The organism is Gardnerella sp. c10Ua_31 (genome assembly GCF_055700915.1).
Genome location: NZ_JANUYG010000003.1, coordinates 1 through 57,671, shown reverse-complemented (window position 1 = coordinate 57,671; position 57,671 = coordinate 1). Strand labels below are relative to the sequence as shown.

The window sequence follows — 57,671 nt, the reverse complement described above, 5'->3', positions numbered from 1 at the left end:
AGTAGCAATACCCATCATAGCGCTAGTCAAAATTATATTAGTTCTCTTACTCATTTTTTCCTCTTGCAAAACCAACTCTTCTAAAATTATTAGCGATTAAAACAAATATAATACATAGCTTAACAGTATTAGTTTGAATCTTCACATATTCTACAACTTATACTTTCAATAGCAATCAAATGTAACCAAACTCACAATAATCTTAATAAATCTTAAACCAAAACCAGCAAACAATCACACAAAAATATTTTCATACTAAACTTTTGCAAGTCCGAATCAATTTCATATGCATAAACGCCATTGCAGATAGCAAAATAATCAAATATGCTGGCAGCAAAGACATAGACACGTTTTGACCAATAAACCCAAAGATTGCAGGCATTAGCATTGATCCAATATATGCGCTAGCCATTTGCACGCCAACAATCGCTTGCGATTTATCAGCTCTAAAATAATGCGGTGTGGAATGAATAATGCATGGATAAATAGGCGCACAACCTAAACCAATAATCACAAATCCTGCAACCAATGCTATATGATTTGGCAATGGCAATAACAATACAATAACGCCTAAAATCATCACTAGTTGCCCAAGACGAATCATGGTTTCATCATTAAAACGCATTGTCAAAAATCCGCTTATAAATCGTCCTGCTGTAATACCAACATAAAATAAACTTGCCCAACCCGCTGCAACAACGCGGCTAACTCCCCCGTGCAAAACCATGTAACTACTAGCCCATAATCCTGCAGTTTGTTCAATAGCGCAGTAGCAGAAAAACATTATAAAAATATTTTTAGCTCCAGGAATGCGCAAAACTTCTGAAAAAGATAGCGTTTTAGAATATTCTTTAGATATCTGAATAGGTTTTAGTAATTTATGCGATTTACGATTATTCCACAATGGCAAACTTGCAAACAATATTACAGTTAATATAACTTGAACAATAGCAATATATTGATACCCTGCAGACCATCCAAATCCGCAAGAAAGCGCAAAACCCATAACGTAAGGCCCAGCTGAAGCTCCAATACCCCACATGCAGTGAAGCCAGCTCATATGACGGCTTTCGTAGTGCAAAGCAACATAGTTGTTAAGAGCAGCGTCTACTCCTCCAGCACCAAGTCCGTACGGAATTGCCAGAAAAATAAGCACAAGGTAATTCGGCGCAAAAGAAAAACCCAACAATGCCAATGCAGTTAGAGCAACAGACACAAACGTAACTTTGCCTGCACCAAAACGCTTAGTTATTCTGTCACTCAATAGAGCAGACACAATAGTTCCTGCAAAAATAACCATTGATATTCCGCCAGCCCAAGAAATTTGCGCGCCAATATCGTGGCTCATAGTCGGCCAAGCAGATCCTAAAATAGCATCTGGCAAACCCAAGCTAATAAATGCTAAATAGATAATTGCAAGAAGAAGGTTAATCATATTCACATATCAATTCATCAAACGAGTTATAAGTTTTTGCATTAGAATTTAGGTAGGATTAAAAAACGCCAGCACTATAACATTTACAAATTGTTTTTCTCACTAGATTCGTGCATCTCATCAAGCAAATCTTGAACCAAATATCCGTCGCTCATACAATGCATATCCGAAATACCATTACGCATCAAATCGTAAGTAACAGAATGGTAAAACACGTCAAGCGCCTGCTCATAACTCAACCCAGCACGCTCAGCCAGAAGACTTACAACCCTAGCATACTTCTTTTGCAACAAAATAGGATTCGCCATCAAAATCCATCACTCCCCTAAAAACTTACTATTTACACACTCGCTTTTTATGTATGTAAGACACAAATCAATAGCTTTCTGACTTCTAAAACATATTTGATTATTAGGCTTTTCATATTTTAGTCTGCCTAAAGCTTCAGACTTAGTAATTAAATCATCAAAAAACAATTCAAGTGTGTTATAAACCTTATCGTTTGCCACACCGCCAATTACCACTTCAAAACTACTTGTATCATTTCCAGTACGAGCACTAAGTATGAAATTAAGCCATTCTTCAGAATATGAATCAAACTTAAGAACAGATAATTCACTAAGCACATCATCGTCAAAATTATAAGAAGAAACAAACGCATCATTGCCTTTGCGAATAAATTTCTTCGCCCAATTATCAGCCTGGCTACGTATTGATGTAACGTAGAATCCTGCGCCAAAATCAACATCTTTACGCGAATGCAATACATCTGGAAATTCAACAGGCATAAAAGAACCGTGATAAACAATCATACTTTTACACCTTTTTCGCGCATGAAGGAAATAATATCGTTTGTAATATACTCTTTGCCTTGAGTGTGCAAAACGTCATAAGATGGAATAATATAAGACATAAGAATATTACTCTTCTTAGTCAAAGCATCATACGTATCGCGAGGGTTTTGATTAAGCTTCTTAGCAACATTTTCAATACAAAATATTGCAAAATCAAGCTTATCCTTGTCAAAGACTTCCTGCTTATTACCAACCATAAAACCCTCCTTTTTAAGATAAAGTACAATAGAACACTGACTACAAAGTAATAATTCTTAAAACAAGCTTTTAATACAGTTTACATCAAAAATTACACATGCAATAAGGCTTCTAACTTGATGCTATAAAACATTAATCAGAAGCCTTATTCCAATATTCTTAATTCTTATACGCGATTATATTCGAGTTTCGCATTTAATGCTTGCGGCGAGACTTGAACATAGACAAACCAAAACCAGCAAACAAAGACTCAAACAAAGACTCAAACAATGGTGCAACACCAACACCAGTATCAGGCAAATGCTTGGCAGCATGCTTAGCTTCAGGCTGCTTTTGCTGTTCCGACTGCTCAGGCTGATCAGGAGCTGGCGCTGGCTCAAGTTCCTGCTCAGGCTCAGGAACAGGAACCGGTGTTGGCTCTGGCTCTGGTGGTGTCGGTGGCGTTGGCTTCTTAGTAACAGTTACTGTGGCAGATGCTGTTGCAGTAGCGCCACCATTATCTGTTACACTAAACGTAATCTTATAGGAGCCAACTTTAGTATTATCAAAACCACCGTTATCGGTTAGCTTTACATTACTGGTTATATCACCATCTTCCGGATCTTTAGCAGACACTATAAGACTATTCAAATCAATCGAATCGCCTTCAGTAATCGTTTTATCTTGCAAAGTAAGCGTTGGAGCAACATTCATAACAGTCGCATTCAAATCATAAATAGCATAAACTGTCATATCGCCTGTTACTGGTGTGGCAGCACTAAATTCCTTGGTTTTATCTTTACCAGTTTCGTCCGTGCTCCAACCTCTAAATGTATAACCCGTTTTAGAAGGATCAGCAGGCATAGACTGATCAGTCCACTCATCGCTATTAATAGATTTACCTTCTTGCACTTTTACTTTCGCATACTCACTGCCCTCATTCATAAAAGTAACTGTATGATCAGCTTCTTTTATCCACTTTGGGAACACAACGAATGTGTGGTTTGTAGTGCAATATTGTGTACCTAGTTTACTTCCAAACGTATTTACACCCTTGCTATCTCTAATCACAGCAAATAAATATGGGTAGGTAGTAGTTTGTTCGTTAAATGGTACATAGTCAACAGTTGTGTTATCTATTATCTTTTTATCGTCATCAAACATACGGTCATACGACGTATACGGTTTGCCGTTTTTCTTTTTAGCAACATAGAACTGCCAACCAACAAACTTGTAACCTGCTTTTGTAGGATTAGTTGTCGGGAACTGAATAACATTATCTTTTACACGAAGACGTTCAAATATATTGTCCGTGGTGTAAGTAAACTTCCAGTTACCATCAGATCGATAGTTTCCGTCATCCTTTTTTGGCTGCTCATACGAGAAACACTTATCTGCTACCGACTCATCCTTAGCATACACAATTTCCAAGGCATTTAGACGGAAATATTTATTGTGGGATTGCTTATCCTTTGCTTTGGATGGTTCCCACGTAAAATACGATACATCATCTTCAAATACAGCGGACTCATTAGCCTCAACGTTATTGTACGTAACGTAATACGGGCTTGGAATTGTGCTATTTACCACTGACACCTCGTAAGTATGGCTTGAATCATAGCTACCCAAACTTTTCGTTGCACTAGTAGCAGTATCAGGATCATAGGTGCCAGCAGTCGTCACTACCGCCTTACTGGTATCAGTTAAATCTTTTATTTGAAACTGAATATTAGCAAACGCCTTCTTTACATCTTGTCTACTTGAGCCTAGCGTAGAACCAAAATCCCAACTCTCAAAATTCAGTTGACCAAAATCGCTATTACCATTAATCAATGCATTGTTATTATCTTTGTTCATGGTTTCCCAGCAAAGACTTACTCTAAGCTCGGTTGTTTGTGTTTGAGGTTTAGGAGTTTGATTAGGACCTGGCTTACCACTAGCAAAAAGCGCTTGATTAAAAATTGTTGGTGAAATTTGAGCTTCCTCACCTTTAGACTTTGAATCAATGTTTGATTCAGTCTCTGTATCAGTATTTGCAACAGAATCTGCATTAGTATTTGCAGAAAGCTTGATACTAGACTTTACATTACTCTTGATCTCAAGCTTGGATTCAGTCTTTATATCAGACTTCGTATCAATATTTGTACCAGACTTTGGTTTCACATTCTCTTCAGATTTTGCATTACCTTTTTCAGAAGAATCAGAAGACTTTATAACACTCTTATCAAAAGTATCAGTTTTTTGAGAAGAGCTATTTTCAATTGGGGGGGGGGTAGTAACTTTTGCAGTGGAAGTGCCAGAATCCACGTAAGTATCAGCAGCATTCGCAGTTTGAGCCATGCAAAAAGCGCAAGCAGCGGTAGCAATACTCATCATCGTAGTCGATAATAAAATCACAGTTTTCTTGTTCATTTTTCCCTCTTATAAAACAAATTCTAAGAAAATCAATAAATGCAAAATCCCAGACTCACTTCCACTATTGAAGCAAACCTGCATTTGCAATTATATCATAAAATCATTATAACTTAACTAAATGTCATAATGTAATTACAATTCAAAATTTGTCATACACATCATGCAATGCGAAGAAAATTACAAATATTAAGTAACTTAACGCGCAAGTAAAACAAAATCAGGTATCGATTTTGGAGCGATCAAAGTCGTCTGCGTTATCAACAATAAACTGCTTGCGTGGAGGAACGTCATCGCCCATTAGCAAATCGAATACTTCGCTTGCTTGTTGAGCATCTTCCATACGAATCCTTCTTAACATGCGAGTTCTAGGGTCCATAGTTGTGTCTGCAAGCTGATCTGCATCCATCTCACCCAAGCCCTTGTAGCGCTGAATATCGCTGTTAAAATCAATGCCCTTAGCTTGCAAGTCATCAAGCTTTCCAGCCAATTCGTCGTCGGAATACGTGTAAATATACTCGCCTTTGTGCTTTCCAGCGAGAGCAATTCTGTGAAGCGGCGGCACTGCAGCATAAACATGACCGTTCTCAATAAGCGGACGCATATAGCGATAAAACAGCGTAAGAAGCAAAATACGAATGTGCGCGCCATCAACATCAGCATCGGTCATCATAACAATCTTGTTATAACGCGCTTGCGAAATATCAAAACTTGCGCCCGATCCTGCTCCAACAACTTGAATGATTGCAGCGCACTCTTTGTTAGAGAGCATTTGAGCAAGACTTGCTTTTTGAACGTTCAAAATCTTACCGCGTATTGGCAAAAGCGCTTGGAAAGCGGAATTTCGAGCAGCTTTTGCAGTACCAAGTGCAGAATCGCCCTCTACGATGAAAAGTTCTGCAACATCGTCGTTTCCAGGCTGACAATCAGAAAGTTTTGGCGGCATAGAAGCAGACTCAAGCGCATTCTTTCTGCGAGTAACTTCCTTAGTTTTACGCGCTTGAATACGCGCATGCATCTCGGAAACGATTTTCTCTAAAACTCTAGCAGACTGCTCTTTAAATCCTCGCTTGGATCCGCTAATCATTTCCCCAAATTGAGCATCCGTCATTTTTGTAACGATTGGCTTAACTTGAGCAGTCCCAAGAACATCTTTAGTTTGACCCTGGAATTGAGGCTCTGCTATACGAACCGTTACAACAGCAACCATTCCAGCCAGAATATCGTCTCGCTCAATCTTAGTGTTTGAATCTTTAAGATTGACTTTAAGTTTTCTAGCATTGTCTTCAACAGCCTTGCGAATTTGCTTAGTCAATCCTTGCAAGAATCCGTCTACGTGCATGCCTCCGCCAGGAGTTTCAACAACGTTCACAAAGCTAATAATCGTTGAATCGTAGCCATTCACCCATCGCATTGCAATGTCAACACCGCATTTACGTGTTACTTGTTGAGCATGTAAATCCCCTGCAGAATCAACAGCTTGCGTTTCTTCTACATACGTATCTTCGCCAGAAATACGCCAAATATCGGAGATTGCTTGACCTTTTGAAAGAAAGTCAACAAAATCTTTTACTCCGCCATTATGCAAAAATTCAACAACTCTAGGATGATGATTATTTTGCAATTCTCTAGCAGACTCACTATTTGCAACAGATTGTTCGGTGGATTCTTCTGATTCTTCGGATTCTTCGGATTCGCTATCAATTTCGCCATCGGATTCAACTTCCGATTCGCCATCAGATTCAGATTCTTCTGATTCATATTCAGATTGATTTAGCTCATTAGATTCATTATCTACGGTTGCTTGCGATTCATCCTTAAAAGCCAAATCATCTGTTAAATCACTAGTATTAGCATTCGCATCATCACTAGCGCTAACATCAATCTCTTGAATATCGCTAAATTCGCCTTCTGGAACATGCTCATCAATAACAGTAATGCGCAATCCTGGAACCAAAAAACTGGTTTGACGAACTCTGTCAATCAACTGTTCGTAACTAAAGCGAGCTGTTGAATTAAAAATCTCAGGATCCGCCCAATAACGAACTCGAGTACCAGTAGTTTTTGGCGAAACCGTACCAATAATCTCAAGCTCAGTAGGCTTGTTCTTGCGCGTGCGCTTAAAAGGAGAAGCAGGAGACGGATTTGCTGGATCTGCATCGCTATAAACACCAGGATGCCCCTGATGGAAAGCCATATGATGCGTTTTTCCGTCTCTATCTACTTCTACGTCTAATCGCAAGCTCAACGCATTTACAACAGAAGAGCCAACACCATGCAATCCGCCTGCAGCGTTGTACGAAGCGTTACCAAACTTAGCTCCAGCGTGAAGCTTAGTTAAAACAACTTCAACGCCTGTAAGCTTTGTTTTTGGCTCCACGTCTACTGGAATACCGCGACCGTTATCCGCAACTTCAATAGAACCATCGTTGTGAAGAGTAACAATAATATGATTGCAAGCACCAGCTAAAGCCTCGTCAACCGCATTATCAATAATCTCCCAAAGGCAATGCATTAATCCTTGGCTGTCGGTAGTGCCAATATACATGCCTGGGCGCTTGCGAACAGCGTCCAAGCCTTCTAGCACGGTCAAACTATCGGCATCATATTGCTCTTGCTCTTTAAGAGAAGCCACTTTTACCCCTTATACAACAACAATTAAAGCTACTAGAGCGTATCTAATAGCAAATCACTGATCTAAGAAGTCACGCAAGGTTTGCGACCTAGAAGGATGACGCAACTTAGACATTGTTTTAGACTCGATTTGACGAATGCGTTCGCGAGTAACGCCATACACGCGACCAATATCGTCTAGAGTCTTAGGCTGGCCATCTTCCAAGCCGTAGCGCATTTTAATAACACCAGCTTCTCTAGGAGCCAGAGTTTCCAAAACTTGCCTAAACTGCTCTTGAAGAAGCGAGAATGCTACTGCATCCGAAGGTGCGATTGCATCGGTATCTTCAATCAAATCACCAAACTCGGAATCGCCATCTTCGCCCAAAGGAGTGTGCAAAGAAATAGGCTCACGACCATATTTTTGCACTTCTTGCACCTTTTCTACAGGCATATCAAGCTCGCGCGCAAGCTCATCTGGCGTAGGCTCGCGACCCAAGTCTTGAAGCATTTGGCGCTGAACTCTAGAAAGCTTATTAATAACTTCCACCATATGTACTGGAACTCGAATTGTACGAGCCTGATCTGCCATAGCACGCGTAATAGCCTGGCGAATCCACCAAGTTGCATATGTTGAGAACTTAAAGCCCTTCTTCCAATCAAACTTTTCTACTGCACGAATTAAACCAAGGTTACCTTCCTGAATTAAATCAAGGAAAAGCATGCCCCTGCCTGTATACCTTTTGGCAAGAGAAACAACAAGTCGCAAGTTTGCTTCTAGAAGATGATCTTTAGCTTTCTTACCGTCTGCTGCAGCCCACTTAAGCTCGCGCTTACGCTTAAACTCCATTTGATCGATTTGCGTATCGAGCAAATGCTGAGCATATAAGCCAGCTTCGATTCGCTCCGACAAATCAACTTCCTGCTCAGCATTAAGCAAGCTAACGCGACCAATCTGCTTTAAGTAGTCTTTAACAGGATCTGCCGTAGCGCCAGTAGCAATTACGCGACGCTTTGGGTTTCCAGAAGGCGTAAGATTATCGTCGTCATCGTCATCGCGAACAATAAAAGCGCCTTTTGCTTGAGGAACTTGCGGAGCTTCTGGCTTGTTTTCTTCGCTGTCTTCGCCGTCTTCGTCTTCAGAGATATCGTCTAGATTATTAATGTCGTCAACATCATCCAAGTCGTCTACGTCGTCTACATCAAGATCATCGTGAATTTCATCAAAATCTTCTAAATCCATGTGATCTTCGTCTGGATCCATTGGCGCATCAACATTAGCATCAACGTCTTGAGTGTCAACGTCTTCATCAATCTTAAAGTCTTGTTGTTCTTCTTTGCTCGTCTTGGAATCGACACTTGCTTTATTTTCGCTCGCCAAACTTTTCCTCCTGTAGATTCCCCGCTAACACAAAGTAATCAGCCAAAATAGGGTATTTAATTTTGCTATACCCTAAAGGCACTCTACTATACCATAAAGGCATAGTTATGGCAAGGGCAACTTTTCATTAAGAAGTTAATCATCTTCTAAGGACGATTCATTATTACTTTCTTCTTGCGGCGTGGCGAATTTTCTACACCACGCTGGCTCTACATGATTCCTATATGCGTTATCTACTATTCTAACCATTGAGCAATCAGGATCTATATCTAACGCCATTTCAACATATTTTTCAACATCACCCAGCCTAAACCACCAACTTATATAGCACATTAAAGCGTAAACTTGCACTTTTAACTCTGGGATTCCATCTACAACACAAGCCATAGCTTTTAGTAGATTTACAACGTCTAGCACTTTGCAAATATCTGGAAGCTCGTGCTCTTCGTTAAATTTTTCTTCTAGAAAACATCTTAAATCCTTAGAGATTTCTTTTGTTCTAGGCTCTAAAGCTAGAGTAAGCAACGAATCAATATTGTAGTACTCCCCTTTAGAATCCAATAAATCTACAAGCAAAGTGTCTCGAACGTTAATATTGTCAAACATTGCAATCGGCAGCATTATAAGGTCGTAGCCTACAATGTTTCCTTCTTTTTTGAAAATCATATTATGCCAGTTGCGTATTGATTGATTTACAAAAATATCAAAAGCCGAGAATACTTCTTGCTTACAGTTAACATCTAAATCTCTGTTTATGTAATCAATATACTTTTCAAAAAATTCTGGAGCTAAAGATCTAAGATTTTCAATCCAATTATCATTGTAATCATGATGATTGTTAACATAATCTTTAGGAATATCTAAAACTGCTATACACTCTTTTGGAAGATGATTAAGATCCACTTTTTCTATTGTTTTTCCAGAAGAATAGCTCACAGCAAAATAGTCTTCGGATTTGTTACAAATCATACTTGCAGCATAAATATTCGTCATCTCTTTAAAAGTTGAATATTCATGATCTTTGTCTTCAAAAAATTGCGTTTCGTTGATTTCGCAGCCTTTAGACTCGTTTTTTATTGTTTTCATAATTCCTCCCCTGTTTGTTTGTTATTTGATATTCGTTACTAATTACTTGTTACTTGTTATTCGTTATTTGCTATTTGCAGTATTGATTTCGCTGTTTCTTTTAACTTTGTAAATAAGAGTTTTGCATTGCAAAAGCGATAGCGCAATAAAAACTAAGCAATGTGGTTAAAGGCTATAAATCCTAGAAAATACTGGAAAAGTCATATATAAATCCTAGAAAATACTCACTTTTATAATGTCTAAGCCATGTGAATAACTCGTAGATATGAGTTTAGATTCGCAAAAGTCATGCATCGATACGCGTATAGGCGAATTAATTTATAGTCAATTTGATTCTTTAGCTTGCAAAAATCTTATTTCTAATTGCAATAAAACACTTAAAAACGTTGTGTCTCAAGCAATTTTGTCTAGCGAAGGCGGAAAACGACTTAGAGCTTTATTAGCACTGTATGCTTTTGACGCATCAAAAGAGAGCAACTCAGCTACACAAAGTGACGATTCTTACAAAAACTCAAAAAACGCAATGCTAGACATTGCTTGCGCTCTAGAAGTATTTCAAACAGCAGCACTTGTTCACGACGATATAATCGACGAATCCGCTTTAAGACGAGGAAAACCAAGCGCATATTGCGCTCTATCTAAAGCCACAAACAGCAATCATATTGGAACTGGGCTTGGATTAATGCTCGGAGATATTCTAGCGTCTCAAAGCTTCGATATAGCTAGAAAAGCGTGCGAAAATTTGCAAAATCCTAATGAGGTTTTATGCGAGTTTGCAAATATGCAAAAAAACGTTGGAATTGGCCAAATTCTAGACCTTTCAATCGAAATGATGAGCTTAGATGATCCACAAAAACTTGCCGAATCTTCTATAAACGTTTTTAGGTGGAAAACTGCAAGCTACACAACTATTGCACCTCTTGCTCTAGGATTTTTGGCTGCTGGAATGCAAAAAGACTACGCAATCAACTTAGCAAATCAAATTGGAGATCCTTTAGGAATCGCATTCCAACTTGCAGACGATCTTTTAGATATTGTTTCGGATTCTGCTCACACAGGTAAGCCAATCGGAGGAGATATTCGAGAAGGAAAACGCGCTGTTCTTCTAGCAGATGCTTTAGAACTTTGCACTCCCGAAGATAAGCTCTTCCTTATAGACGCATACACTTCTAAAAGTCGAAGCGAATACGACGTTAAAAAAATCATTGATATTTACAATAAAAGTGGCGCTATAAGTAAGTCTAAAAAGCGCATTCACAATCTTTGGGTTGAATCGCAAGAAAAAATAGACATTAGTTCACTAAGCAATCATAGTAAAGTCATTTTGCACAATATTTCTAGCATGTTTATTCCTAAAGAATGGCAATAAGCGCAAATTGCGACTATTCTTTACTGTATTACCTGTACACTTTTAAATAGTGTGTTTTAGTACGCGTATAAGGGATTTACTACATGAGTGAAGTTCAAGCGCAACTGGGAATGTGTATTGAAAATCGCTATCGCATAGTTAAAAAGATAGCGGAAGGTGGCATGGCTACTGTTTATCAAGCGCAAGATGAGCGTCTTAATCGCCCTGTTGCGCTTAAAATCATGCATACTCAGCTTGCTCAAGGTCTTCACCGAGAACAATTTATTGCAAGGTTCCGCAGAGAAGCAACTTCTGCAGCGTCAATCGCAAATCCGCATATTGTTCAAGTTTACGATACTGGCGAATTTGAAGGACTTGACTACTTAGTTATGGAATATGTTCATGGAGTAAATCTTAGATACGAAATGAACGAATACGGTACTTTTAGCGTAAAAGATACTTTGCGCGTGTTAGCTCAAACCTTAGATGGTCTTGCATCCGCACACCTTGCTGGCGTTGTACACCGAGATATTAAGCCAGAAAATATTTTGATTAACGACCGCGGAAACGTGCAAATCACCGACTTTGGACTTGCGCGTGCAATTTCTCAAGCGACTCTTTCTTCTACGGGTCTTCTTCTTGGAACTGCCGCATACCTTGCTCCAGAAATGATTGAGAAGAATCTTGCAACTCCTCAAGGAGATTTATATTCCGCAGGAATGATGGCTTGGGAGATGCTAGCTGGCAGAGTTCCTTTTAACGCGGATAATCCAGTAACGCTTGTTTTTAAGCATGTTCACGAAGACACTCCTTCTATAAAAACTGTTTGCAAAGATATAAATTCTTCTGTTGCTGATTTTCTTAGCTCGATTACTGCTCGAGAAATGGAAAAAAGACCAAGTGACGCTTCTAAAGCGCTTAATATTTTAAGAAGCGTGTGCGCTGGATTAAGCGAGCAAGAGTGGCAATATAAGTTTGAAGTAGATTTAGACGCAGAAAATCAATCTTTTGAAGGCTCGATAATAGCAAACAAACTTGAAGATAAAAACTCTAATCTAAAATCCCAAATACCGCTTCCGCCTAGCATTAATAGCAATACTTTTAATAGCAATACTTTGGGTAATTCTGATTCGTCGAATAGCACATTAGCAAATAACGCATTAGCGAGTGATGCTATATCTAACACAAAAAAGCTAAATAAGACTGTAGATATAGATAAAACTACAGACATAGATAAAACAGCTGATATTGACGCAACTCAAGCATTATCTACAAAAAACTCCGCTTTTAATGAGGATTCTTCAAACTATTCGTCTTCAACGAATAGCAATCCTCTTGAAGACTTTAACGATAATAATATGCTCACTGTTACAATGCGCGCACCGCAATTTATTAGTGAACGATTAAAAGCTAAAAGAGATAAGTCTAATAACGCAAACGACAATGGCAAAAAAACGCGCAAAAACATTATTATTATATCTGCAAGTTGCGCAGCAATCGCAGCAGCCGCAGTAGCATTTGGCGCGTACTGGTACTATTTAGGCCCTGGAAGCTATTGGTCTTTACCAAAACCAAACACGCAAAAATGCGCATCACAAAGTGCATGCAAGATAACAAACGTTCCTTGGGCAGATTACGAGCGTACTCTTAAAATATCTAATATTCCTTATTCGGTTTCTAAAGACTTTAGCGACAACATACCCGAAGGAAACATTATTTTCACTAATCCAGATTTTAGTGGCAGCAAAATCTCTAAGCGAAATAATGGCCGCGTTAAAATTGTTGTTTCAAAAGGCGTACGCAAGTCAACTATTCCAGAAGACATTATAGATCCAACTTCCAATGCTGGAAAAGATCCTATAAAAGCATTAAAAAAGGCAGGATTTACTTCTATTACGCATAAACCAAGCGAAGACATTTATTCTTTGGAAATTCCTAAAGGATGCGTTGTTGAGATTTCGCCAACTCCTGGAATGCAAATGAATCACAATAAAAATATTACTGTGATTCTTTCTAAGGGACCAATGCCTGTTTCTATGCCAGACATTGTTAATCTTACAAAAGAAGAAGCAGATAAGGCATTTAACGAAGCAAAATTAGTTCCAAACTACAGCGAAGAGTTTAATGACAAAATCGAAAAAGGCAAGATTATTAGCGCGTCTGTACAAAAGGGAACGCAAATGCATTGGGGAGATAAACTCGATGTTGTTGTTTCTAAGGGACCGAAGACTATAACAATGCCAGATGTGCGCAATAAGAACGCTAATGATGCTAGAAGAATACTTGAATCGCTTGGACTAAAAGTGAATATTTCTGCGCCTTTGGGCGATCTTATGCACACTGTTAGATTCCAATCCGCGGCTCCTGGGTCTCAAGTTAGAGTTCTAGACGAAAGCGGAAATCCGACAACAGTAACGTTAACGATTATTTAACTATTTAACTTAACGATTATCTGTTTTTGCTTGCGACTCTTCTCGCATGCGCTTTTTAACAGTTTGCGCATATTCGTCAACGTACTCTTGACCGCTCATTTGTTGGATTGCTTTTGTTACTTTATTAGTAAGATCTCGAAGAATATCGTGCGTAATTTCTTCTGGACTCATCTTGCTAACTTCGATTGGCTTTCCGTAAATCGCCTTAGTATTGCCCTTCGCAGGCATAATCTGACCATGTCTTTGAAGTTCACGCGTGCCAATAATCGCAACTGGAACAATCGGGCATCCTGTTTCTAGAGCTAATCTTGCAGCGCCTGAATGACCCTTATATAGCTTTCCATCTGGGCTTCTTGTTCCTTCAATGTGAATTCCAAAAAGCTGACCTTTTTCTAGGATTTCTTTAGCGTGATTCAACGCTCCAAGCGATTTTGATCCGCCAGAACGATCCACTGGAAACACGCCAACAGACGTAAACCACCACTTTTTGAATCGCCCCTTTAATCCTTTGCCTTCAAAATACTCAGCTTTTCCCATAAAATGAATCATGCGAGGGCATGTAAGAGGCAAAAGCGCGTCGTCAATAACAGCAAGATGATTTGCTGCAATAATCGCTCCGCCTGTTTTAGGAATATTGTTGACTCCTTGAGCAGTAGGATGAATCCTTAAGCGTGCAATGAATCCAAACCCCTTTACAAAGAACCAATACAACATGCTAATCCCCATTCTAGCAAGATTCACAAAATAGCATTCAAACTATCAAGCAGACTTGCTACAGTATAATTCATGACTTCTTCTAAGAATACCAACTCCCATAACCGTTTGTATAATAACGAAAACAGCAATGGTGACGATTCGTTTAGTCAAAACTTTAACGACGACTGGTCTCAATTCGTTAGCGAGCACAAAAAAGATTTTAATGATTTAGAAAAGTCCAAAAGCGCAAAAATCTTTAGAAAACGCATTAATCAAGCTGCAGAACCATTAAGAAACATAGCATTTAGCACTAAACCGGGTCCAAGAGATAACACAACATCAAGCTGGCTCGATGTTGATAAAACAATGGACGAATACGGAGACGACTTTGTTGCTCCAAACCCCCATTTTAAGAACGTTTCCATTACCCTTGTAGTTTTATGGAGCGTGTTTGTTTTGGGTGTTCTAGGCATGATTTTGAGCGTTCTAGTGCCATATTTTGCGATTTACACTGGCTCTGTTAGCGCTTTCCTATTTTTGATTGGCGGAGCAGGTCTACTTATGAGCAGAAAAAAGGACAATACTTCTAGCGAAGACTATAGCGAGTTTGGAAAAGGCGCGCGAGTTTAGAGCTACGACTAAGAATTTAGACTCTATATAGCAATTGATGAATATGCGAACCTTGTAGTGCGTTTGTATCAAAAAACACGGAAATTCAGTACAATCGCACTACATATTTGTATTTATGTGTAGTGCGTTTGTATCAAAAAACACCAAAATCAAATACAATCGCACTACAATATCAGTGAATTAAAGTGCATTCGCGCAAAAGAATGAGGCTGATGCACTAACACCAGCCTCATTCTTTATAAAACGTTACTTTATAAGACTTTGACTTTAATCCTCATTTTGACCGTGGCAAAGCTTGTACTTTCTGCCAGATCCGCATGGGCATTCGTCGTTCTTATTTGTTCCTGGGAACGTACGACCATCGGCCCAAGGAGTCTTCCACTCCTCCGCCTTTGGACGCTTGCTTAATGGAACTTCGCCTTCTGCATGGCTCATAGGAGCAGGACCGACGATTCCAGAATGCTCGTCTTCTTCTTGCTCTTCTTGCTCAATGCTTTCGTCAATATAAGAATCATCTTGATTTTCTGTTTCTGCAACAATCTGCTCAAGATTCATGCGGAACAGAAGCTGAATAGACTCTTCCTTAATTGCTTCAATCATTGAGTTGTACATTTGGAAGCCTTCGCGTTGGTACTCAACCAAAGGATCTCTCTGACCCATACCGCGCAAGCCAATGCCATCCTTTAAGTAGTCCATCTCGTAAAGATGTTCACGCCACTTTCTATCAAGAACAGCCAAAACAACTCTGCGCTCAAACTGACGCAAACTATCGGAGCCCATTCGCTCTTCAAACACTGCATAAATAGTTGTTACACTATCTACAATCGTGTCTCTTAAAGTATCAACAGCTTTTTGACCCTTAAGAGGCTCAATTTGCAAGCGAAGCTGATCCCAATCAACAATAATTGGCATAACTGCGTTCACAGCATCTTTAAGGCCTTCCCAATCCCAATCCTTAGGCTTGTCGGAACCGTTCATTGCTCCGCGAACGTAGCTATCTGCAGTATCTTTAATAAACTTTAAGATATCTTCGTGAATATCTTCGCCCTTAAGAACAGCTTGACGTTCCGAATAGATAACCGTACGCTGCTTGTTCATAACGTCGTCATACTTCAAAACATTCTTACGCATTTCAAAGTTACGAGCTTCAACAGTCTTTTGAGCCGTGCGCACGCCATTAGAAACATACTTAGATTCGATTGGTTCGCCTTCTGGCAAGCCCTTAGCCATAACGCGAGCAACAAGCTGAGTGTTGAACAAACGCATTAAGTCGTCTTCCAAGCTTAAGTAGAATCGCGATTCGCCAGGATCACCCTGACGGCCAGAACGGCCTCTAAGCTGATTATCAATACGACGAGATTCGTGGCGCTCAGTGCCTAGAACATACAAGCCACCAAGCTTCTTAACTTCTTCGTGCTCGTCTTTAACTTGTTCTTTGACTTCTGCCAAAACGCCTGGCCAACGCTTCTCATACTCTTCTGGAGTATCGTCTGGAGAATAGCCTTCTGCTTTAAGCTTTGCATCTGCTAAGAACTCAACGTTTCCGCCAAGCATAATATCTGTACCACGACCTGCCATGTTTGTAGCAACAGTCACAGCACCCTTACGACCTGCAACAGCAACAACAGCTGCTTCCTTAGCGTTTTGCTTAGCATTCAACACTTGATGAGGAATACGAGCAACATCCAAAAGCGAAGAAACGATTTCGGAAGATTCAACCGATGCAGTACCAAGCAAAACAGGCTGACCCTTTGCATGACGCTGAGCTACATCTCGAACAATCGCAGCAAGCTTTTCCTTCTTAGTGCGGAAAATCAAATCGTCCTTATCCATACGAATAACTGGACGGTTAGAAGGAATTGGAAGAACGCCAAGCTTGTATGTTCCCATAAACTCGGCAGCTTCCGTTTCTGCTGTACCAGTCATGCCAGCAAGCTTGTCGTACATGCGGAAGTAGTTTTGCAAAGTAATAGTTGCAAAAGTCTGATTTTCTGCTTTTACTTCCACATTTTCTTTAGCTTCAATCGCTTGATGCAATCCTTCGCTATAACGACGACCTGGAAGAACACGGCCAGTGTGCTCGTCAACAATCAAAACTTCGCCATTAGTAACAACGTAATCGCGATCAAGAAGGAACAATTCCTTAGCTTTCAAAGCATTGTTCAAGTAGCCAATCAAAGCAGTGTTGCTTGGCTCGTAAAGATTATCAATACCTAAATAATCTTCAATCTTTGCAATGCCTGGATCCAAAATACCAGCAGTCTTGCGCTTTTCGTCAATTTTGTAATCAACATCGCGATCAAGCTTTAGAACAAGCTTTGCAAACTCGCGATACCAACGCGTAACATCGCCTTCGGCAGGACCCGAGATAATAAGTGGAGTACGAGCCTCATCAATAAGAATGGAATCAACCTCATCGACGATTGCATAGTGATGACCACGCTGAACAAGATCGCCCTTTTCCCAAGCCATGTTGTCTCGCAAATAGTCAAAGCCAAACTCGTTGTTTGTGCCGTAAGTAATATCTGCGTTATATTGCTTCCTGCGCTCTGGTGGCTGCTGGTCTGTAATAATGCATCCAACACTCATGCCAAGGAACCTGTAAATACGACCCATAAGCTCACTCTGGTAGCTAGCAAGATAGTCGTTAACTGTAACAACATGAACGCCTTTGCCTTCCAAAGCGTTTAAATAGCTAGGCAATGTTGCAACAAGTGTTTTACCTTCGCCAGTCTTCATTTCTGCAATATTGCCCCAATGCAATGCTGCACCGCCCATAAGCTGAACGTCAAAGTGACGCTGACCAAGAGTACGCTTTGAAACTTCTCGCACTGTAGCAAAGGCTTCTGGCATTAAGTCATCAAGCTTCGCACCATTGTCTAACTTTTGCTTGAATTTTGCCGTTTGTCCTTTAAGTTCCTCGTCCGAAAGCGCAGAAATCTGATCTTCAAGCGCATTCACAGCCTTCGCAACGTTCTCAAGGCGCTTCAATTGACGGCCTTCACCCATGCGCAAGGCTTTATCAACGATATCTACCACGTTTAGCTCCCTTAGGTCGTGTCTATTATTCGGCTAGCCAATATAGACGTAAACTGTGCCTATATTACGCGACGGCTACGATTTTTGCAGCTCGCGAGTCCAAAACAACGCATAAAATGCCCGCCTAGCTTATTACTAGACGGGCATTGCACTCATATGAGTTATTTTATTTACTTTATTTACCCTTATTTTTCTATTGTTTCTTTACTGTTTTGTTACTTCTTTTTAGCAACATTTTCTGGAGTATCAATCTCAAACACACCATAACTCCATCCATGCCTACGGTATACAACCGATGGACGCATGGTTTCTTTATTTACAAACAGGAAGAAATCGTGACCAATAAGTTCCATCTCGTACAATGCTTCATCAATGCTCATTGGCTCGGCAATGTGGAGCTTACGACGAATCACAATAGGAGTATCTCCAACACTCACTTCCACTGATTCGCCAGGACCCAAGTCGGAAGCAACCGCAGCATCTGCACTATTTGTTCCATCAACTTGAACAACTTCTTCAACAGTTGTTTCAACTTCTGGCTCTACAACACCCAAGTCAACTGGAACCATTTGCTCGTAGCCACGACGATGATCCTTGCGGCGATCTCTAGTTCTACGCAAGCGAAGCGTCAACTTATCTAACGCCATATCTAATGCACTGTATTGATCTGTGCTAGACGCTTCTGCGCGAATAACCGTACTTCCTGCAACTACAGTAATTTCAACTCTTTTTGCAGTATCTGCCTGCCTTGGATTGCCCTCAGTGTTAAGCACAATCTGAATGCGCTGCGCATCTGGAGCAATGGCGGTCACACGATTCATCTTGCTTTCTACAACGTCACGGAATCTTTGCTTAATTTGCGTATGACGTCCAGTGATGACGATCTCCATGCGAACCTCCTTAAGTAATCCGATACAAAATCGGTTTGTGTACACGTCAACGGCACCAGCGCCGCTGATATATCCATTATATCCGCTAAAAGCCGCCATTTTCTAGCGAGTCGCAAAATATGCGCAAAATTAAGACGTCTGCTATAATTGGGAAGGTTGAGGTTTCACGATGACCGCGGCTGCAATGTTCATTCGGAGTAGCTGAGGAACTTCCGGGCTCCGTAGAGCACAATGGCGGATAACGTCCGCCCAGGGCAACCTGAGAGATAGCGCAACAGAGAATAGACCGCCTAAACTTTTGTTTAGGTAAGGGTGAAACGGCGGTGTAAGAGACCACCGGGCTTCTGGTAACAGTTAGCCGCATGGCAAGCCTCATTGGGAGCAAGGTCAAGCAGAAGGTGTTTAAGGGCTGCTCGCCTAAGTCTTCGGGTAGACTGCTAGAGTTTGGCGGTAACGTCAAATCGAGATGGATGGTCATCCGTGTGCATTTTGCACGCGACAAAACCCGGGGTATGTGAAACCTCACCTCAACTTTTGGATTTTATTTTTGGCTTTTATTTAAGACTCTTATTTAAGACTCTTTGGCGCAAAGTCAAAGTCACCATTTATTAAATCCACTACCCCACAAGTTTTCATTCCAGCTAAACGAGCTGATTTTAGTGCTGCATCAGAATCCTCAAAAACAGTGCAATCGCTTGGTTTTACGCCAATTCGCTTTGCTAAGTCAACATAAGTTTTATAGCTATTTTTTGCATTACTTTCTAAATCTTCTCCAAAAATCATCAAATCAAAGTAATCATACAAATCCGTACGCTTTAACGCAGCAACGCATAAAGACTTAGAAAGAGTAGTTATAAGAACAGTTTTCGCACCCGTTTTACGCAAATAATCAACGTAATTTTTAGCGCCTTTTCTAAGTGGCAAATGCTTTGCGTATGCGTCAAAAGCCATGTCTTGCCACTCTTTCATTAAATCTTCGGGAGAATCCGTAAAACCAAAGCGCTCAATAACGTAATCCGCAACTTGGCGAGGTGTCATTGTTGCCGTGGAATCAGCAAAATCGGCAGGCACTTTAATACCGCGCTTAGCAAAACTCTCTTCGTCTATCTTGTCCCAAACGTTCAAAGAATCAAGCAAAGTTCCGTCAAAATCAAAAATCGCAGCACAATTTGAATTATCAACTAATGCATTTTCGCTCATATTATTAATCCCGATTATCTTTGATATTAACCCTATTATTCTGTTTTAGAAAAATCTGTCTTAGAAAAATTACTTTGAATTAGCTTAAGATTTTTCATTAGACTTTACTATTTTCAAGCAATTCTTTTGCATGATCCAAAGATGCTTGCGATTGGCTTCCCGAAAGCATTCTTGCGATTTCGCTTTGGCGGCTAATCTCATCTAATTTGGTAACAGTTGTATCTGCAAAACTAGAATTCTCGCCAGAATCAGCTCCAGAATTCGCTCCAGAATCCGCCGCGCTTTCAATCTTTTTTCTAACAACAAATTGAACGTTTGCAAAAGCTGCTACTTGAGCTAAATGAGTTACAACAATCACTTGCGCACTTTTAGCAAGCAAAGCCAGGCGCTTGCCTAACTCTACTGCTGCAACACCTCCAACGCCTGCATCAACTTCGTCGAAAATAAACGTCATTGATTGATTATTACTGCGATTTTGTTTTGCGCTAACAAGCTCCATCGCAAGCATAAGCCTACTGAGTTCGCCGCCAGAAGCACTACTGCCCATTGGCAAATAGTTAGACGCAGGGAAAGGCTTAAAAAGAAACTCAACACTATCTAAGCCGTGCACGTTCAAATCAAATTTTCCGTCCTTGTTTTTAGCGCGCTTAGAAACATTAATCAAAAGTTGCGCATCTGGCATAGATAAGGATTCAAGCTCTTTGCTAACTTCGTCGCTAAACTTTTTTGCAACAACTTTGCGCGTGTTATAAAGAGCTTCGGCAAGTTTTTCAGCGTCTTTATAAGTCTTCTCGCACAAATCTTTAGCGCGCGCAACAGCTTCTGGCGAATCATCCAAATCTTCAAGCTCAAATTGCGCTTTTTTAGCCCACTCTAAAACATCGTCAATTTGCGGACCCCACCTGCGTGTTAAATCGCTTAAATCGTGAATACGATTGTTAATAGCGTCTAAATCTTCCTGACTCTCATCAACATCTAATTGTTGAGCAAGTTGCATAACAATATCGGAAATCTGGGAAGAAATATCGTCAAGTTGATTTGCAATCGCGCTATAATCTCCGTCAACTCGAATTGAGCGAATCGCCTTAGACGCATTGTCAACCAAATGTAATGCGTCAACTGAATCTATTGCGCCATAATCAATTTGACTTGCGTCTAACGAAGAAACTGCTTCGCTAATAGCTCCAACGATTTGAGCAGCGTTTTCTATGCGATCTCTTTTAGCTTTAAGATTTTCATCCTCATTTGGTTTTGGATCAATTTGTTGAATTTTTTCTAACGATTCGCGCAAATAGTCTGCGCGCTGCCTAGAAGACGATTGCTGATTTATAAGGCGATTATATGCTTCAACGGCACTTTGCCACTTATTAAACGCTGATTCATAGTCTTGTAGTTCTTTAGAATTACAAGAGATTGAATCCAAGAATTCGCGCTGTTTTGAGGCTGTTGCTATGCGAAGCTGATCGCTTTGACCATGAATTGTTATTGTGTGCGAGCAAACGCTTTCTAGCAAGGATTTTGGAACAGAATAACCAGAGATTACAGCTCTTGATCTACCAGTTTTTGGAACAGATCTAGATACGTAAACTTCTTCTTTAGAATCGTCATCTTCACATTCTTCGGCATTAATCCCCGATTCTTGCAATATTTGCGCAACATCGCTAGATTTTGGCACAGAAAACACTCCTTGAGCCCACGACTCATTTGCAAAAGATGATACTTTTGCAGAATCTGCTTTTCCTCCAGATATAAGCTTTATAGCGCTTAAAAGCATGGACTTTCCAGCACCAGTTTCGCCAGTTATTGCAGTCATTCCTTTAGAAGGCGTAATAACAGCGTTAGAAATTGGGCCTAAATTACGAATCTCAAGTTCTTCAAGCACAAATACCCCCTATAGGTTTAGATTATTAGGGACGATTGAATATTCAGCGCTACCATCAGTATTACGATCAGTGCCATCTACACATGCGCTATCTTCATAGTTTCTATCGGTTTCATTATGAAGATTTGCTTCATAAATCTTAGGCTTAGCGGCCACTTTTCGGCGATTTTCACGCCATCCAACAACTGGCAAATCAAACTTAGTAACTAATCTTTGCGTAAATGGAACGCCAGAAAGTCGCGCCAAAAGCAACTCATCTTTAGATTGCCTAATTTGAATCCTAGAACCTTGCGGCAAAGCTCTTTGACGCCTTCCATCACAACAAATCCACCCACCAGAAGCTGATTCTTGCAAAATATCAATCGTAAAAGTAGAACCTGCTCCAATTATTAACGGCCTAGCAAACAGCGCATGCGCAGCTAAAGGAACCAGTTGCAAAGCCTCAACATTTGGCCACATAATCGGCCCACCTGCAGAAAACGCGTACGCAGTAGAACCAGTAGGCGTAGAAACAATCACGCCGTCACACCCAAAAGACGACATTTCAACATTATCAACGCGAATCGAAAGCTCCACCATTCGCCCACGATCTGCCCTATCTAAAGTAATATCGTTAAGCGCCCAATCACTTAAAGGCTCGCTCGCTCCAGGGAGCCAAACATCTACATGCGCTTCCATTCTATGCTCTAAAAAGTAGTCTTTTTGCGCAATTCTTCGCACAGCTTCATCTATCTGGAAGCTCTCAAATTCCGCCAAAAAACCAACATGCCCAAGGTTTATTCCAATAATTGGAACAGGAGTGCAATGCACTAATTCTGCAGCTTGAAGCATTGTGCCATCCCCACCTAGCACAACAACAATTTCCGTATTTTTATCTACTCCTTGAGCGATTTTTTGCGCAAAATCCGAAACTGCAGCACTATGAAACACACTAACATTAAAACCAGCATTTTTAAGCTGAGTAGTAACTTGATTTACAACAGCACTGTTGCCATCAAGACGCGCATGCGTAACCACAAGAGCATTGCGAGAAGCAGAATTACCTTCTAAACGTTCTTGCATAGCACCCCCTTTGTAGCTATTTGTAGATTAATCGTAGCTTATTTACAGATTAATCGTAGTCTAATCGCAGCTTTACAAACATTAATAGTTATTGTAATTGTTGCACTACATATTGCGCATTAATCTACATATTGCAATATTGCACATTAATCTTATGCAAATATTTATCGAACAATCTCTTGACTATTAAATTTGACTATTAAATCGCGCATAAAGAAGATATTCAACGTTCCCGTGAGTTCCCTCTATAGGTGATTCGCGAGTTGCAATAACGCTTAAACAATTGTTTTTAGCGCATTCTTTAACATTTTCTAAGGCTTTAAGTCTTAAGTGTTTATCTGTTACAATTCCGCGCTTGCCAAGATTTCCCTTACCAACTTCAAATTGTGGCTTTACAAGAAGAACAATATTAGCGTTATTTTGCGCAATACGTGCAATTACTGGAATCACAAAGCTAAGAGATATAAAAGAGACATCGGAGACTATAAGATTCGGCTTGTAGGGCAGATCTTCCGCGTAAACATTTCTAATATTTACGCCACTCATTTCAATAACGCGCGGATTGCTTGCGATTTTTGTGTGCAATTGACCGTGTCCAACATCTAAAGCTATAACGCAATTGGCGCCATTTTGCAACAAATAATCGCAAAAACCGCCAGTGGAAGCGCCAATATCTAATGCTTTAGTATTTGAATCAACTTTTAATCCTAAATTCTCAAATAAGCGAAATGCGCCTTCGAGTTTTAGCGCTCCTCTAGAAACGTATTTAACGCAAGAATTTTCTTCTTTTGATTCGTCAAGGCTTATTTTTTGCGATTTTTTCACTAAAAATGACGATTTTTTAACAATGTGATTATCTACTTTCACTACTCCAGACTTGATTAAGCGTTGAGATGTAGTTCTACTCTTCACTAAACTGCGATTTACAAGCGCGCAGTCTAAGCGCTGAGCTAAATCATCTTCGTCTAGCATAAAAACCTCGCTTAAAGTTTCAAATCGCAAATCGTATGCCACAAGTCGTAAGTCGTAAGTCACAAAGCCACAAGTCACAAAGCCACAAATCACAAAGAAAACTCTGGAAGAATGTAATCTTCAAGCGATTTTCCACTGTCTATTAAGCTCCAAGCGAGCGCACAAGCAGCTCGCAAAGCGTTGCAATCATTAGGATTGTTTACTTCAATAGAGTTACTAACGATTTGCGCTCTAGAATCGCCGCACGTAAACGTAGAATCGTCAACGCGTTTTGGAGCAACATGCACCTCGTTTAGTCCTCTTAAATCTTTAGAAACAAAGCTTGGTCGCAAGTGTTTTGGAGCTTCAAGCAGCATGCGCGGATTGGTAACGCCCGTAAGAACAAGAAGCGACTTATACCCTCCTATGGTACCTGCTTCAATGTCTGTGTCTAATCTGTCTCCTACAGCTAGCGAGCGCTCAATACTTATTACAGGATTTCCAAATTCGTCTTTTTGCGCATATTCTTTAATATCTTCATCATTGTGATTTGCGTTTGCAGCAACCAACAATCGCGCTTCGTCGTACATTGCGCACTCGGGCTTTCCAGCAGACGCAATAGGCTCTACTCCAGTGGCATTTACTACAGCTTGAATCATAGAACCGCATCCAGGAGCTATACCGAATTCACGTGGAATTGTTAAATCGCGATTAGTAACAAAATACTTAGCTCCGCGCTCTACAGCAAAAGCAACTTGTGCCATTTCTTGCCAAGTCATTTGCGGATACCAGCCTTGAATTACAGCCTGCGGATTGTCTTTACAAGACTTTACAGGATTAAGACCAGCGCTACGAACCTCTTGTACAAGATGATCTGCGCCTAGAACTAAAACGTTTGAACCGCTTGGAACATATCGAGCAACCATTCGAGCAGCTACAAGTGACGACGTTATTATTTGCCACGGCTCTACTTTTAATCCAAAACTTTCTAGCTGACTTGCTACAACTTCTTGAAAACGAGAAGAATTATTAGTTGTGTATTCAATAAACATGCCATTTTTTTGAGCATTTTCAATTGATTCGGCTGCGTATTCAACGGATTTTCCGCCTCTATACACTACTCCGTCTAAGTCAAGCAAAGCTAAGCGAAAATCCTTGCTTAATGCAGATTTGCTATTTGAAAAATTCGCTCGTTCATCAAGTTGCATAAAATATCCTCACGATTTAAGAATACCAAAGTAGAAAATGCCCGGCTTACTATACTCTAATAATACAGAAGCCGGGCTTAGAAAATATTATTTATACTATTCCTCTTTAGGCTTAACTGCACTCATCTCTACAGTTTCAGTATTATCTGCGATTTGTGAATCTTCCGAATCTTCGTCTGAATCTTCGGATGAATCATCATCAAAATCATCATCAAAATCATCTTCCGAATCATCATCCGAATCATCATCTGGAGCAAATTGCGCATCATCTTCACTAATGCCAACTTCGTCCATAATCGCATCATTAAGATGTTCCAAATCGTAGTCAATCACAACATCTTCTGGATTTTCTTCGTCTTCAATATCTGCAAATTGCTCTTCTAAGCGGTCAAGCAAAGCGTCAAGCTCAATCGCCTCATCGCTTCGCCCAGCCTCTTCAAGGAAGTACTGCTCCGCTTGAACAGCGCGCATTCTATACTCGCCAGGCAAGCCCTTAGACCTGCCCATTGCGTGAACAAGCTCAATCGCCTTATCTGCATGGTTTGTATCTGCCAAAACGCCTGCATACACAAGGAACATTTCTGCTTTAACTTCGCCGCTAACGCTTTTAGCTTCATCCGACATGCAAATTTCCAGCGCTTTATCGAGGTTACCCATACCGCGCTCGCAATCGGCAATAAATGGAAGATAATCCGTGTATCCATTCATTCGCATAGCTGTTCTAAACTCGCGCGCAGCAAGCTTGTAATCGCCCTGACGGTATGCAATAAATCCTAGTGTTTCGCGCGAAAAATCAATGCGAGACGCCTGCTTTGCAGCCCACTTTGCGTGTTCTAAAGCAAGCTCTGGGTCTTCATCTTGCAAAGCGTATGCAGCAAGAATATGCAAGCCAATGTTTTCGGAATGCTCCTTAGAAAGACCGCGCAAACGCTCGCGAGATTCCTTAGAAAGCATGGAATACTCTAGGCCCTTAGGCATTTTTGGCTCGCCCGGACGCCTATCTGTATACGGGTTTTGAGATGGGTAAGAAACAGTTCCATCCGAGTTTCTACGAGGTCCATTTTCAAAGCGGAAAGATGACTTTGAATCGCGCTTTCTAGAATCGTTCTTCTTAAATCCACCCTTGTGGAATCCATCCTTGTGGAATCCGCCGCGATTGTCTTCAAAGCGGCGATCATTGCGCTCGCCACGATTATCGCGATCAAACTTCTTGTATCTTGGATTGCCCGATTCCTTTGAATCAGATTCAAAACCACGATTTGTGCGCTTATTGTAATCGCTATGATTGTATCGATTATCGCGATTGCGCTTATCTTCGCGATTATATCTATCTTCGCGATTATCTTTTCTGTCAAATCTGCGATTATCGCGATCAAACCTGCGATCACCATCGCCATCAAACTTGCGATCCGAGTTCTTCTTAAAACCGTTCTTCTTGAATCCATCTTTATGGAAACCGTCTTTGTGGAAACCGCCGCGATGCTCACCATCTTTATGGAATCCATCTTTATGAGCACCGTCTTTGTGGAAACCACTCTTGTGGAATCCTCCGCGACGCTCACCATTTCCACCATTTTTACCGCCATTTTGACGGCTAAAATGGCCACGATTACCAAACGACTTACCACTACGCGATCCGCGTTCTTCGCCCATTATTGGCATACCTTTCAAAGTCTAAAAATATAAAATTATACTAAAATCTAATGCTAAAAACAAATCAAGCGCGCTTAAAAACTACGCACGCTCAACAGCACCAATAGCCTTCTTGCCTCTACGAATCAAAGCAAAACGACCGTGCAAGAATGAGCTATCGCTCAAAACGTCATCAACGCTTTCTACGCGATTATTGTTAACGTACAATCCTCCAGCTTCAATAGCTCTACGAGCCTCGGAAATAGTACGGAACAATCCTGCAGCAACAGCGGCCTCAACAACGCGATTTTCAACATGCGCTTTAGCAAATTCCAAAGTGCCATCTTGTGCTTTAACTTTAACGCCATCTAAAGCAGCTTCAAGAGTTTGCTCGTCAATTCCAGCTAAATCACCCTTGCCAAAAAGCGCTCCAGAAGCAGCAATCGCCTGATTTGTAACATCTTCGCCATGCACAAAACTTGTAACTTCCCAAGCGAGCACACGCTGAGCTTCACGACTTCCTGGGTCTTCTTGAATTTGCTTTTCCAAACGCTCAATCTCGCTCTTAGGCAAGAACGTAAAAGCCTTAAGAAGCTTAACAACTTCATCATCTGGCTGATTAAACCAGAATTGATAGAAGCGATAAGGGCTAAGCATTGTAGGATCAAGCCACATTGCGTTACCCTCAGATTTTCCAAACTTACGACCTTGATTATCCGTAATAATTGGGCTTGTAAACACGTTTACAGAAGCTCCGCGAACCTTACGAATCAAATCCATGCCAGAAGTCAAATTACCCCACTGATCAGATCCACCAAGTTGCAAAGTAACGTTGTAATTATCAAACAAGTACAAAAAGTCGTTTCCTTGCAAAACTTGGTAGCTAAACTCAGCGAAAGAAATGCCTTCGTCGGAGTTTAAGCGTCGAGCAACAATATCTTTAGAAAGCATTGTGCCGACTCTAAAGTTCTTGCCAACATCGCGCAAAAAGTCGATGGCAGACATTTTAGAAACCCAGTCGTAGTTGCTTACAAAACGAACAGGATTTTCTCCATCAAGAGGCAAAATACGGCCGATTTGCTTGCGCAAACGCTCCGCCCATCCAGCAACAATATCTTTAGAATTAAGCGTGCGCTCTCCGCTTTGGCGAGGGTCTCCAATCAAGCCCGTAGCACCGCCAACCAAAGCAATAGGATGATGGCCTGCAGCTTGCAAATGACGCATGTTAATAAGCTGAACAAGATTGCCAATATGAAGCGATGCAGCAGTAGGATCGTAGCCGCAATAATAAGTTAATGGTTCTCCGTCAAGTGCTTGAGCAAGTTGATTTTCGTCAGTAGATTGAGAAATCAATCCACGCCACTTTAGCTCTTCAAACAAAGAAGCAAATCCAGCTTCTTTGTAATTCCTCACCTGAGCCATTTATATCTCCTTATTATTGCAAAAATTACCGAAAATATCGGGCGCATTTGCGCGCTACAAGCCTTTCAATTTTGGCAGCACATGGAGACACTCTTATAAGCTGTTCCGTCGCTTACAGATTCAGCGAATTTCTTGTACTCGCTAATCGCAAGCTGAGCTTGATTAATTTGCTCTTTTACGCGCACAAAAGCTGTTCCGCCTTTGCCGCATCTAGAAGAAACAGAGCCATAACTAGAAAGAACAAGTCTAAGATCTGGTATTTTATTTGCATCAATAATGCCGTCTAAAATCGTTGCATAATCGTCGTTACTCAAATCGCTTAAATCGCATTTAAGACTTTCAGCGCGCTTTACACATAGTCCCGATAACGTATGCGCATTGCGGAAAGGAACGCCTTGTTTTACAAGCCATTCTGCAATGTCGGTAGCAAGAGCGAAACCAGTTGCAGACTGCTCAAGCAAGCGAGGCATGTTAAATCGCATTGTTCTAACCATTCCTGCAAATGCTGGAAGCAAAACTTCTAGAGTGTCGATTTGGTCAAAAACCGCTTCTTTATCTTCTTGCAAATCGCGCGCATAAGCGGTTGGAAGACCTTTAAGAGTGGCCATTAATCCAGTTAAATCTCCGATTAATCGCCCAGCTTTACCTCTAGCAAGCTCCGCAATATCTGGATTCTTCTTTTGAGGCATAATCGAAGAGCCAGTAGAATAAGCATCGTCTAAAGTTACGAACGCAAATTCTTGAGTATTCCATATAATAATCTCTTCGCTTAAGCGAGAAATATCAACGCCAATCATAGATGCAATAAACGCAAACTCCGCAACAACATCTCGGCTTGCTGTAGCATCAATCGAGTTTGCACAAACAGCAGAAAAACCAAGCTCTTTAGCAACTTCTTCGGGGTCTAAGCCAAGAGTGTTGCCAGCCAATGCCCCTGCTCCGTATGTACTTTCGTTTGCGCGCAAATCCCAGTCCGCAAGGCGATTTACGTCTCGCAAAAGCGGCCAAACATGAGCCATTAGCTGGTGTGCAAGCAAAATTGGTTGAGCGTGTTGCATATGAGTGCGGCCAGGCATTACAGCGTCTTTTGCTTCTAAAGATTGAGCGACTAAAGCATTGCAAACATCTAGCACGAGTTCCGCTAATGCGCGTGCGTGTCTGCGCAAAAACATGCGTATTAAAGCTGCGATTTGGTCGTTTCTAGAGCGTCCAGCTCTAAGTTTTCCACCAAGTTCGCTTCCTGCAATCTCAAGCAAGCCGCGCTCTAATGCTGTTGCTTCGTCCTCGTCTTCTTCAATTGGAGCAAAAATGCCATTATCTACGCGGTTTTGCAACTCGTCTAGCGCTTTGCAAAGATCTGCGTATTCTTGATTTGTTAATAAACCTGCACGATGCAAAGCGTGTGCGTGCGCGCGAGAGCCTGCAATATCGTCATCCGCTAACCGCCAATCAAATTGCGTTGACTTGCTAAGCTTTGCGAGTTCCGCGGAAGGCCCCGAGCTAAAACGGCCGCCCCACAAGGCTATTGGATGATTAGTATTGGCATTTGCGCTGGCAGTGGCGCTGTCATTTGCGCTGTCATTGGCATTTGCATCGTGCATAGTTATTCTTTCGTCTTTTTAGTCGTTCTTAGTTGTTCTCAGTCGTTCTCAGTCGTTCTTAGCAACGCGCATATCTCGAGCTGCAGCAACTTTACTAGACAATCCGTAGATTTCAATAAATCCGTTGGAAGCGCACTGGTCGAAGGTATCGGAAGAATCGTAAGTAGCTAAGTTAAAGTCATACAAAGACTCATCCGACTTTCTGCCTGTTACAACAGCCTTTCCTGCGTACAAAGTCATGCGAATATCTCCAGAAACATGCTCCTGCGTCTCGTTTATAAACGCATTCAAAGAACGCACAACTGGCGAGAACCACTGGCCGTCGTACACAAATTCTGCCCACTTTTTGTCTAGAGCACGCTTAAGCCTGTGCTGCTCGCGCTCCAAGCAGCAATTTTCAAGCTCTTGATGCGCTGTAATCAAAGCTTGCGCGCCTGGAACTTCGTACAATTCGCGAGACTTAATGCCAACTAAACGATCTTCAATAATATCGATTCTGCCGATTCCTTGAGCGCCTGCCCTCTTGTTCATCTCTTCGATTGCTTGAAGCGCGGTTACGCTGTGGCCGTCAATCGCAACTGGAACGCCTTTTTCAAACGTGATTGTAACTTCGTCTGGAGTTTTAGCTTCCAAAGGATTCTTTGTGTAAGAGTAGCATTCTTCGGTTGGAGCGTTCCACGGATCTTCCAAAAAGCCTGTTTCAATTGCCCTTCCCCAAACGTTTTGGTCTATGGAATACGGGCTTTTCTTGCTTTGAGTAATCGGAAGATTATGGTCGTTTGCAAAAGCGATTTCCACATCTCTAGTAAGCGACAAATCACGAATTGGGCTAATTGCCTTTAAATCTGGGTCCAAAGACTGAATCGCAACTTCAAAGCGAACTTGATCGTTTCCTTTACCCGTGCAACCGTGTGCGATTGTGTCAGCGTCAAATTCGTGCGCTGCGTGAACCAAGTGACGAGTAATAAGTGGCCTAGAAAGCGCGGAAACTAAAGGATACACGTCTTCGTACATTGCGTTTGCTTTTAACGCAAGCATGCAATAGTTATCCGCAAATTCTTCGCGAGCATCAACTACATACGACTCAACAGCTCCGCAAGCTAAAGCGCGGTTTTTTATGACTTCAAGCGCTTCTCCGCCTTGACCAACATTTAATGACACGGCTACAACGTCTTGGCCTGTTTGCTCTTTAAGGTACGGAATTGCTACAGATGTATCGAGGCCACCCGAATACGCCAATACAATACGCTTCTTATTAGTCATAGCAACCTCCCACGGTCATATATTGAATAAATAATATTGAATAAATAAACAATACATAGCATATTATACAACTATATATACAATCTCAACACGCGCAGAAATACACCATTTTGGCGATTCGCGCTTAGAAGTATTTAATCAAAAACCAAAACAAAGATAATACTTATACAGTTAACAGATATGCTTAGTAGGCACAATTTTAAGGCATAATTTTATAAGCATAACTTATAAGCATAATTTATAAACATAATCGCAAATGCGTTATAAATATTTTTTATTCGGAACTGTTAACTCAACCTTAAACCCACCGTATTTGCTTCTGCTTATATCAACCGTTCCATTATGAGCGCCAATAATCTGCTGAACAATCAGCAGACCCAAACCATGACGCTGTTCTGCAGTACTTGTATCGCAAATCATATAGTGCGGTGCATGATTAAGCTTGTCGATTTTTTCATCTGAAGCACCTATACCGTTATCTTCAACACAAATAATACAATTATTATTATTTTCAGCAACGGATACATAAATCGTACACCCATTTTCATTGTGAGATATGCTGTTCTGAATAAGATTAGATATTGCTCGTTTTAATAAATCTTTGTCTACGCTAATATTGCAAACAGTCAATTTAGCATCTGTTTCCCACTTAATCGAAAACTCATCTTGCATACCCATATTCATAAAGTCCACAACAACTTGCCTAACAACAGCAACAACATTTTCTTCTTTTTTCATAATTGGTTGCATATTATATTCAAGTTTTGAAGCCAAATTAAGGTCATTAATCAAATTCTTCATTCTTGCACTTTGCTTAATAATCATCGTCGCTTTTTTACGATCTTCTTGCGAAATATGGAGAGAATTTTCTAACTGTCCTGCATACCCCATAACCATAGATAACGGCGTACGAATATCATGTGAAACTCCAGCTATCCAATTCGCTCTTGCAGTCTCCTTTTTTCTCAATTGTTCTTTTTGTATTTGCAAAATATCGGAAGCAGAATTTATGTTAGATGAAATTTCTGAAAGCGCTCCTGTTTCTGGAATATGCACGCTTTCTCCACTAGATAAACGTTGTATCCCTTTTGTAATCGGATTAATTGATTTTAGTAGTTTTATATTAGCTATTAAATAAATTCCAAGAATAAGCAAAATGTTGATGAAGAATACGCTTAAAAGAATCTGCGGAAAATTTGAGATTAAACTGTATTTCCAACTTGGTCGTGTATGTTTCCAAAAGCTTTTATGCGGAAATCCGACTACGACAACTCCATTCTTATTATCACCCGTGTAAGTTGGATAACCATCAATATAACCAACGCTCAAATTAGCTACATCAGACAAAGTATAATCGTTTGGAATAGTTGCAGGAACGTCTTTTGTTTTCCATACGACTTTCAATGTATTATTATCAATCAAAATTGCCCATGCGCCAGAATTTGTCAATTTGGAAGACATATTTTTTGATAATACATAATCCCCACTTGCGGATAATTGTAATGCTTCTCCCGTCTCTTTGGCTATGCTATAAGGAGACATCTCTTTATCGGGAGCGTAATTTCCTATAAGTACAATAAACGCAATAATATTCATTAATACTATAAGCACAGAGCTTAGTAGAAAAATACTTATAAAGCGTTGTATTAGTTTTGGTATGCTTTTCATTCTGCTTTACTCCACAATCAGCTTATACCCTAAGCCTTTAACTGTTATTAAAGAAACAGGCTGCGATGGATTGAGTTCTATTTTTTCTCTGATACGACGTATATGTGCCATTAAAGAATTTTCATATCCAAAAGGATTATCACCCCATGCAGCTTCACATAACGCGTCAATTGTTACAATGCATCCAGCATTTCTATAAAGTGCAGAAAGTAAATCATATTCTTTGGCTGTGAGTGGAATATGTTCGTTATTTTTTATTACTTGGGCAGAAGAAAAATCAATCTGACTATTTTTCAGTTTAACAATGGGATTTTCGCTCTTGTAGCTTCGTCTTAAAATTGCCATAATGCGAAACGTTAGCTCTTTTGGAAGAAACGGCTTTACAATATAATCGTCTGCTCCTAAGTCAAATCCCTTAAACTTATCTTCATCTTCACCGCAAGCAGTAAGGAATAAGATAGGACAATCACTATATTGTTTTATCTGCTTCATTAACTCAAACCCATTACCGTCGGGGAGCATAACATCAAGGATTGCTAATTCTGGACGTAATTTTTGTGTTGCCTCTACTGCATCTTTTATACTTTTTGCAGTCGTTATATTATAAAAACCGTATTCGTTTAATATGGATACAACCATATCTAGAAGTTCCTGCTCATCATCAACAAGTAGCAGATGCTTGTTCAATAAATAATCATTCCGATTCATGGAGAACCCCCTAACATATATTATGCCATGTGAATATTCATTTTTTGACCTCGAATAAAAATGTAAGGTAGATGTAAGGTGAAGAGAATGTTGTAGAAAGGTTGACGCAATATCATAGATTCCGAAAGGAGATATTGCCATGAACAATATTGTTACAACAGAACATTTAACAAAAAAATATAAGTCATTTATTGCTGTTAATGATGTTTCACTTCATATTCGCAAAGGTAGCATTTACGGCTTTCTTGGGCCAAATGGAGCTGGAAAATCTACAACAATGAAAATGCTCCTAGGGCTTACAGCTCCAACAAAAGGTGCATTTACAATCGACGGAAAAAAGTTTCCTGCCGATCGCATACCTATTTTGAAAGAAATAGGCTCATTTATTGAATCACCATCTTTCTATGCAAATCTAACAGGTAGAGAAAATCTTGACATTATACGTCGCATTTTAGAACTACCTAAGAGTGCAGTTGATGACGCATTAGAATTAGTAGGTCTTTCTGAGTTTGGAGACCGTCTTGCAAAAAAATATTCGCTTGGCATGAAGCAAAGGCTTGGTCTTGCTGGAGCATTGCTTGGTAGACCACCTATTTTGATTTTAGATGAGCCAACAAATGGACTCGATCCATCTGGCATACACGAAATCCGAAATCTGATTAAGTCACTGCCAGATCTTTACGATTGCACGATTCTTATTTCTTCTCATATGCTATCCGAAATTGAGCTTATTGCAGATGATATTGGAATACTTAATCACGGACACTTGTTATTTGAAGGTAGTTTAGATGAACTACGACAGAATGCATTACAATCTGGTTTTGCTTCCGACAATTTGGAAGATATGTTCCTATCCATGATTGATGAAGACAATAAGATCAGGAAGCAGAGTGCAAGACTATGAAAACGCTTGTAATCGAACTAAAAAAATGCAAGAGAACTGGCTTTATAGCTCTTATGATTGCTATTGGCGTTATGGGAGCAGCGTACGCTTTTGTGAATTTTATTGTACGAAAAAATACATTATTAAACCTGCCTTTAGCTCCTATGGATATTCTTCTTACACAGCTTTACGGCATGATTATGGTGTTAAACATGTTCGGCATAATAGTCGCAGCATGCATTATCTACAACATGGAATTTAAGGGAAATGCAGTAAAAAAGATGCATATGCTGCCTATGAGCGTTCCTGCTATGTACCTATGCAAATTTATTCTGCTGACTGTTCTATTACTAATCGCTATTTGCATACAAAATTTAGCACTTGCAAAAATCGGTGTAACAGATTTGCCACAAGGTACGTTTAATGTAAGTACTCTTATATCTTTTGCTGCATATTCATTTATTACGTCAATGCCTGTATTGTCCTTTATGATTTTTGTATCATCACGATTTGAAAACATGTGGGTAACGCTTGGAATTGGTGTAGCAGGATTTTTAAGCGGCATGGCATTGGCTTCGTCAGACATTGTGCTTTTTATGGCATCACCTTTTATAGTTATGCTAAAACCAGCAGTTGCCATGAGCGCGCAACCTAATACTACGGTCGTAATCGTATCCATAGTTGAAACACTTCTGTTTTTATGTTCTGGATTGTGGGCGGCTAAGAACCTGCACTATGAATAAAAACACGCACTATAAGTAAAAACTTGCACTATATAACTATGAATAAGGAGACTATGAAAATGAGATTTTTTGAACTTCTTAGAATCGAATTTAAGAAAGTAAAGCGTAGTAAAATTATTCCTTTGATTTTTATTGCACCACTAATTGTGGTTGGATCTGGTGTAGCAAGCCTTCATAGATACTTCACTCCAGAATATACACACGCATGGGCTGCTATGTTTATTCAAAGCGCATTAGTCTATTCATACTATTTGCTTCCGCTTAGTATGATTGTTATTTGCGTGATGATTGCAGGACGAGAAACAAGCAATAACGGAATACTAAAAATGCTGGCACTGCCTGTTAGCAGATACGCGATTTCTGCTGCAAAATTTTGCGTACTGCTATTTTATTTGCTTATGGAAATGGTCGTATTTTTTGCCGTATTCGTTATAGCAGGATTGTTTGCAACCAGTAGCACAGGAGTTACAGAAACGCTCCCAATTATGTATCTACTAAAATGGTGTTTAGATCTGTTTTTGACTATGATTCCAAGCGTAATAGTCATGTGGGCGATTACTGTGCTTTTTGAAAAGTCAATGCTATCCGTTGGATTAAATATACTTCTTGTAATTCCTGGCGTATTAATAGCAAATACTCCACTTTGGATAGTTTATCCTTATTGTTACAGCGGATATATGGTTTCCCGCTCTCTACATGCAGTTACATCAACAGGATTAGGAAACGGATTTAATCTTATACCATTTTTGCCATGTGCAATTGCAATATCTGTGTTTGTATTTTTGATTGCAATAACACAATTTGGTAAAAAAGAAATGAGATAACAAAAGATACTAAATAACAATGCAACGAAATAACAAATGCAGATGTGACTTGCAAAATCGCGTATAAGGTTTTAGCTATACGCAAAACGCGTAAAACGTTAAAAACGCTCAAAACGCAGTATGGAAACAGATAGAACAAAAACAAAAAGCTTTCGGTTTTGAATGCCCCTAGTAGCAAACAAAACCGAAAGCAACACACTCAACACTCAAAACACAAAACACACACAACAAACGCGCATATGATGCAGACTAATAGGCTTTATGCATCCTTACCGCTGTTACAAAAGTTATTTTTGTATATTTTAGTCATAAATTCTATTGACTTCTTTATTTCTTCCTCGGTAGGCTTTGTGCGTTTTATATTGTTTTGCGTTGGGATTCGATTACATTCTGCACAATCGCTTTTTTTAACATCCACATTCTCAAGATCACCAGGATGATCAATATAATTCCTAATATAGGTACTCATAGATTTATCACGTTTGCAATATTCCTTTTGAGCAGAGTTAAAATGATCATCTTCAGTACTATTTTTAGGCTCCTGTTCAATTAGCCATTTGTCAAAACTACTTATACTTTTTTTTGATACAGTTCCCTTCCCATTATCATAATGCTTTCCTATTGCCTTCTCATGTAAAGCATTAAAAAGCTCAATATGATATTCAACACTAGGCATATCAAATGCACAATAGTTTATTTCTCCCCACGTTGGAGAGTATTCTCCAGATACGTTCAGCATCTCTTTTTTATTAAATCCGCTATAACGTTCTTCGCTATTCGCATTTTCTTTGCTTGTCTCTTCCTTACTAAATATATTTAATTTGTTTCTTAAGCTTGGTTTATTATCAGAATTTTGATTAACTTCATAGAACGCCTTCAACAAATATGGAGAATGCGTTGTTATAAGAATCTGAGATTTTTGTGATAATTTATTAAATGATTTCATAAGCTTATTTTGCGCATTTGGATGCAGGAATGTTTCTGGCTCATCAATGCAAAATATAACGGGCTTTTCTACACTGTCTTCAGATTTATTATTTATCTCTGCATATAACTGAATCAGACTCAAAGCCAGCGCTCTCTGCATACCTGTTCCCTTTTGGCACACTGGCGTAGCAATCCCATTATCAGATACAAGTACAACACCATTTTTGAAGAAACTATCTATTTCAGGTAGTTCAAAATCGAATTTTACTTCGCCCTCTCCGTATTGCTCATCTAGTATTTTTGTTACTTTGCGCTCTGTATCTTCCAGTATTTTCTGTAAGCCTTTGTCTCCAAACGCTTCTTTGTGCGCATCCTTAAACTTTCCCCATAAAGTTTTATTACCGTTTCCATCATCTTCTCTTTGAAAATCTTTTGTTAAATCATTTATTATTTTTCCTATTATCTTTGTCTTACCAAAATCTTGATATTCTTCATTCTTTAAGTCGGAATACACAAATTGCACATCAAACAACGCTGCAATGGTTTTATCAATTCCCGTAGGGTTTTCGTATCTTTTAATTCCTTCTTCATTGGAGTTTGGATTATAAACCCTTATATTTTTAATATCCAAATTAACAGTTTTCTTACCTTGCACAACAGAAGTACTCTCGGAACTTCTTAGTATTCTTATGCTACAAGTTTCATCATCGCAATTTTCCTTATTGCACTTTTCTTTTATAAGATAGTCTTGGTATTTTTTTAGACCAGAGTTATCGCTATTAACTAATTTTTCAATATCTGTACCCGTAAATTCAATTTCAACACTTACATCTTCTGACTCTTTACCCTTTGTTATATATTCTTCTTTACTCTTTCCCGATTGTATAAATTCAATTGCTCTAAAAATTGTTGTTTTACCGCAATTATTATTTCCAACAAAAAAATTAATTCCGTCCGATAAATCTAATACATGACTTCCAGCAAAACTCTTAAAATTATTTAATATTATTTTTGAGATATACATATCAAACTCCTTGCATAAGTTATATGCAGAAACTCATTTTCTTTCTAACAAATAAATGTGTTCATTATTTAAGAGAAATAAAATAGCATCTTTGCATCAATTGCAATTCTATGATTATTATTTCTAGAATCGCTTTGTTTTCTATTAGTACCATTTAAAACACAACTATGTGCTATAAATTCCTAACTGCTAAAGTTGCAACATTATTAGAACATTTTGATATAGTAAAGGGATGAATGGATTAACCACTCACCCCTTTACTATTTTGTAAACACTAGAACTGTCTTTACGTAATGCCTAACAAATTACAAAAACATAACCATTAAGCTTAAAGACAACTCCAAATCAGTGCTTAGTGACGAGCCTTGCGAACAGCAGCACCCATGCCAGCAAGCATGGTGGCAGCCAAAGCGGTCAAAGTTACGCCAACACCAGTAGCAGGCAACTTCTTACCGGCATCCTTCTTCTTCTCAACCACAGTGGTCTTAGCACCAGCAGCAGCACCATTGGCACCAGCCTGGCCAGACTGACCCTGCTTAGCCTTTGCATCCTTAGAAGTCTCAGCTGGCTTTGTGTCCTGAGGATTCTTTGGATCAGCTTCAGCTGGAGCAGGCTTAGCTTCATTCAAAGCCTTCTGAGCCGTCTCAAGCTCCTCCTGAGCTGTGCTCAATTCCTTCTGAGCTTTCTCTACAGCAGCCTTCTTCTTTGCACCATCAGCATCATTATCATAGGTAGCTGTCTGAGCATCATTTGCTGCCTTTGTCTTATCTGCAACAGTAGCCTTAGCCTCTTCAACAGCAGCCTCGAGCTTCAAGACCTGAGCTTTAGTATAAGTCTTAGCAGCCTTCTTCTGAGGGATGAGCAATTCGTTAAAGAAGCTGCTCACTTCTCCTTGGTTCTTGAAAGGCGTGTCATCATTATTAGCAGCCATTGCTGGGGTTGCCATTGCAAAGCCAGCGAGCAAAGTTGCGCCAGCAGCGAAAGCGGCGATAGCCTTCTTATTCATCATTTTATTTCCTTTCTTCTTCTCCTATGCGTTAGGGGCGCATAGAAAAATTTGCCTTTGCGGTTTCCCGCGTAGTAACCGAGAACTAGGGATTCATCGGTAACTGACTTAAAAGATACAACATACTCTACCGAAAATCAACTAAAACATTCAGCTAACATTAAGGTTTGTTCTAAATATTTTATTGTGATTTTACTAAACTAATACTATTTGCCGTAAATTTTACACATAAATTACTAACCAACCGTAAAAATACGCATTTCAAGTTTTTTGAAGAATTTTCCCAGGTTTTTTTAAGGAAACGATCTTCTCGCGTGTCGCAAAACAAATAATGGGAAAAGAATCAGGAAAATCGTTCGCACGGATTAGCCGTGCGAACGTCTTCGCCGCCGTAGAAGCACACCGTGCTTCTACGCTAAGCGGCTCAGCGAATCGAAGTGATTTTTCGCGCATTATGCAGCTCAAAATCGTCGATTCGCGGGTGTGTCGCACTATAAAAAACCGTAGTGCGATTGTACTGAATTTTGTTGTGTCAAGTCATTAGCTCGCTCTAAGCGAAAAGGCAGGTCATGTCGTTAGCGCGGTCTAAGCGCGCTATTCCTCACGGCTATTAGTAGCCGTTCGGCTGATTTGGCACATAAAGTCCACTGGACTTTATGCCTTAAGCCAAATCACGCTTTGAAGGAGCTTGAAATGCGTTATGCAATTTCAAGCTCAGTCAAAGCGCGCAGCAGAAGCAGTGCTTCTGCCTTGAGTGGCTCAGCGCTCCGAATTGCCTTCGCGCGCGACTCTTCAAGCGCTCAGGCAGGTCGGAGCGCAAACACACTACAGTTTTATCAATGCCAATCTCTTCATTTACTAGCAAACTATACTTTTCACACTCCTTCAGGTTTACCAATACGTCTAATTCACATCCCACAACAATACCTAAACCAACAATGGAAAGCTAACTTGACATTTGCTTTCAAAACAATTATATTATATGTAAAGCTAGCTTTCCATTAGAAAGGAGAATGTAATGTGAAAAATAGACTTGAACAAATTAGAAAAGAAAAAGGCATAACACAAGAAGAACTTGCCGATACACTAGAAGTATCAAGACAAACAGTCGGTTCTTTGGAAAATGGAAGATACAACCCATCAATCATATTGGCATACAAAATTGCTAAGTACTTTAATTTAACAATCGAAGAAATATTTATATACGAGGAAGATAAAAAATGAAAAAACAGAAAACCCAGAATTTTTGGTACATAGGATATGTAATAGGAATTTGCGGATTGATTCTTGCACTCACTCTTAAACTGAACGAATCCGTAGAAATTGTACTGTCAGTTGTTTTTGTTGCAATTATCTCACTTTCACACGTAAAAATCATGCACTATAAGATGATGGAAAAAGACCACAACTACAAAATAAATGTGAACGATGAAAGAAACGAGAAAATCAAAGATAAAGTAAATGCAACAATGGCATTCATACTAATGCACCTAATGGGAATAATTGCCATAATTGCATTTATCACAAAAGCATATTTGCCAGCTGCTCTTTTAGCTATTTCAGTCGCCTTTTCTCCATTAATCATGTTTTTTATCAACAAATATTATGAGAAAAAATATTAAAACCAGACCCACCCACCCATTTACTACTTATTACGAAGCTTACCAACTTTCATAAATTCTTTATCTCCAATACGGAACTTTTTACTATTAAACGCCACTCCCATAATTCTGCTAATAATATACTCATCAGTTATAAGCACGAAATACTGCTTATCTTTTTTATCCACCAAATAATACTGATCAGCCCCAAGAGTGGAAACAGCTTTACTGAAATCATATATGCCAAACAATGGCAATCCTCCAAGGAGAGTAGAAAACCATCCAACAAAATTATCCACCATTTTCTCAGATGAACTGTTATAAGTCTTAACAACAGTTAGCATATTGATTTCTGAATCAGGATATTCATCTAATACAATCTGCTCTTTAATTTTCGACTTCTTAAAACCGCTCAACCTACCGTCGAAACCATATTTATTGAGATTAATAGGCTTCTTAGTAATAGAAAAATCAACGCTATTGTTCTCATCCAAAAGATAATCAACACTCACGCTTAGAGCAGATGCAATAAATTTCAGATTATCTATATCTGGCAAACCTCGATTCGTTTCCCATTTTGCTACAGCAGCACGAGATACCATCAATAATTCCGAAAGCTCCTCCTGCGTCAACCCAGCTTCCAGACGAGCCTTTTTAATTTTTTCTCCCAAAGATATAACACTACTCATAATGCAACTCCTTTCAAATCAGTTATTACACATAATGAAATTACTTGACGGAAACCAAATTAGTATTGAAATATTTGATTTAGATACCGCCTAATTACAAACTAACAAATAATTTACAACGGAAAAAGAAACAAGGTGAAACACTATAGTTACCAACTGTAACAGTATAAGAATGCAAATAATGTAGGGAACTTTTTTTACAATTTTTACACCGATTTGTTCCCTAAAACATAAGCAACTAGAGCACGCAACTATGGATGCTACTATCTGACAATCACTATCTAGCAATCTTCCGACACTCTTCGATTCTGGCATCCAACCACTCTGCCCTACTACCAATAAACCCTACTACCAATATGCCCTACTGCTCTTTGCAATTAGCCCAGTGCTATATTCATACGTGTAGGTGTTCTGCATATCAGCATCACTCGGCGACCAGCTTCCATTTGAAGATTTTGAAGCCTTAAACAGAATATAAAGACCACATTTTCCATCCTGAGAGTCCCTGTTATACTGCAGATAAGTAATGTCCGAACGGCTTTCACTCAGAACAAAGTACATATCCCCCTTGGCAGTATAGTTCTCCTTGAACGTAAAGCCTTGCACCGCAAAATACTTATCAAATATCTTAAGCGCTGCATTTCTTTCCCTCTTTGATTCTAAATCACGCTCAGTGGCATCATGCAAATCGGAATTTTTCTCTGGCTCTTCAGCCTTTAATCTTGTATCTTTTAATCTTGTATCTTTCCTGTTATTGCGATCGATTCTGCTATACCACTCAGATTCACTTATTTTTGGATCAGTATCACTTGAATCTTTCATTGGTCGAAGATACTTAAGGAAAAATGGGCCTTCAGACTTATAAAGATAATACTCAAAAGGAGCATACATATCATCCACGTGCTCTGTGTATGTACCATTATCATTTTGTTTCACAGAATATCTTCCAACAATAAATAAAACGTCAAAAAATCCAAGACCTAAGATAATCAATACGCAAAGTAGAACAGATAGATAACGAAGTACAATTCTTATACCTATTTTCCGTATACGCGAAATAAGATAGAGATTATAGAAAACACATTCAAGAGCAATCGTAATCATCCAAACAACTGGCATTGCCGCGCATATAACATATACCCAAGTCTGCAAAAGCCACCGATTTGGAAGATGCAACGCAGTTATTTCAAAAAATGCAGTTAGAATACCACTTAACACAAAAAAGCAACAAAGAACCAGTGAGAGTCTACCCTTCCCCTGTTGATTATCATAGCTAAGAAAAGATTTGTTACAATCTACATTTTCACTACGAAAACGACTGTGTAGATTGCGTTGCCAAATAACACAAATAACCCAAATAAGAGAAACTCCAACAAGAAACAGAATTGCAAAACAATAGGTGATCCATCCAAAAAGCTGTAGCTTATTGGATGCCATAAAAACAGTTCCAATAATCATTAAGATGGAAAAGATTTCCGCACTCAGTTGTAAAACCTTATACTTGTACAATTCTTTATTTGCACTGTTAAGGTTTTCACATATTTGCTCATGTGATTCACAACATAGAGGATTTTTCTCATCTGTGGGAGTATGTTCCTGCTTTTCTTTCTCTTTCATCGATGAATCTGACATTTTTCTGTTCCTACATTCTGTTTCCTATATTGCGCTTACGATTTACAATTGTTCTAATTATTCCAGTCGCTTAGTCTGTTCTCTTCTAGCGTAAATAATCGCGAGTATTTGAACTTCTTTTCTACTCTCATCAACACAACGCTTTCGACGTATGTAGAACCTTTTGCTCAAAAGAGAAGAAAACAGTCTTACAAAATCTTATGCAGCTACTGCGGTTCTTCTCCATGGATGATGCTTTATAACGATAACAATATCTGTAAGCACAATGCCAGCAACTACACTCACCCACACTAAACTCGGTGTAAGAAGCCAAGCGAGAACACCAAAGATCAGCAGTCGAAGCAATACAACAATAACTAAGAAAGGCCAACTTTTTGTTAGGCATTTCTGTTGATCAGCCTTCAATGCGCCCATCAGAACCATAACCGCAGCAGCCGCGCAAGAAAATAGCATATTGCCAAAGAATATGACGAGTAGCGTGCTCCAGCCAACGATACTACCCAGCATCCACCATTGCAGCATCAGCGCAAGCAAAAATGTTGCAACATCGCATACTGCTTCAATCAGCATATTCGCAACAATTAACGAGGAGAATGTTAGAGACGTACCTCTAGGAGTGCCTGTTTTACCTGCGCTCGCATGCTGTAATGCAATCATGTTTCTCGCCTCGGCGCGCTTTACGCGCTCTTCTTCAAGCATTTGAACGCCAAGCTCAACCGATTTCTTTGAAGCTTCCTGTAATTGCGCATCCGTCATACCTGGCTGCCAAGGCTTTTCGAAAACAAACAGCAACACACTAGTAATCGCTGCGCCAAGAATAATGCTTAGCAATGTGATATCGGAAACAAGCAATAAAGCAATACCAGAAGTCACCAGCAGTCTGAGCACAAAATCGATGATTCCTCTGAGTAAATCGCCAGACCCGTCATCTGGTCTGCGACGCCTATCCCACTGCAGATACGCTGCACTTAGAAGCGAAAACACCACAACACTAAGTGCGAGTATTGCCACAGTTTCCCAACCCAGTACGCGGTGGCCTACGAACTGCTGTACAAGCAACGCAATAATAAGCGTGCAAATACCAGCAACAGTTTCTGTAATCACATAACCCCAAAAAGCATCCTTGAAAAGCACTGGCCTTACCTTCGTCTCACTCATCATCTTTCTCCAGAAAATGCAATCACGGAATATCGTGCTTTGATTGTACAGCTTTGTTCGCACAAAATATCTAAAAATTACCCTAAACACCGCTTGAGCGGTCAGTATAGATTAAATTAATCTTTTTCCTATATATTAATCCAATACCTTCTTGTTGTAACATTTCCTCTTGATAAGCTATTTTTCACTTTGTTTTCTAAAATTCCACCATTATTTTCTATGACTCGTATCGAGCCGATATTGTCATCATCACACGTAATTAAAACTTTATGTAGATTCAAAGTCTCTTTACAATATGCAAGTGCCATAGAAAGCATTTTTGTTCCATAGCCCTTCATACATTCAGATTGTCTAACTTCGTACCCTATGTGACCACCATAGTTAATTAAAAAAGAATTTAATTCATGCCTAATATTAATTTCACCAATAAATTTTTCATTATCTATCAGCCAAAACGTAGTAGCTCTAACATAATTTTCAGGTAAATTTATACCATGTTCAATATTATAAGAACTCTCTATAATTGTCTCAGGGTGTATAAAACGTCTTTCTGCATTCGGCCTAAAAATTTCATCTTCTTCATTTGCTTCTATATAACCTTGGATATATTTCCTATCTGGTCTAATTAATTTCATAAGTTCTCCTTATTTCTAATATGTGATTCTAATAAGAATGCAATTCTATTAAAATTAGAATCCATAATAGTCTGTTTAGCTTTAATAGTATTACTATTAAAAAAAAAACCACACATACAAGCTTTATTAAAGAAAAATTTTTTATTTTTCCAATAAGTGCAGGCTTTTCGCATCCATAAAAATTTTTCTTTTCCATAAAGCACAGCTTCTACTAGAAAAGTAATGTATGATACGACCAAATATACAAACAAAAAGTGGGTGCACTTTTTAACGATAGGAAAAAATATCGCAAAAAGGTTTAAGATTGGCTTAATAGCTTGCTGAACAATCTTACGCAATAATCAACATGCCACTAGTCTTACACCCACTCCCCATACGCGAATTTAATATTTATATAATTAACTAAATCCCATATTTATCAGCTAAAATCCTATATTTGTTAAAGTACCTTTACGTCGTTGAATCGCCACACCAACATTCCATATGATCACACCAACAATTGCCCACAACGCACCAACAATAAGAATCACAAGTAGCGATACACCAACATTTACAGAACCATCAACTATGCTACGCGATACTTGCGTAACATGAGTTACTGGAATCACATATAACACGTATTGCATCATCTTAGGAAATACGCTAATTGGAGCAATCACACCACAAACAATAGGAAGTATTGCACTAAGCGCGTTAGAAATAGTATAAACATCATTCATCATCATGCTTATAGCAGCTATAGCAATACCAAATCCCGTAGAAGCAACAGGAACAATAAGGAACAACAGCATCAACGCACTCATATTAATCACAAAGAAAGCACTCGGGCTTACTACAAGCATTGTTATAAACAAAGTCACAGCATCACTCACCAAAGAAATAGTAACGAGCGCAATAATACGACCGAACCATAATGGTAATGCAACTTTCGCGCTTGTAAGCACGAATGGTGTTGTTCCTTCAAAACGATCCCATGCTAGTGCCTCTGACACAGTCATACTTGTGGAAATAGAACACGCACCCATAACAGCAGCAAGAGTTGATGCAATCAAACTATAATTAAAACCAGCGCTAGTCGCATAACTAGCTGCTCCATTGAAGCCTCCGATTACAGCTCCAGCTAGAAAAACGTATAAGAACGTGGATAAAAGAGGCTCAACAATCATACGGATAACAGCAGTATTCCAACTATTTAAGCTAGGTATACTCTGTATACTCACTCTTGCACCAGTTCGTATACTAGATAAAACACTTACGTGACCATACTGTGAATATTGATTATATTGATGCAATCTAGCACACTTACTATTTTGAATAATTTTATTTTGCATAGTTTCAACCTGATTATTATTTCGTATCATATTATGTTCAAACTTCCATTAAGCGTTGCAAGTCGAATAGCATGACGTAACATAAAACCTGCAATAACAAGCAAAATGCTGGATAATACAACGCATAACACAATTGCTAACACAGTAGTAGCATTAAACGATTGCGCATGAACCACCCACACTGCAGACGTGAGCGGATGAATAAACGCAATAACGCGAGCTGGCAATGGCATTGATTCTACAGGTATCACTATTCCACAAAGCATCCATACAGGAATTAAAATCAAACCTTCATAAACTGTAGCTTTACGGCATAATACAAAAATTCCAGATAATAATGCAGCAGAAGCTACGCAAGCTAGCATAGAAAGTAAGTATCCAACTAACTGCGTGAATGTTATCATAAAGAACCCATGGCAGAAAACAGCAACGGTAATAATCGCAAGCGGCATACCAATACAACCAAGTAAAGCTGCTGATCCTACAATAGGAAGAAACACTGCAGAAGGTGAGATAACACTTAAAGTTAAATATTGTAATGTTCCTAAATAACGCTGGTATCCAATAATTCCAACAGCAGTAGTCGTAGCAGACCATAATCCAGCTATAGAAGAATCAACCCAAATATTATTAAGACAATTAGCGCAATCATGAGAAAAACCATAGTATGCAACAATTTTCATCAACGCAAAACATACTGGAGCAAGTATCGCATTTTGCAAGAAAAACGTTGTTTTCGCTAAACTTTTAAGCTGAAACCACAAGCCACGAATCACAAAAGCATATGAACGAGTAGAAGTATTCATATTAAACCTCCTACTTATTCAATGAAAGTGAAGAAGACGAAGAAGACGGCGTAGCAGCAGAAGAAGAAATATTTGATGCAGAAATATTGTCATTTTGAACAATAGCAAGATACGTTTCTTCCAAACTTGCAGCGCGATCACCTAAACGTGTAATCCCATCAACAGGAATTTTAATATTTCGTTCTTGAGATAATGTTTTACTCCACGCGATAGTAATATTTAACACTCCATGCGATTCAAAAACATCACACCACAACACTCCATCAAGTTTTTGCAATTCTTCCTTAACACTAGGAGTTCCGCTTGATGCTTCACCGTCATACGCGTACATTGTTACATGATCAATATGCTGCAAAGAAGCCAACTGCTGCACACTTCCCTGAGCGATAATATTACCGTGATTTATTACAGCAACAGTATCAGCTAATTTTTCAGCCTCACTCATCTCATGCGTAGTTAACAAAATCGCTATTCCTTGATCTCGTAAAGCATGAATAATTTCACGTACTTTCCTAGCATTTTCAGGATCCAAACCAGTAGTAGGCTCATCTAAAAGCATAAGATCCGTTTTAGCGACCAGCGATCGAGCAATATGCAATCGCTGCCACATTCCCCTTGAAAAAGTTTGAACAGCATCATGAGCTTTATCAAGTAAATCAACTTGCTCAAGAGCATCGTGAATACGCTTACCTTGCTCCATATATGGAACAGCAGAAAGATCCGCGAAATAACGAAGATTATCTAATGCACTTAACCTTTGATAAAATCCTCGCTCACCTCCAAGAAGTAACGACACGTGCTTACGCGCTTCTCGAGGATTACTCACAGCATCAATATCGGCAATACGAACACTACCACTATCAGGAGCTAACAACGTACCAACAATTTTTACAGTAGTTGTTTTACCTGCACCATTCGGACCAAGCAAGCAAAATATTTCACCAGAATGAATATCAAAAGATACGTTATGTAAAACTTGGCGAGTTGTCTTCTTACGACCTAATCCACGAGAATAAGATCTTGTTACATTATCAATACGCAATATTAAGTTGCTAGCTGACTGCTTATTATTGTTATCGCGACTATTAGTTGCATTTTCTATATTATTATTCATTATTATTGCTTCGTTCTTACTTATTATTAAACCTTAATTCTTACTGTTATTGAATAAATTTCAACAATGAAAATCAGTTAGATAAAAAGATAACGCTTGCTTACAAGAACGATAAGAACGCGCAAAAACATGCAAAAAACGTGCAAAAACCAACGCGCACGTGCAAACATAATGACAAACATCATGTGCAATGCGTGTTTAATACTGCTAAAGAATATGTATCTTAAGCTGTTTTATGTGCTTTTATATGCCTTTCAAACCGTTCTTAAGACTAGCGATCATTTGGGCAGTCATAGCGCAACACCTCATAAACTTAAATGTGCTTTACGTGGAAAATTATACGAGCATTACGTCAAAAACTCAAATATAAGCAATCACAAAACATTTGTTTAACATTTGCAAAATATTACTATTTCTTCTTATAACCTACAGCAACATTACCTGTTTTATTAAGTCCTGGTACTTTAAGAACACAAGAGCTTGACTTACAAGAGCTTGGCTTGTCTTTTAAATCAAATTTTCCAACTAAAAATAAAGCTTTAAGCCCTGGACCAGGTAAATTAAACGATGAGTCAACTAACTTAATACGCTCACCGCCAAGAGTGACTTTAGACAAATCATAATGAGAATCAAGAATATCTCGTGACACAAAGAGATACAACTCATTCTTATTCATATAGTTTTCTGGTATACGAAACTCTTCCCGAGACACCGCCACTGTTTCCCAATGATACGACGCAAGCTCCGCCTTATCATCATCAGCAGCACATGCAGAAAGAGAAAATAGAGAACCTAGCAGCAGAAGCATAACAAGACAACTTTGAAAAATGTTTTTACAAAAAATAGTTTTACTCCTCATAACACCACTAGCCTCCTTTTCGCTAACACGACTCTGTATCAAATAATCATAAAACAGACTATTAAGTAAACAAGATCTCCCATTCTCTCTGATTACTGTAATAATCTTAATAAATATTCTATTTTTTTTATTAATTTGTCTATACTATCGACGCTAATCTCTTCACTTACTAGCAAACTATAATTTTTATAAACAGCAAGATTCGCAGAGCCAGAGGAACCAACATAATCGCGAGCGTTTAATGCTTCCAACAATATTCCCTCATAAACGAAGCAATCACCTGCAAATCTTCACCCTCATAATACTCAACAAGCAACTTCTTAAACTCAGGAACCCTAGTTTCTGGAATAACCAACAAGCCTTTACCGTGAGAAATCAAACAGTGTAGGGAACTTTTTTACAATTTTTACACCGTTTTGTTCCCCAAAACATAGGCAACTAGAACACACAACAACACGACAGCAAAATAGCCTTAATGCTCATTGCAGAATGAAAGTTAATATTGGGAATATTGTAGGAGTGTAAACATCCAAGACAATTGCAAACAGAGAGTTGTTAATTTTTTTGTTCAATAATTTTATCGGTAAATACCTTTAAAAATTCTTTAGAATTACTCCAGCCTGCACCATTGTTTACTTCAGAAAAATCGAACCCAGATATTTCGTCTAAAGCTTTACTACAAACCCATTCATACATTCCAGCCTCTTTGCTTTTATATATTATTAGGAACAATGGTTTCATTGCTTTTTTACCCAACAACAAAACACTAATATATTGTTTAGAATACATTACATCGTTATACCATTGTCCTGTAAGCCAATAGAATTTATCTTTGCGCCCCTTTTCACCAATCTCATCGCATAGATTTTGTAACTGTTTAGCCACATATGTGAGAACCTTTTCATCTATGTTTTTTATGAGCAAAGTTTCATCAACACCATTTTTACTTACCTCTTTCCAGTCAACATTTTCATTATTTTCTGAATTTCCTTCATTTCTTGCAGACTTTTGATTTTCTGTTTTTAGTTCTCTATTATTATCGCTAAAATTATTCTGATTCGCACAACCTGAAATAAGTGGCATAAGACAAACTACCATAGTCAAAAAAGCATAATGCTTGATATGCTTCATTTATACCTCCACCTACAACTTAATCTTTACCTAATTGCAGTTACGATTCTCATGTTCAATCTTCACTCTGTTATTCACTATCATCTGCCCAATATTCATTCATCTCGTAGTACAAATCATCTTTGAGTCTAATAAAACTGACGGGATGTAAATTATGGACAAAGAATGCAAATCTGCAGCCTATAAAATAATTGTAACTAAAAATCATCCGATAATCTACAGGATTTTATTTACATACATAAACAGATGCGTGGCAAAATGAGTACACGCTTTAACGATAGAAGCGAGATATCGCAAAAGGTTTAATTGCCATTTACAACTTTCTCAATATCTCTTTTCCCATAAAGCACACGAGAAACCACAACTTCATACTTTTCTTCAAAAACAAAATAAAAAATAAGAAAATTATCACACGACACGAACCCTATGCCTTATGCAAAGATTCAAAAACCTTACTCGCAGGCTTCGCATCACCAGATAAAACCGACTTATAACCCTTTTCCAACTCATCATTCAACTCACCTTGAGTCATAGAACTCACATCACGCAGCTCTCTATAACCCAATTTCACATCAAAAGGAAGCCCCTGCCGTAAAACAACCTGCTTATAAAACATGGTAATAGCACTCGAAGGAGGAAGACCCAAAGAATTCAATATATGCTCTACATGCTCTTTTAACTCTGGATCAATACGAGTATACAAGTTAGCTGTTTTCGCCATATAATCACCCCTTGTTTCTTACGATGATTACATGACATTGCATTGGCATTGCATTAACATCATCATTAGCATCAGCATTTACACTTATACGTAATATTAAAAGCAAATTGCATTCAAAAACCGTAAGAAACCAGCTAATAAACTTAAAACATAACAAAATCAAGTCACAAAACTTACACAAAAACACTACTCATCTTGATATTCAAGCAAAGCATCAGTATCAATCGTTTTGATCTCAAACGTTTTTCTTGTTGAAACACAAAAATTATGCTTAATCATAAGATTTGCAAGCTTCACACCATCAACCAAAATAATATGATGATTGTCAGCGTAATCTTTAGCTTTCTGCGAAAACCTAGACGTTGTAACAAAAAGACCATGCCCTTGCTTACCAGCTAGCCGAAAACCACGCTTGATTAACACCATTCTTCTTTTTCAGTGCCTTATAATTCGGCCATATCCAACCCTCACCCCATTGATATGTTTTCACGATATGATACTCAATGCCGTATTTATCCAGTTCTTTAAGTCCTGTCTGCCAATGACCGCCAGATTTTAATCGGATATGATTATCCCAACTTTCTAAGTAAGATAAATTAACGTAAAATGAGTGAAAAATAGTCCGTCTACGACAGTAGTCATCTGCTTGGCTATATAAATTTAAGGAGGTTGTAATGAAGAAATCTATGTATCAAGCTATACGATTATTCCTTTTTTCATTATTATTGCCTCTTTTAGGACTTATTATCAATTCTCTTAAATCACTCGATTGGGAAATTGTTTATGACTCACCCTTTTTACTCATTGTTATAGCTCATGCACTTGGTTTAACAAAAATTCTTCTTTACTCGATTGTTGTCAATCAAAAAACACTCGAAAACTTAGGAGTTTATAAAACTATCACTATCGCGCTCATCGCCCCTGCTATTGATTTATTGATATTACAAGAGTCTCCTCGGCAATTGGGTAGTAGCTGGACTTGCACGTACATTACATTTTTTATTACTCTTGAATGTATCCCAACTATAATTCCAATCATTGTTAAAGAGTTTTTACGAAGAAGAAACCAAAAGCACAAAGCCTAAAATACACCCACCTAATCCACACGTGACATCAATACTATAATATCTTTTACTTCCAAGATTAGCTATGAAATCAACTTCTAACTGTTTCTTGATGCCTTTATAACGTATATTATATCTGTGAACAACATCTCGTAAATGTACGCCTCTTCCTATTTAGAATTATTTCCATTTCGGAATTTAATCTAAATACATTATGAAGAATAGGCTCATGGAACTCAACGCTATTTAGAAATCTATCGCAAAAAGTCTCTGACCTCACCCAAGCTAGCCGTGGACACTCTTTAGAATAAATACATCGCGTCCACTCCACTTAGTAGTTGCAAAACATGTACTTGTATGATGTCATCCATTTAATTAGTCTCGCTGTCTAGTCGGAGAATTGTTTTACTTGCTTGACTTAATAAGCACGACTATCCAAGCGATAAGAATCAGTTCCATTGCAATGGCTACTCCAAACAGATAGTATATAACTCCATAATAGCGAAAGCTACAATAACTGGAACCATTACGCTTGTTAGAATAGAAACTAGCTGCATTTGCTTACGACTGTTTGAACATTTACTCATTTAGATGCTTTCCTAGTAAGCTAGTGCATTTAGAATCACCAGGGTCTCAAGTGAACGATAAGATAATAATAATAATGCTAACGTCCACTGATGAAATTCAACTATTTGAAACTAACGGTGCTAAAGTACCTCTCTCACTAATTAACAAATTATCATAGTCGGCGTGAATGGCATTCTGAGTGACTGTGGCACCATTCACGTCAAGAGGACGAGTACTGTCATACTTTTTTGTTACAACGTACCTGTCACCTTATCATTCTTCTTTTTTCACATTCATTCTGCCTTACCCATTGGTAAGTAGTAAATTTTACCGTCTTTAGAAATCAATTGCACATCCTCGGCATACAGGTCAGAGGTGTCCTGCGGATGTTTAATGGATTTGACTGATGCTTGAGCCGTTATCATATCTACTGTTTTTTTGTTAATCGCCCTAAAATTAAGGTCATCATCAAATAATCCAGGAATAAAATGAATGACGCGATCGATTCCATCTCTTTTACGCTTGATCTCATCTGTATCAATGCTTAAACGATTTACGGATGTCTGATGCCAGCCAGTCAATAATGCTTGAGTATCTTCCACCTGCTTTGTGTATGTCGGCAAAAGCGCTAGGCACTGCTTTCTTGAGACAGCCCCCAGATGAAGCGTATACCTCAAGTCGGAAATCTTATACAGCACATCAAGCAATGCTTTTTGGTATGTATACCAGTTTTGCGCTTCTTTTAATTCCTTTTCATAAGATGCATAATCCAGGTCATTTTTCTTTGTAAAGCCCGCCAAAGTTAAATTAACCTGACCAAGTAACTGAGTACATTCTTCTTCTAGATTATCGAGCTGCGCAATCTTTGACAGTCTCAATTCATCATTCTCAAGAATCTCTACTTGAAAGTCGGCAATTTTCTTAACATGAGCAACAAGTGAAAAAATCCGACTTCGAAATTCATTATCTTGGAAATCAGATATTTTTGAAATTCCATCACGGATTACTCCAAGCTCTGCATTTATCTGCGTCATGTAATACTGCCCAACAACAATTGATGCCAATCCCATGGCTACACCCACATTATTTGCTACTACATTTTTAGCTTTAACCGCTACAAGGTTTGCATGACCCTTGATTCCATTAGCACCAAAATAGAGTCCTCGAACCGCTCCTTCCATAGCCTTAGAATTGGTAAGTTTAGCACCAGCCGGGATTATAGCGCGATACAAAACCTCACTTCCCGCTTTTGTAGTTTGGACTGCATTGGAACCTGCTATACCAGCCTGCACCAATCCGGAAAACAAATTGCTCACACGCCCCAGAATTTTACTATCAGTTATCTCCACCAGCTTACTATCATCAGATATTGCTTCTGCCGGAAGCATTTCCATCTGAATGACAAGTTCATCGAGCTTTTGATCTGGCTGAGATAATTTACTTGTTTTCTTTACTATCATCGCACTATTATTCAAATCAGAGTTATTCTCGTCTTCGGGAATATTTGTTTTCTTTAGCCTATTAATTAGGAAAGCAGCAATCATCACCACTGCCACAATACATATGCCAACTACAACATACTCTATATTCAAAGTTCCTCCTTTTAACGTTCTATAATAGGAATAGTAAATTTTGCGAATAAATCAAGTCTCACTGATTTTGATATCTATCTCACAACCACAACTACCCGACATCTAACCCGACAACTCCATTTATTGACATCTATCTTGGCAACTCACCATCACACTTTTGGTTGGTTCTCCTTTGGATAAATTTCCGCAGAGTGTTTTGTCTGCCCGATTCCGAAGTCCCCCGATTGCCAGAAAACCGCAGCGTTACCGAGCTTTTGCGGCTATTTTCCTGTCACTCTCAACATGGATTAAGAGAACGCTATAGATACCATAGCATATGTTCATATTGGGAAATCTACTTTCATCAACACAAAAATAAACGTAATAATTTTTTACGCGTATTCTTCTAAAAACAAGTTTACACCACGGCTGCTAATCAACATTCAAGCTCTTCAAAAACACCATCTATCGGATAACTATCGCCACAAACCGCCTGATTATAACCTTTAGCCATCAACGCGTTAAACGTTTTCTCGTCCATATCATCTTGTGCTGGAAGTGACTTTGGAATAGTAAGAGAAAACGGAATACCCTTATTAAGAATGATTTGACGATAAAACATGTCAATAGCAGTAGCCCTAGGAACTCCAATAGTTTCCAAAATCTGCTCCGCCTGCTGCTTAATATTTTCTTGTATTCTCACATTCACATTCGCTGTTTTAGTAACTGTCATATCAATCAACCTCCATACACACATCATAAAATACTGTATCGCATATTGCAACACATTTGCACGAATAGGATTCCTCGACTGTCATACACGATTTTTATGTTCGCATTACTGCATCAGATAGCACAATCAAGCGCCGTGATGGTGGGAAGCACCACTTATTTTCTCGTTTGAGTTTGAACATAAAAATATCAGATAAAGGGAAGGAAATGAATTTACACCAAAGTGAGGGTTTGACCGATTCTTATCATCTTATCTCCTTTACTTTCTGTAACATATTTAATGAAACTAGCATTTTGTCGTGTATATATTAGTGAGAAGCATTTGAAATACTTTCTTAGCTTCTTAGTGAGTTTTCCCTATTTATTGATCGCAAAACATAGGGAAATTAGGCAAGAAAAAGATGATAGATTTTTCTTTTCTATCGTCTTACAAATTTAGTATTTAATTTTTCAGTTCACCAAACCAGGATTGACTTATTCGAAAATTTTAATGAATCTCTTTTGCGTCTTATCACATACATATCCTATATTTTCATAGAATTTATGTGCTTCTGTTCTTGCTTCTGCTGAGTTTAACCTGATAAACTTAAGTAATTTTTGTCGAGAATCCATTTCTAAATGATTCATCAATTTTTTTCCAATGCCTCTTCCTTGAAACTCTGGTAAGACAGCTAATCCTAGAATATTTAATCCACAATCTGAATAAAGACTCTCATACATTTCAGCATGTATAAATCCAACAACTTTATGTAAATCCTCATCCTCATAAACATAAATCACATGATGCTTTTTATCAGCGGATAGTTTTGTGATTTGATTCTCTACTAACTCTGTAGAAACAGTATATCCTAAAGAAATATCACATATTTCTCGTATAGATTGAGCATCTTCTTTTTTTATTTTTCTAATCATTTCATTACCTCCGCAACTTCAAATTTATCTAGCTCTATTATTTCAGATATACCCTCGACCATATAGTTATAACAGTAAATCTTACAATCTTGTAATTACCGTATTTCTATTAAGCTTAACCTTGCCTTTTCTCTTTATATATTCTTCAATATCAAACACGTTCTTCTTGTCATAATCTTCTAAGAAATAATGTTTATGTAACGATCTCTTGCCATAATAGCGGGATTCATTAATATCTTTCATCTGAAATTATATGCTCTATTCCACTATGCTCCGATTTAAGATATTCTTTCATAAATGTCGGGTAAGCCTTAAACTTATCAAGCTCATCTATAGGTAACCAATGCATTGTCTCTTTAGCACCTGACTCTGTAGTGCTTTGGCTCGTAAAATCTCTTTTGCCCATGGGCTTCATCATGTAGTAGAGTGTAAGCTCATGGAAGTCTACTCCATCTAAGCCGGAGCTACCGATGAATAAGTTCTCGTGTATGACGGCAAGGTGATCTACTTCATAATTAAGACCTGTCTCTTCAAATACTTCTCTCTTAACGGCTTCTTCTGATGTCTCGCCCATGTGAACCGCTCCGCCAACTGAGTAGAAATAGTCGTCCTCATCGTTTCTTGCAAATAGCACACAACCTTCTTCGACTATGATGGCTGCTGCTCTATATCTAAATGCTTTTTTATCGTTAATAAATCCGCAATTATATTCCATAGTTTACTCCTTTATTTTTTATCTAATGACTGTGATTTATGGTTCAAATGCAAACAAGTTCCCAATCTTAATTGAAAATCCAAGTGATTGATACATTTGTATATCACATTGTGCACAAGCAACAGTCATTGAACTTATTACACTCGACCCTAGAGCGTTGATATCTTCCCTCATACAGCCAAACTGCGCTCAAAAACCGCGCCAAGCCAGCCTAAAGCCGTCGCATACTAAACCTTTTAACGATAACTCTCGCAAACCCCTGCTACACAAGGGCAAAAATGCACCCACCTAATCAGCCTCCTGCATCTTATAGCACGGTGAAGCGCCGTGATGGCGGTAAGCTCCGCTTATTTTCTCGTTTGAGTTTGAACATAAAAATAGCAGATAAAGGGAAGGAAATGAATTTACACCACTTTTAGGACTTGACCTATGAAATAATTAATCGTTCCATTTTCAATCAATATATAGAGACCGAGTCCAATAAACACGACAGGTACAATTATTTTTTCGTACTTTTCCACAGTCTCTCCGATAGCAGAAATTGAGGCGAGATTTTGAGATAATTTGCATAGAATCAAAATCCCTAAGGCAAATATTACTAAACTTATACCAATCTCAATCAAACTCTTTCCTGTAAAATAGGGGATATAAATTCCTAAATTATCTCCACCCATTGCCACTGTTAAACTTGTAAATGCTAAGATTTTTGATCCATCTCCGGTAATTTTCCCCTCGATATCTTCTTCATCAATATCTTCATCCACAAAAATTGCTCTTATACCAAGACCTAGCGGAATTAGACCAAGGAGTCCGATAATCCAATCTTGTGGAATAAAATTTAAAAAGTAAGCGGCAATAAGACTAGCCAGTACAAGCAGTCCTGTACCTAAATACTGCCCTACATAAATTGATTTCAAACCTTTCTTTCCTTGACTAGCGAATAAAATAGTCAAAACAATTAAGTAGTCAATGGATGTAGAAACAAAAACTAATAAAGCGGATACTATTGTTTCCATTATTTCTCCTTTCAAAATGTTTAATGTTTATAGCCAATCAAAATTGACTGCACACACATTGTGCCTCGGCAGTTACCAATGTAGACATTTTAAGAAATAACTTCACAATTTTCCCACCTTTCCTTGAAATATTACTTGTGAAATTTACTTAAACTATATGATTTTGTCAAATATGCTGATAGATATCCACGCAAACTGTGAAGATTGAAAATATATAAAATTAGATAGACCAAACATTATTCATCTAAATAAAGCCATTGTTTTCAAAAGTCTTATAGTCTATTATTTTATTTTCTTGACAACAAACAAATTGATTCTAAATGGATTGAGAGGACGGGTAGTATAGCTACACTTTTTTGAGTGCCAAGCCACTAATATAATTGTAATCTTGATAATATTATGATACTTTCTTGATAAAAT

General features: G+C 38.8%; 51 protein-coding genes and 1 other RNA gene (1 of these 52 running past the window's edge). 10 read left to right on the top strand and 42 right to left on the bottom strand.

The features are described 5' to 3' along the window. The 9 genes from NYP55_RS05360 to NYP55_RS05320 form a co-directional block, all read right to left on the bottom strand. Positions 1 to 54 carry the start of a hypothetical protein gene (locus NYP55_RS05360; protein ID WP_020757906.1) on the bottom strand. The gene continues 2,052 nt to the left of window position 1, outside the view, so the window shows 54 of its 2,106 coding nt (coding positions 1–54); the start codon lies at positions 52 to 54; the stop codon falls past the left edge of the window. 196 nt (positions 55 to 250) lie between these two features. Further along, complete coding sequence (locus NYP55_RS05355; protein WP_472781741.1) at positions 251 to 1,435, bottom strand: MFS transporter; 1,185 nt, start codon at positions 1,433 to 1,435, stop codon at positions 251 to 253. An 83-nt stretch (positions 1,436 to 1,518) separates the two neighbouring features. After that, on the bottom strand, positions 1,519 to 1,743 hold the full coding sequence (locus NYP55_RS05350; RefSeq protein WP_004132107.1) for a DUF3791 domain-containing protein: 225 nt from the start codon (positions 1,741 to 1,743) through the stop codon (positions 1,519 to 1,521). Positions 1,744 to 1,752: 9 nt separating this feature from the next. After that, positions 1,753 to 2,247: a DUF3990 domain-containing protein gene (locus NYP55_RS05345; RefSeq protein ID WP_018627649.1), complete on the bottom strand. Its 495-nt coding sequence runs from the start codon at positions 2,245 to 2,247 to the stop codon at positions 1,753 to 1,755. Continuing rightward, positions 2,244 to 2,486: a DUF3791 domain-containing protein gene (locus NYP55_RS05340; protein WP_004132102.1), complete on the bottom strand. Its 243-nt coding sequence runs from the start codon at positions 2,484 to 2,486 to the stop codon at positions 2,244 to 2,246. Before NYP55_RS05340 ends, NYP55_RS05345 begins: the two co-directional genes overlap by 4 nt. Positions 2,487 to 2,682: 196 nt before the next feature. Beyond that, on the bottom strand, positions 2,683 to 4,878 hold the full coding sequence (locus NYP55_RS05335) for an InlB B-repeat-containing protein (protein WP_346284400.1): 2,196 nt from the start codon (positions 4,876 to 4,878) through the stop codon (positions 2,683 to 2,685). Between the two features lie 220 nt (positions 4,879 to 5,098). Beyond that, a complete protein-coding gene (locus tag NYP55_RS05330) occupies positions 5,099 to 7,513 on the bottom strand; it encodes a DNA gyrase/topoisomerase IV subunit B (protein WP_004574595.1) in 2,415 nt (804 codons plus the stop codon). Positions 7,514 to 7,567: 54 nt separating this feature from the next. Next, entirely contained in the window at positions 7,568 to 8,872 is a 1,305-nt protein-coding gene (locus tag NYP55_RS05325; protein ID WP_472781657.1) for an RNA polymerase sigma factor, read from the bottom strand. 135 nt (positions 8,873 to 9,007) lie between these two features. Continuing rightward, positions 9,008 to 9,958 (bottom strand): hypothetical protein, encoded by a 951-nt coding sequence (locus tag NYP55_RS05320; protein ID WP_472781656.1) that lies wholly within the window; start codon positions 9,956 to 9,958, stop codon positions 9,008 to 9,010. 265 nt (positions 9,959 to 10,223) lie between these two features. Here NYP55_RS05320 and NYP55_RS05315 point away from each other — a divergent pair, with 265 nt between their 5' ends. Both NYP55_RS05315 and NYP55_RS05310 read left to right on the top strand, forming a co-directional pair. Then, a complete protein-coding gene (locus NYP55_RS05315; RefSeq protein ID WP_101896542.1) occupies positions 10,224 to 11,327 on the top strand; it encodes a polyprenyl synthetase family protein in 1,104 nt (367 codons plus the stop codon). An 83-nt stretch (positions 11,328 to 11,410) separates the two neighbouring features. Beyond that, a complete protein-coding gene (locus NYP55_RS05310; protein WP_472781655.1) occupies positions 11,411 to 13,738 on the top strand; it encodes a protein kinase domain-containing protein in 2,328 nt (775 codons plus the stop codon). Between the two features lie 9 nt (positions 13,739 to 13,747). Here the strand turns inward: NYP55_RS05310 and NYP55_RS05305 are convergent, their stop codons facing one another. Further along, positions 13,748 to 14,452 (bottom strand): lysophospholipid acyltransferase family protein, encoded by a 705-nt coding sequence (locus tag NYP55_RS05305; protein ID WP_032839206.1) that lies wholly within the window; start codon positions 14,450 to 14,452, stop codon positions 13,748 to 13,750. A 72-nt stretch (positions 14,453 to 14,524) separates the two neighbouring features. Between NYP55_RS05305 and NYP55_RS05300 the strand changes: the two genes are divergently transcribed. Then, complete coding sequence (locus NYP55_RS05300) at positions 14,525 to 15,064, top strand: hypothetical protein (RefSeq protein WP_020758549.1); 540 nt, start codon at positions 14,525 to 14,527, stop codon at positions 15,062 to 15,064. A 267-nt stretch (positions 15,065 to 15,331) separates the two neighbouring features. Here the strand turns inward: NYP55_RS05300 and secA are convergent, their stop codons facing one another. Both secA and hpf read right to left on the bottom strand, forming a co-directional pair. Next, the gene (secA, locus tag NYP55_RS05295; RefSeq protein WP_101889376.1) at positions 15,332 to 18,103 is read right to left on the bottom strand and encodes a preprotein translocase subunit SecA; all 2,772 of its coding nucleotides are present in this window, start codon (positions 18,101 to 18,103) and stop codon (positions 15,332 to 15,334) included. Positions 18,104 to 18,318: 215 nt separating this feature from the next. Continuing rightward, positions 18,319 to 18,993, bottom strand: a complete 675-nt coding sequence (hpf, locus tag NYP55_RS05290; RefSeq protein WP_004132090.1) for a ribosome hibernation-promoting factor, HPF/YfiA family — start codon at positions 18,991 to 18,993, stop codon at positions 18,319 to 18,321. Between the two features lie 157 nt (positions 18,994 to 19,150). Here hpf and rnpB point away from each other — a divergent pair. Next, an RNA gene (gene rnpB, locus NYP55_RS05285) (RNase P RNA component class A) lies at positions 19,151 to 19,522 on the top strand. A gap of 38 nt (positions 19,523 to 19,560) precedes the next feature. On the opposite strand, the gene NYP55_RS05280 is transcribed toward rnpB, so the two are convergent. The 11 genes from NYP55_RS05280 to NYP55_RS05230 form a co-directional block, all read right to left on the bottom strand. Further along, a complete protein-coding gene (locus NYP55_RS05280; RefSeq protein ID WP_004132088.1) occupies positions 19,561 to 20,193 on the bottom strand; it encodes an HAD family hydrolase in 633 nt (210 codons plus the stop codon). A gap of 97 nt (positions 20,194 to 20,290) precedes the next feature. Then, positions 20,291 to 22,075 carry a DNA repair protein RecN gene (gene recN, locus NYP55_RS05275; protein ID WP_415688289.1) on the bottom strand — a complete coding sequence of 595 codons (1,785 nt, stop codon included), beginning with the start codon at positions 22,073 to 22,075 and terminating at the stop codon, positions 20,291 to 20,293. 9 nt (positions 22,076 to 22,084) lie between these two features. Further along, the gene (locus tag NYP55_RS05270; RefSeq protein ID WP_020757894.1) at positions 22,085 to 23,137 is read right to left on the bottom strand and encodes an NAD kinase; all 1,053 of its coding nucleotides are present in this window, start codon (positions 23,135 to 23,137) and stop codon (positions 22,085 to 22,087) included. A 186-nt stretch (positions 23,138 to 23,323) separates the two neighbouring features. Continuing rightward, positions 23,324 to 24,109 carry a TlyA family RNA methyltransferase gene (locus NYP55_RS05265; RefSeq protein WP_415688315.1) on the bottom strand — a complete coding sequence of 262 codons (786 nt, stop codon included), beginning with the start codon at positions 24,107 to 24,109 and terminating at the stop codon, positions 23,324 to 23,326. An 89-nt stretch (positions 24,110 to 24,198) separates the two neighbouring features. Then, positions 24,199 to 25,296: an HAD-IIA family hydrolase gene (locus tag NYP55_RS05260; RefSeq protein ID WP_415688288.1), complete on the bottom strand. Its 1,098-nt coding sequence runs from the start codon at positions 25,294 to 25,296 to the stop codon at positions 24,199 to 24,201. Positions 25,297 to 25,392: 96 nt separating this feature from the next. Next, positions 25,393 to 26,949 (bottom strand): tetratricopeptide repeat protein, encoded by a 1,557-nt coding sequence (locus tag NYP55_RS05255; RefSeq protein WP_472781654.1) that lies wholly within the window; start codon positions 26,947 to 26,949, stop codon positions 25,393 to 25,395. Positions 26,950 to 27,030: 81 nt separating this feature from the next. Beyond that, entirely contained in the window at positions 27,031 to 28,350 is a 1,320-nt protein-coding gene (tyrS, locus tag NYP55_RS05250; protein WP_020757890.1) for a tyrosine--tRNA ligase, read from the bottom strand. Between the two features lie 65 nt (positions 28,351 to 28,415). Next, positions 28,416 to 29,951 (bottom strand): argininosuccinate lyase, encoded by a 1,536-nt coding sequence (gene argH, locus NYP55_RS05245; RefSeq protein WP_472781653.1) that lies wholly within the window; start codon positions 29,949 to 29,951, stop codon positions 28,416 to 28,418. A gap of 48 nt (positions 29,952 to 29,999) precedes the next feature. Then, a complete protein-coding gene (locus NYP55_RS05240) occupies positions 30,000 to 31,214 on the bottom strand; it encodes an argininosuccinate synthase (protein WP_415688285.1) in 1,215 nt (404 codons plus the stop codon). 261 nt (positions 31,215 to 31,475) lie between these two features. Beyond that, a complete protein-coding gene (locus tag NYP55_RS05235; protein ID WP_004574608.1) occupies positions 31,476 to 32,882 on the bottom strand; it encodes a sensor histidine kinase in 1,407 nt (468 codons plus the stop codon). 6 nt (positions 32,883 to 32,888) lie between these two features. After that, on the bottom strand, positions 32,889 to 33,590 hold the full coding sequence (locus NYP55_RS05230; RefSeq protein WP_172539762.1) for a response regulator transcription factor: 702 nt from the start codon (positions 33,588 to 33,590) through the stop codon (positions 32,889 to 32,891). A 139-nt stretch (positions 33,591 to 33,729) separates the two neighbouring features. On the opposite strand from NYP55_RS05230, the gene NYP55_RS05225 reads away from it, so the two are divergent. From NYP55_RS05225 to NYP55_RS05215, 3 genes are read left to right on the top strand one after another with little or no spacing between them, the layout of a single operon-like run. After that, the gene (locus NYP55_RS05225) at positions 33,730 to 34,494 is read left to right on the top strand and encodes an ABC transporter ATP-binding protein (protein ID WP_004132070.1); all 765 of its coding nucleotides are present in this window, start codon (positions 33,730 to 33,732) and stop codon (positions 34,492 to 34,494) included. After that, the gene (locus tag NYP55_RS05220) at positions 34,491 to 35,216 is read left to right on the top strand and encodes an ABC transporter permease (protein ID WP_004132069.1); all 726 of its coding nucleotides are present in this window, start codon (positions 34,491 to 34,493) and stop codon (positions 35,214 to 35,216) included. The genes NYP55_RS05225 and NYP55_RS05220 overlap by 4 nt, the downstream gene beginning before the upstream one ends. Before the next feature lie 59 nt (positions 35,217 to 35,275). Next, the gene (locus tag NYP55_RS05215; protein ID WP_004132068.1) at positions 35,276 to 36,040 is read left to right on the top strand and encodes an ABC transporter permease; all 765 of its coding nucleotides are present in this window, start codon (positions 35,276 to 35,278) and stop codon (positions 36,038 to 36,040) included. 259 nt (positions 36,041 to 36,299) lie between these two features. On the opposite strand, the gene NYP55_RS05210 is transcribed toward NYP55_RS05215, so the two are convergent. Together NYP55_RS05210 and NYP55_RS05205 are read right to left on the bottom strand one after the other, a co-directional pair. Then, positions 36,300 to 37,991, bottom strand: coding sequence for an ATP-dependent nuclease (locus NYP55_RS05210; protein ID WP_472781652.1), 1,692 nt, complete (start codon positions 37,989 to 37,991; stop codon positions 36,300 to 36,302). Between the two features lie 352 nt (positions 37,992 to 38,343). Next, entirely contained in the window at positions 38,344 to 39,000 is a 657-nt protein-coding gene (locus tag NYP55_RS05205; protein ID WP_472781651.1) for a peptidase, read from the bottom strand. Between the two features lie 1,017 nt (positions 39,001 to 40,017). Here NYP55_RS05205 and NYP55_RS05200 point away from each other — a divergent pair. Next, a complete protein-coding gene (locus tag NYP55_RS05200) occupies positions 40,018 to 40,221 on the top strand; it encodes a helix-turn-helix transcriptional regulator (RefSeq protein WP_472781650.1) in 204 nt (67 codons plus the stop codon). Next, a complete protein-coding gene (locus tag NYP55_RS05195) occupies positions 40,218 to 40,619 on the top strand; it encodes a DUF2178 domain-containing protein (protein WP_415697617.1) in 402 nt (133 codons plus the stop codon). The genes NYP55_RS05200 and NYP55_RS05195 overlap by 4 nt, the downstream gene beginning before the upstream one ends. Positions 40,620 to 40,642: 23 nt before the next feature. Here the strand turns inward: NYP55_RS05195 and NYP55_RS05190 are convergent, their stop codons facing one another. From NYP55_RS05190 to NYP55_RS05135, 12 genes are all read right to left on the bottom strand, one after another. Further along, entirely contained in the window at positions 40,643 to 41,287 is a 645-nt protein-coding gene (locus tag NYP55_RS05190) for a helix-turn-helix transcriptional regulator (protein WP_020759183.1), read from the bottom strand. 348 nt (positions 41,288 to 41,635) lie between these two features. Further along, positions 41,636 to 42,919 carry an MFS transporter gene (locus tag NYP55_RS05185; RefSeq protein WP_472781649.1) on the bottom strand — a complete coding sequence of 428 codons (1,284 nt, stop codon included), beginning with the start codon at positions 42,917 to 42,919 and terminating at the stop codon, positions 41,636 to 41,638. Between the two features lie 198 nt (positions 42,920 to 43,117). After that, the gene (locus NYP55_RS05180; RefSeq protein ID WP_472781648.1) at positions 43,118 to 44,077 is read right to left on the bottom strand and encodes a hypothetical protein; all 960 of its coding nucleotides are present in this window, start codon (positions 44,075 to 44,077) and stop codon (positions 43,118 to 43,120) included. 128 nt (positions 44,078 to 44,205) lie between these two features. Next, entirely contained in the window at positions 44,206 to 44,712 is a 507-nt protein-coding gene (locus tag NYP55_RS05175; protein WP_472781647.1) for a GNAT family N-acetyltransferase, read from the bottom strand. Between the two features lie 422 nt (positions 44,713 to 45,134). Continuing rightward, positions 45,135 to 46,073, bottom strand: a complete 939-nt coding sequence (locus NYP55_RS05170) for an ABC transporter permease (RefSeq protein WP_415702332.1) — start codon at positions 46,071 to 46,073, stop codon at positions 45,135 to 45,137. Beyond that, positions 46,070 to 46,849, bottom strand: coding sequence for a hypothetical protein (locus tag NYP55_RS05165; protein ID WP_004132058.1), 780 nt, complete (start codon positions 46,847 to 46,849; stop codon positions 46,070 to 46,072). Before NYP55_RS05165 ends, NYP55_RS05170 begins: the two co-directional genes overlap by 4 nt. Positions 46,850 to 46,859: 10 nt before the next feature. After that, the gene (locus NYP55_RS05160) at positions 46,860 to 47,963 is read right to left on the bottom strand and encodes an ABC transporter ATP-binding protein (RefSeq protein ID WP_018645354.1); all 1,104 of its coding nucleotides are present in this window, start codon (positions 47,961 to 47,963) and stop codon (positions 46,860 to 46,862) included. Positions 47,964 to 48,372: 409 nt separating this feature from the next. Next, entirely contained in the window at positions 48,373 to 48,822 is a 450-nt protein-coding gene (locus NYP55_RS05155; RefSeq protein ID WP_415702330.1) for a hypothetical protein, read from the bottom strand. A gap of 238 nt (positions 48,823 to 49,060) precedes the next feature. Continuing rightward, positions 49,061 to 49,201 carry a hypothetical protein gene (locus NYP55_RS05150; RefSeq protein ID WP_472781646.1) on the bottom strand — a complete coding sequence of 47 codons (141 nt, stop codon included), beginning with the start codon at positions 49,199 to 49,201 and terminating at the stop codon, positions 49,061 to 49,063. Positions 49,202 to 49,377: 176 nt separating this feature from the next. Then, the gene (locus NYP55_RS05145) at positions 49,378 to 49,953 is read right to left on the bottom strand and encodes a hypothetical protein (RefSeq protein WP_004574618.1); all 576 of its coding nucleotides are present in this window, start codon (positions 49,951 to 49,953) and stop codon (positions 49,378 to 49,380) included. Positions 49,954 to 50,377: 424 nt separating this feature from the next. Continuing rightward, on the bottom strand, positions 50,378 to 50,674 hold the full coding sequence (locus NYP55_RS05140; protein ID WP_128832131.1) for a type II toxin-antitoxin system RelB/DinJ family antitoxin: 297 nt from the start codon (positions 50,672 to 50,674) through the stop codon (positions 50,378 to 50,380). 186 nt (positions 50,675 to 50,860) lie between these two features. Then, positions 50,861 to 51,100: a restriction endonuclease gene (locus NYP55_RS05135; RefSeq protein ID WP_004132045.1), complete on the bottom strand. Its 240-nt coding sequence runs from the start codon at positions 51,098 to 51,100 to the stop codon at positions 50,861 to 50,863. A 248-nt stretch (positions 51,101 to 51,348) separates the two neighbouring features. Between NYP55_RS05135 and NYP55_RS05130 the strand changes: the two genes are divergently transcribed. Beyond that, a complete protein-coding gene (locus NYP55_RS05130) occupies positions 51,349 to 51,759 on the top strand; it encodes a hypothetical protein (RefSeq protein ID WP_472781645.1) in 411 nt (136 codons plus the stop codon). A gap of 839 nt (positions 51,760 to 52,598) precedes the next feature. Here the strand turns inward: NYP55_RS05130 and NYP55_RS05125 are convergent. From NYP55_RS05125 to NYP55_RS05105, 5 genes are all read right to left on the bottom strand, one after another. Continuing rightward, positions 52,599 to 53,897 carry a hypothetical protein gene (locus NYP55_RS05125; RefSeq protein ID WP_050568629.1) on the bottom strand — a complete coding sequence of 433 codons (1,299 nt, stop codon included), beginning with the start codon at positions 53,895 to 53,897 and terminating at the stop codon, positions 52,599 to 52,601. Between the two features lie 415 nt (positions 53,898 to 54,312). Next, entirely contained in the window at positions 54,313 to 54,609 is a 297-nt protein-coding gene (locus NYP55_RS05120) for a type II toxin-antitoxin system RelB/DinJ family antitoxin (protein WP_032812850.1), read from the bottom strand. A gap of 473 nt (positions 54,610 to 55,082) precedes the next feature. Next, a complete protein-coding gene (locus NYP55_RS05115) occupies positions 55,083 to 55,520 on the bottom strand; it encodes a GNAT family N-acetyltransferase (RefSeq protein WP_004114745.1) in 438 nt (145 codons plus the stop codon). A gap of 229 nt (positions 55,521 to 55,749) precedes the next feature. Beyond that, positions 55,750 to 56,235 (bottom strand): NUDIX hydrolase, encoded by a 486-nt coding sequence (locus NYP55_RS05110; protein ID WP_004114742.1) that lies wholly within the window; start codon positions 56,233 to 56,235, stop codon positions 55,750 to 55,752. Positions 56,236 to 56,639: 404 nt separating this feature from the next. Then, the gene (locus tag NYP55_RS05105; RefSeq protein WP_004132034.1) at positions 56,640 to 57,251 is read right to left on the bottom strand and encodes a CadD family cadmium resistance transporter; all 612 of its coding nucleotides are present in this window, start codon (positions 57,249 to 57,251) and stop codon (positions 56,640 to 56,642) included. Positions 57,252 to 57,671 lie beyond the last annotated feature (420 nt).

Coding starts and splice junctions, on each gene's coding strand:
- NYP55_RS05355 (WP_472781741.1), bottom strand. CDS start 1,435: ATGATTAACCTTCTTCTTGCAATTATCTATTTAGCATTTATTAGCTTG.
- NYP55_RS05350 (WP_004132107.1), bottom strand. CDS start 1,743: ATGGCGAATCCTATTTTGTTGCAAAAGAAGTATGCTAGGGTTGTAAGT.
- NYP55_RS05345 (WP_018627649.1), bottom strand. CDS start 2,247: ATGATTGTTTATCACGGTTCTTTTATGCCTGTTGAATTTCCAGATGTA.
- NYP55_RS05340 (WP_004132102.1), bottom strand. CDS start 2,486: ATGGTTGGTAATAAGCAGGAAGTCTTTGACAAGGATAAGCTTGATTTT.
- NYP55_RS05335 (WP_346284400.1), bottom strand. CDS start 4,878: ATGAACAAGAAAACTGTGATTTTATTATCGACTACGATGATGAGTATT.
- NYP55_RS05320 (WP_472781656.1), bottom strand. CDS start 9,958: ATGAAAACAATAAAAAACGAGTCTAAAGGCTGCGAAATCAACGAAACG.
- NYP55_RS05315 (WP_101896542.1), top strand. CDS start 10,224: ATGAGTTTAGATTCGCAAAAGTCATGCATCGATACGCGTATAGGCGAA.
- NYP55_RS05310 (WP_472781655.1), top strand. CDS start 11,411: ATGAGTGAAGTTCAAGCGCAACTGGGAATGTGTATTGAAAATCGCTAT.
- NYP55_RS05305 (WP_032839206.1), bottom strand. CDS start 14,452: ATGTTGTATTGGTTCTTTGTAAAGGGGTTTGGATTCATTGCACGCTTA.
- NYP55_RS05300 (WP_020758549.1), top strand. CDS start 14,525: ATGACTTCTTCTAAGAATACCAACTCCCATAACCGTTTGTATAATAAC.
- hpf (WP_004132090.1), bottom strand. CDS start 18,993: ATGGAGATCGTCATCACTGGACGTCATACGCAAATTAAGCAAAGATTC.
- NYP55_RS05280 (WP_004132088.1), bottom strand. CDS start 20,193: ATGAGCGAAAATGCATTAGTTGATAATTCAAATTGTGCTGCGATTTTT.
- NYP55_RS05270 (WP_020757894.1), bottom strand. CDS start 23,137: ATGCAAGAACGTTTAGAAGGTAATTCTGCTTCTCGCAATGCTCTTGTG.
- NYP55_RS05265 (WP_415688315.1), bottom strand. CDS start 24,109: ATGCTAGACGAAGATGATTTAGCTCAGCGCTTAGACTGCGCGCTTGTA.
- NYP55_RS05260 (WP_415688288.1), bottom strand. CDS start 25,296: ATGCAACTTGATGAACGAGCGAATTTTTCAAATAGCAAATCTGCATTA.
- NYP55_RS05255 (WP_472781654.1), bottom strand. CDS start 26,949: ATGGGCGAAGAACGCGGATCGCGTAGTGGTAAGTCGTTTGGTAATCGT.
- tyrS (WP_020757890.1), bottom strand. CDS start 28,350: ATGGCTCAGGTGAGGAATTACAAAGAAGCTGGATTTGCTTCTTTGTTT.
- argH (WP_472781653.1), bottom strand. CDS start 29,951: ATGCACGATGCAAATGCCAATGACAGCGCAAATGACAGCGCCACTGCC.
- NYP55_RS05240 (WP_415688285.1), bottom strand. CDS start 31,214: ATGACTAATAAGAAGCGTATTGTATTGGCGTATTCGGGTGGCCTCGAT.
- NYP55_RS05235 (WP_004574608.1), bottom strand. CDS start 32,882: ATGAAAAGCATACCAAAACTAATACAACGCTTTATAAGTATTTTTCTA.
- NYP55_RS05230 (WP_172539762.1), bottom strand. CDS start 33,590: ATGAATCGGAATGATTATTTATTGAACAAGCATCTGCTACTTGTTGAT.
- NYP55_RS05225 (WP_004132070.1), top strand. CDS start 33,730: ATGAACAATATTGTTACAACAGAACATTTAACAAAAAAATATAAGTCA.
- NYP55_RS05220 (WP_004132069.1), top strand. CDS start 34,491: ATGAAAACGCTTGTAATCGAACTAAAAAAATGCAAGAGAACTGGCTTT.
- NYP55_RS05215 (WP_004132068.1), top strand. CDS start 35,276: ATGAGATTTTTTGAACTTCTTAGAATCGAATTTAAGAAAGTAAAGCGT.
- NYP55_RS05210 (WP_472781652.1), bottom strand. CDS start 37,991: ATGTATATCTCAAAAATAATATTAAATAATTTTAAGAGTTTTGCTGGA.
- NYP55_RS05205 (WP_472781651.1), bottom strand. CDS start 39,000: ATGATGAATAAGAAGGCTATCGCCGCTTTCGCTGCTGGCGCAACTTTG.
- NYP55_RS05195 (WP_415697617.1), top strand. CDS start 40,218: ATGAAAAAACAGAAAACCCAGAATTTTTGGTACATAGGATATGTAATA.
- NYP55_RS05190 (WP_020759183.1), bottom strand. CDS start 41,287: ATGAGTAGTGTTATATCTTTGGGAGAAAAAATTAAAAAGGCTCGTCTG.
- NYP55_RS05185 (WP_472781649.1), bottom strand. CDS start 42,919: ATGTCAGATTCATCGATGAAAGAGAAAGAAAAGCAGGAACATACTCCC.
- NYP55_RS05180 (WP_472781648.1), bottom strand. CDS start 44,077: ATGAGTGAGACGAAGGTAAGGCCAGTGCTTTTCAAGGATGCTTTTTGG.
- NYP55_RS05175 (WP_472781647.1), bottom strand. CDS start 44,712: ATGAAATTAATTAGACCAGATAGGAAATATATCCAAGGTTATATAGAA.
- NYP55_RS05170 (WP_415702332.1), bottom strand. CDS start 46,073: ATGATACGAAATAATAATCAGGTTGAAACTATGCAAAATAAAATTATT.
- NYP55_RS05165 (WP_004132058.1), bottom strand. CDS start 46,849: ATGAATACTTCTACTCGTTCATATGCTTTTGTGATTCGTGGCTTGTGG.
- NYP55_RS05160 (WP_018645354.1), bottom strand. CDS start 47,963: ATGAATAATAATATAGAAAATGCAACTAATAGTCGCGATAACAATAAT.
- NYP55_RS05155 (WP_415702330.1), bottom strand. CDS start 48,822: ATGAGGAGTAAAACTATTTTTTGTAAAAACATTTTTCAAAGTTGTCTT.
- NYP55_RS05145 (WP_004574618.1), bottom strand. CDS start 49,953: ATGAAGCATATCAAGCATTATGCTTTTTTGACTATGGTAGTTTGTCTT.
- NYP55_RS05140 (WP_128832131.1), bottom strand. CDS start 50,674: ATGGCGAAAACAGCTAACTTGTATACTCGTATTGATCCAGAGTTAAAA.
- NYP55_RS05135 (WP_004132045.1), bottom strand. CDS start 51,100: ATGGTGTTAATCAAGCGTGGTTTTCGGCTAGCTGGTAAGCAAGGGCAT.
- NYP55_RS05130 (WP_472781645.1), top strand. CDS start 51,349: ATGAAGAAATCTATGTATCAAGCTATACGATTATTCCTTTTTTCATTA.
- NYP55_RS05120 (WP_032812850.1), bottom strand. CDS start 54,609: ATGACAGTTACTAAAACAGCGAATGTGAATGTGAGAATACAAGAAAAT.
- NYP55_RS05115 (WP_004114745.1), bottom strand. CDS start 55,520: ATGATTAGAAAAATAAAAAAAGAAGATGCTCAATCTATACGAGAAATA.
- NYP55_RS05110 (WP_004114742.1), bottom strand. CDS start 56,235: ATGGAATATAATTGCGGATTTATTAACGATAAAAAAGCATTTAGATAT.
- NYP55_RS05105 (WP_004132034.1), bottom strand. CDS start 57,251: ATGGAAACAATAGTATCCGCTTTATTAGTTTTTGTTTCTACATCCATT.